Below are 56,819 nucleotides of genomic sequence, written 5' to 3'. Positions count from 1 at the left end.
TCCCATGTTAGCTTGGTGACGGAAACTGCCACGTTGTGGCGGCGTCGCCGATTTTCTGAGTTGCATTAAGAAGCGCGGGTTTAAAGGCTTCGAGGTCTTTCAGTGTGAAGCGGGTGGTCGAAGTCGCTACAGAGATGGAACCGACGACTCGGCCATTGTTTAAGAGAATAGGGGCGGCAATCGAGATGATGCCTTGCTCGTGTTCTTCGCGGTCAAAGGCAAAGCCCGCGGAGCGAATTTCTTCGAATTCTTTAATTAGGCTTTCGCGGTCACGATGGGTGGTTGCCGTATAAGGAACAAATGCTTGTTGGCGCAGGGCGCGTTCTAAACGTTCAGCTGACATATAGGCCAAAATCACTTTACCCACACCTGTGCAGTGCGCAGGGGCAACACGTCCGGTTTGGGCTAGTGTTTCAAACAAGACGGATGAGCGTCGTTTGTCGACGAATAAGACTTGTCCGTTTTCCATTTGCGCCAAGTGGATTGTTTCGCCGATTTCTTTTTCAAGTTGATCAAGAATGTCAGCGGCCACTGGTGCCAATGAAGAGTTTTGCCAAGCGGAGTGCGCGAGACGAACAAGACGTAAGCCCATAGCGTATGTTTGCTTTTCCTCATCGTAGGAAAGCATACCCTGATTCGTCAGGGTTTGTAGGAATCGGTACAGTGTGGCCTTTGGGTGCTGGCTTGTGACCAGCAATTCTGAAAATCGAACTGGGCGCCCTACCTCTGCGACCAAATCTAGTATTTCCAATGCCTTACCGACCGTGCCGTCCTTTTTCTCCGGCTTAGTCATTATGTTCTCCTCCTAAGTGTCGGCGGTTGTTGGCCGTCGAAACTTGTTGACAACCCTAGGGACTCGTCGCATTGTTTTCAATAGTTAAAACTTGGTCTCAATATTTGGAACCTAATGGGGAGGAAAACCATGGTCCTTAAATCGAAGTCCATCCTAGCGACGCTAGCCACAACTGTTGCACTTACAACTGGTGCATTCGCAGACGGCCACGCGAAGCTTTCGGGCGATCTCACAATTTTCTCTGACATGTCTAACCCTGCGCCGCGCGCGGTTATGGAGGGCATGGTAGAGCGTTTCGGTGCGATGCACCCTGATCTGAACATCGAGCTGACGGTTATCGACCGTGAAGCTTACAAAACACAGATCCGTAACTTTTTGACAGCGAACACACCTGATGTTGCGAACTGGTATGCGGCAAACCGCATGAAGCCATACGTAGACGCGGGTCTGTTTGAAGACATCTCTGATGTTTGGGAATCTGACGAACTATCCGGTCTGGCATCCACTAAAGGTGCGATGACTTTGGACGGTAAGCAGTGGGGTGTTCCATACACTTACTACCAATGGGGTGTTTACTATCGTGCAGACATCTACAAAGAGCTGGGCCTGAACGAGCCTGCGTCCTTTGACGAGATGAAGTCTAACTGCCAAGCGATCATCGATTCTGGCCGTAAGTGCTACACAATCGGTACAAAGTTCCTTTGGACTGCTGGCGGTTGGTTTGACTATCTGAACATGCGTACCAACGGTTACGACTACCACGCAAAACTGACTGGTGGCGAAATCCCTTGGACTGACGACGGTGTGAAAGCGACTTTCGCAAACTGGCGTGAGCTGATCGACATGGGTGCGTTCATCGACAACCACACAGCATACAGCTGGCAAGAATCTCTGCCGTTCATCGTTTCCGGTGACGCAGCAGCGATCCTGAAGGGTAACTTTGCGGTTCCACCACTGCGTGAAGCAGGTCTGGATGACAGCAAGCTGGACTTCTACCAGTTCCCAGCGATCAACGCGGATGTTGAGCTGGCGGAAGACGCGCCAACAGATACATTCCACATCCCATCAGGTGCGAAGAACAAAGAAGCCGCTAAAGCGTTCTTGAAGTTCGTTGTTTCTGCTGAGAACCAAACACTGATCAACAACGGTGACAACCTGGGTCAGCTGCCAGTAAACGCTAACTCTTCTGTAGATGACGACAAGTTCCTACAAGAAGGTTTCGCGATGCTGTCTTCTAACAGCCCTGGTGGTGTTGCGCAGTTCTTTGACCGTGATGCTCCTGCTGAAATGGCGAAAGTTGCCATGGAAGGTTTCCAAGAGTTCATGGTTAAGCCTGACAACCTCGACAAAATCCTGGATCGTTTGGATCGCGCAGCAAAGCGTATCTACAAGTAAATCCATCTCTGAAAGGCGCAGCACGCATGTGTTGCGCTTTTTCTCTGACCGTTCGCGACGAATGCAGGTCCCTACAATTCACCGGCCTGGGCAATTCATGACCGCGAATCCCTCACATATCGGAGATTGACTATGTCTTCATCCACCGACGCCCCGACAAATTCGTCGTGGTATAAGCGGAATGAGATTTCGGTCACACCTTGGTTGTTCCTGATTCCAGGCGTGGCGTTCTTTCTGTTGTACGTAATTTTTCCTATTTTCTCCTCTATTAGCGTCTCTTTCTACGATTGGGATGGCCTAGGCGATGCAACGTATGTTGGCCTTGGTAACTACGAGGAACTGTATTGGGACGATGCGTTCTATACATCGTTGCGCAACAACTTAATCTGGTTGGTCCTGTATCTGTTGGCCATACCGGCTGGGTTGTTCATTGCGTTGTTCTTGAACCAAACTGTGACAGGTATCCGCCTGTATAAATCGCTTTTCTTCTTCCCGTTCGTTATTTCTCAGATCGTTGTTGGTCTGGTGTTCACATGGTTCTACGACCCAACCTTTGGTTTGCTAAACCAAATGCTTGGTGTGTTTGGTATTGATCCGATTAACGTTCTTGGCGACGAAAAATACGTGACCTATGGCATCATCGCTGCGGGCCTTTGGCCACAAACGGCGTATTGTATGATTCTATATCTCACGGGTTTGAATGCCGTTGATCCCGAACAGATTGAAGCTGCGCGCCTTGATGGTGCAAAGGGCTGGCGTATGTTGTGGCACATTATTGTTCCACAGTTGAAACCTGCGACATTTATCGCGTTCGTTGTGACCATTATTGGTGCGTTGCGTTCGTTCGATTTGATTTCGATTATGACAAACGGTGGCCCATTCGGCGAAAGCCGCGTGCTGTCGTTCTATATGTTCGAAGTTGCATTGTCGGAATATGGGTTCCGCATGGGCTATGGTGCGTCCATCGCTGTTGTGCTGTTCCTGATCATGCTCTGCTTCATCGCTTACTTCCTGTACTCGATGTACCAAGACGATAAAGGGAGCCGCTAATATGTTTCCGACTCCAATTGATAAAACGTCACGCAGCTGGCAGCTGTCTTACCAAGCTTTGTTGCCTGTTGCGCTGATTTTCTGGCTGTTGCCGCTGTTGGCTGTTGCTGTTTTTTCGATCAAACCTGACACGGATTTTACCACCGGTAACTACTGGGGTTTCCCATCCTCGTTTGAGTTTGTTGCGAACTACGGCAAGGTTTTCTTTGCTTCGGATATGCCGCGCTACATGCTGAACTCGCTATTGATCACGGTGCCTACCATGATCGGTTGTGTTGTTCTGTCTTCGATGACGGGCTTTGCGCTGGGCGTTTATAAATTCCGGTCGAATCTATGGATCTTTTTCATGTTCGTTGCCGGTAACTTTGTTCCGTTTCAAATCCTGATGGTTCCGGTGCGGGATCTGACATTGGATATGGGGTTGTATAACACCATTCCGGGTCTTGTACTTTTCCACATCGCGTTCCAAACAGGGTTTTGTACACTGTTCATGCGTAACTTTATTCGCGCGCTTCCTTTCGATCTGATCGAGGTTGCACGGGTTGAAGGTGTCGCAGAGTGGCGTATTTTCTGGTATGTTGTTCTGCCGCTTATGAAGCCTGCTTTGGCAGCTATGGCGGTTCTGATCTTTACCTTTATCTGGAACGACTTCTTCTGGGCAGTCGTGCTTACGCAGGGGGTTGAAAGTCAACCTGTGACCGCTGGTATTACGAGCTTTAATGCTCAGTTCCGAGCGGCCTATCACCTGATGAGTGCGGGGTCCATTGTCGCCGCTTTGCCTCCGGTTGCTATGTTCTTCCTGATGCAAAAGCACTTTATCGCTGGCCTCACTTTAGGAGCCGTTAAATGATCCAATGTTGGCGTCTTGATGACTCACGTCAAACGCTCGTGCTTGGATCCCAAAATGACCACCTCGCAGAGGTGGTCTATTGGGGTCCAAGGCTTTCTGATACCGAAAATCTGACCACCCTTTACAAAGCACAGCTTATTGATGTGACGGGTGGGATGCTGGACCAAAATCCAGAACTTTCTATATGCCCCGAGGCGACGCGTACGTTTCCTGGGCAGCCGGGGATGAGTCTCCGCGGTGCAAACGGGAAACCGTTGTTGCCGAAATTTTGCTTTGAAAAGGCCGAAGAGAGCGAAGGTGCACTTACACTGACGTTCGTCGACCAAGCTAATATTCTGACGTATACGGCAAGCTTCGCCATAGACGTCCGCACCCATGTGATTGAGGCGCAGGCCAGTGTGACAAGCACTGAGCCGGTCCATTTGCATTGGCTGTCTGCGCCGGTTTTCCCGGCCCCGCAATTCTCGGATGAGATGATTGATTTCGCCGGCCGCTGGTGCGGTGAATTCCAAATGAACCGCACACCCTGGTCCGCAGGGATGCGGTTTAGAGAAAACCGCACAGGCCGTACGGGCCACGAGCATTTCCCAGGTTTGATCGTGCCATGCCGTGGCGCGACCAATGCGTCTGGGCATACTTATGCGTTCCATTATGGATGGTCTGGTGGCCACCGTATGGCGGCCGAAGAGCTGCCTGATGGGCGCCGCCAAATCCAGTTTGGCCATGCGACCCGCGTTGAAATGGAGGCAAAGACCCATTTCGAAACGGCGAAGCTATACGCCATGTTCTCGGATGATGGGATCAACGGTTGCGCAATCGCGTTCCAGCGTCATTTGCGTGACAATGTTGTGCAATGGCCAAAAGCCGAACGCCCGCGTCCTGTGCACTACAATTGCTGGGAAGCTGTTTACTTCAACCACAACCTGCCAGAACTGAAAGACATTGCAGACCGTGCTGCCGATTTGGGCGCAGAGCGTTTTGTTTTGGATGACGGTTGGTTTGGCGAACGGGATGATGACACGCAGGCGCTTTCTGATTGGGAAGTTGATCCGCGCAAATATCCAGATGGATTGAAGCCGCTGATTGACCATATTCATGGCTTGGGTATGACCTTTGGCATTTGGTTTGAGCCAGAGATGATCAACGAGAACTCTAACATCCACCGGGCACACCCGGATTGGGCGTTGGGTGGTGAAGATCAGATTTTGGGTCGTCAGCAAAAAGCGTTGAACATGGCGCTGCCCGAAGTGCGCGATTTCTTGTTTGATCGCATTGGCGCGATCCTGCGGGATCATGACATTGACTACATCAAGTGGGACCACAACCGCGTGCTGCCATCGCCAGATGCGGCACAGACGCGCGGATCATATGCGTTGATTGACCGTCTGCGTGAAGCGTTTCCTGATGTTGAGATCGAAAGCTGTGCTTCTGGCGGCGGTCGGATCGACTTTGGTATTCTAAGCCGGACGCATCGCGTTTGGTTATCGGATTCCAACGACGCGCATGAGCGTTTGAAGATGCAGCACAATGCGGCGATCTTTTTGCCGTCGGCGGTGACTGGCAGCCATGTTGGGCCGCGCGAGTGCCATACATCGGGCCGTGTCTTTGACATCCGGTTCCGGGCTTGGGTTGCTGCACAGCGTCATATGGGTTTTGAAATGGACCCACGTGAGTTGACCGATGATGAGGTCACAGTGCTGAAGGACGTGACGCAGTGGTGGAAGGACAACCGAGATTGGATGTACGGCGCGGATATTCTGCGTTTGGACAGCTCTGATCCGGCGCTGATTGCAGAGCAGCAATTGGCTGAAGGTGGGGGTCGTTTCGTGGTGTTTGCGGGCAAGGCGGAAACGTCTTCGCAGATTGCGCCACGGCCTTTGCGTTTGACCCGTTTGACGCCTGATGCGACGTATCGGATTGAACTGAGAAACAAGGCGGATGCGCCGGAGTTGTCACGTGGCAATCCGCTGTTGAAAACCGAGACGCTAGAAGTCAGTGGGGCATATCTGATGAGCCACGGCTTAACCCTACCATGGTCTTTCCCTGGCACTATGTGGGTACTTGAAGGAACACGGGTATGACTAAAGAAAGACGTAACCGCGGTTGGTACGGCATGATGGACAAAGATGGTTTCATCCGGCGCAGCTGGATGAAAAACCAAGGTTTTCCTGATCATGCATTTGATGGCCGTCCAATCATCGGTATCTGCAACACTTGGTCGGAACTGACGCCTTGTAACTCTGGTCTGCGTGAGCTGGCCGAAGGCGTGAAACGTGGTGTCTGGGAAGCCGGTGGCTTCCCAGTGGAATTCCCGGCGATGTCTTTGGGTGAAACCCAGATGAAGCCGACCGCGATGTTGTTCCGTAACTTGCTGGCCATGGATGTCGAGGAATCGATCCGTGGCAATGGCATGGACGGTGTTGTTCTGCTGGGCGGTTGCGACAAGACAACACCGGGTCAGTTGATGGGCGCGGCGTCGGTGGATTTGCCGACGATCGTTGTCAGCTCTGGTCCGATGTTGAACGGCAAGTGGAAGGGCAAAGACCTTGGCTCTGGCACGGATGTTCGCAAGTTTGCGATGGACGTGAAAGCCGGTGACATGACGTTGAAAGACTTTATGGCGACAGAGTCCGGCATGAGCCGGTCCAAAGGTGTTTGCATGACAATGGGGACGGCATCCACGATGTCGTCGCTGTCCGAAGCCATGGGTTTGGCCTTGCCGATGAACGGTTCGTTGCCAGCGGTTGACGCACGGCGGATGGCTTTGGCGCATATGACCGGCAAGCGCATTGTTGAGATGGTCGAAGAAGATCTGAAGATTTCGGATGTTCTGACCAAGGAAAGCTTTGAGAACGCGATTTTGGCCAATGCGGCTTTGGGTGGATCGACCAATGCGGTTGTTCACCTATTGGCCTTGGCGGGTCGTGTGGGCATTGATCTGACCATGGAAGATTTCGAGATTGGTGGAGAGATTCCATTGCTCGTGAACTGCATGCCGTCGGGCAAATACCTGATGGAAGATTTCTGTTACGCCGGTGGCGTGCCCGTCGTTCTGAAAGAGCTGGCGCATAAAATGCGAAAAGCGAACACAGTGATGGGCAAGGACATTTCGCATTATTACGAAGAGGCCGAGTGCTATAATCGTGATGTGATTTACGCCTATGACGAACCATTGCGTGCGGCTTCTGGTTTGCGCGTTTTGCGTGGCAACATGGCTCCGCGTGGGGCGATTGTGAAGCCGTCTGCGGCCAGTGATCATCTGCTAGAGCACGAAGGCGAAGCCTATGTGTTTGAGACGATCGAAGAGCTGAAAGCCAATATCGACCGGGACGATCTGCCAGTGACCAAAGACAGCATTTTGGTGCTGAAAAACTGTGGCCCTAAGGGCTATCCGGGGATGCCAGAAGTGGGCGATATGCCTGTTCCGGCGAAGCTGGTCAAAGAGGGTATTCGCGATATTGTGCGTGTGTCTGATGCGCGGATGTCGGGCACGGCCTTTGGCACGGTGATCTTGCACGTGGCCCCAGAGGCGACTGCGGGTGGGCCGATTGCATTGGTGAAAACCGGTGACCGGATCAAGGTGTCTGCGTCAAACGGTGTGCTTGAGCTGTTGATCAGCGAAGAAGAGCTGGAAGCGCGTCGTGCAGAGTGGGTAGCGCCTGAGCCGCATTACACGCGTGGCTATGCGAAAATGTATGTTGATCACGTCTTGCAAGCCGACCAAGGCGCGGATCTGGACTTTTTGGTGGGTAAAGACACCCGCCCTGTTACTCGGGAGAGCCACTGATGTCAGTGAACGCTACCTTTCATGACCTGAAAGACAAATCCGTATTCATCACCGGTGGAGGTGCTGGTATCGGCGCTTTCTTGACCGAGGGTTTCTTGGCGCAGGGGGCGAAAGTGGCCTTTGTTCAGCGCTCTGACTCGACGGAGTTCTGCGATGAAATGGAAAAGAAACACGGCAATCGTCCGTTGTTTATCAAATGCGACATCACGGATATTCCGGCATTGAAAGCGGCGATGCAGCAATCTGCAGAAGCGCACGGCCCGATCACCGCTTTGGTGAACAATGCTGCGAATGACAAACGCCATGAGACGCTAGAGGTCGAAGAAGAGTTTTGGGATTGGATGCAGGACATCAACCTAAAAGCATACTTCTTTGCCTGCCAAGAGGCGATCAAAGGCATGAAAGAGGCTGGTGGCGGGTCCATCATCAATTTCACGTCGATTTCATATATGATGGGCAACGCGGGCTATCCGGCTTATACAACTGCGAATTCGGGCATCAACGGAATGACGCGCAGCCTTGCGCGTGAGTTTGGCCCTGACAAAATTCGCCTGAACGCCTTGGCGCCGGGTTGGGTTTTGACCGACAAACAAAAAGAGCTTTGGGTGACACCGGAAGCTTTGGAAGAACACCTAGGCCGTCAGTGTCTGAAAGACACGCTGGGCCCAGAGGATATCGTTGGCGCGACCCTATTCTTGGCGTCTGACGCCAGCAAAATGATGACAGGCCAAGCGATGGTCGTTGACGGAGGCGTGGTAGTCACAGGATGATCGGTACGACGCGGGATAACCTGGCCCTTGTGGCGGTTGATTGGGGAACAAGCAATTTGCGCCTTACCCTTTTGGGTGCAGACGGTGAAACGCTGGGTGAGCGGTCTTCGGATCGCGGCATGGGTAGTTTGGAGCCATCTGAGTTTGAGGGCGCATTGCTGGAACTGATCGACGAAGACCTCCCTGAGGGCAAAGTCACACCTATCATCTGTTGCGGCATGGTTGGGGCACGTCAGGGGTGGCAAGAAGCCCCTTATTTGACCACGCCCTGTAAGCCACCAGAAGGCACGCGTGCGACGCGGGCTACTGTTGCTGACCCCCGCATTTCCGTTTGGGTGTTGCCGGGTGTAATGCAGACTGGCCCAGCTGATGTGATGCGTGGCGAAGAAACGCAAATCGCGGGCTATCTGGCGGAAAATCCTGACTTTGATGGCGTGTTGTGCCTTCCGGGTACGCACACCAAATGGGCGCGGATCAGTGCAGGCGAAATCGTAAGCTTTCAGACGTTTATGACAGGCGAGATGTTTGCGTTGTTGTCCAAACATTCCGTATTGCGCCACACCGTGAATGGTACCGATTGGGATGCCGATGCCTTTAAGGACGCGATGTCCGATGCAATGAGCCGTCCGCAAGGGATTGCGGCGAAGCTGTTTGGTTTGCGGGCGGATAATCTTGTGGGGGATATGACCCCTAGCCAAGGCAAAGCACGTTTGTCCGGGTATTTGGTTGGCCTGGAATTGGCAGGCGCACGGCCTTATTGGCTGGGTATGGAGGTTGCTTTGATTGGCGCACCAGCCTTGTCGAAATTATACCAAGAAGGGCTGGCGGCGCAGGGTGTTCCCTCGTCGATACATCCGGCCAGCGACATGACTTTGAGCGGCTTGAAAGCTGCTTATACCGTAGTGAAGGAACTAAACTGATGAGCCGTGAAGTAATTGCCATTCTGCGTGGCGTGAAGCCGGACGAAGTTGTTGGAATTTGTGCTGAGATTCTAGAGGCGGGTATTGATCGTATCGAAGTGCCACTGAATTCTCCGCAGCCGTTTGATAGCATTGCAATGATTGCTAAGGAATTCGGTGATCGTGCGTTGATTGGCGCTGGCACTGTGTTGACCCCTGAGAACGTTCAGCGTGTCAAAGATGCCGGAGGCGAACTGATTGTATCGCCTGATGCCTGCGTGCCGGTGATTGAGAAAACCAAAGAGCTGGGTATGCAGTCTTTCCCGGGTGTGGTCACTCCGACCGAGGCGTTTTCCGCGCTGCGGGCTGGTGCGGATGGTTTGAAAATCTTCCCGGGTGATTTGCTGGGCATTGCTGGTTTGAAAGCGTTGCGGGCTGTGCTGCCACCGGAAACACCGGTTTATGCCGTTGGTGGTGCTGGCCCTGAGAACTTTGCGGATTGGGCTGCGGCAGGTGCAACTGGATTCGGTATCGGATCTGGCATCTACAAGGCGGGCATGACTGCCGCCGAGGTGCGTGTGAAAGCGGACGCGATCGTTGCTGCATATGATAAGGTGATGGGCTGATGGCAGCCGTGGTCTTTGATGATCGCCAATGCGCATTGGGCGAGGGGCCGTTATGGCACCCTCTGCGCCAACAATTCTTTTGGTTCGATATCATCGGCCACAAGCTCTTGAGTCGTGTTGGTGATGAGGCCATGGAATGGCCGTTTGAGGAATTCGTCTCGGCGGCCGGTTGGGTCGATCACGACACGCTATTAGTGGCGTCTGAAACGGGTCTATACCGCCTTGATTTGACCTCTGACGAGATTGAATTTGTCGCGCCGATTGAGTCCGACAATGAGGTTACACGGTCCAATGACGGTCGTGCTGATCCGCAGGGCGGGTTCTGGATTGGGACCATGGGTAAGAACGGTGAAGATAAAGCCGGTTCAATCTATCGCTATTACAAAGGCGAAGTACGCAAGCTGTTTGGCAATATCACTGTCACGAATTCGATCTGTTTCGCACCCGAAGGCGATCTGGCGTATTATTGCGATACGCGAAAGCACAAGATCATGAAGGTATCATTGGATGCGGATGGCTGGCCTATGGGCAAGCCTGACCTGTTCGTTGATCTGAACCAAGATGGTTTGAACCCTGATGGGTCTGTTGTCGATGCAGCAGGCAATCTGTGGAATGCGCAATGGGGTGCGAACCGCGTTGCATGCTATGCGCCAAATGGGCAGTTTTTGACGGCTGTTGAATTTGACGCCACGCAGATCAGCTGCCCCGCCTTTGGTGGTGCAGATTTGAATATGCTGTTTGCCACATCGGCAGCAGTTGGGCTGACTGGCCCAGAAGAAGGCAAAACATTTGTGATCGACTTGCCCGATGCAACGGGCCAAGCTGAGCATCAAGTCATCTTGTGAGTTAACCATGAAACGAACCCTTGGGACCTGTTATTACCCGGAGCACTGGTCAACAGAGCTCTGGGCCGAAGACGCTGAGCGTATGGTAGAGGCGGGCCTGACATGGGTTCGCATTGGCGAATTCGCGTGGTCACGGTTAGAGCCAACACCGGGCGATCTGCGATTTGAATGGCTGGATCAAGCGATAGAGGTGTTGGGCGCAGCTGGGTTGAAGGTTGTGCTTGGCACGCCAACGGCGACGCCGCCGCGGTGGATGATCGACAAGTATCCCGACATGGTTGCCGTTGATGTGGATGGAAAGCCGCGTAAGTTCGGATCGCGTCGGCATTATTGTTTTAGCCACCAAGGGTATCGTGCAGAATGCGCGCGGATTGTGGGCTTGCTGGCAGAACGCTATGGCAAGAACCGGCATGTGGGTGCGTGGCAAACCGACAATGAATATGGCTGCCATGACACAACGATTTCCTACAGCGATGCGGCGCGGGATGCGTTTCGGGTTTGGTGTGCGGATCGGTACAAAACGATTGAGGCTCTGAACGAAGCTTGGGGTAATATCTTTTGGTCGATGGAATACAATTCGTTTGATCAGATTGATCTGCCGAACCTGACTGTAACAGAGCCTAATCCAGCCCATTCGCTGGCTTTTCGGCGGTTTTCGTCTGATCAAGTTGTGTCGTTTAACCGGCTGCAAAGTGATTTGATCAAGGCGCAGTCTGATGCGCCGACCTCGCATAACTACATGGGGCGGATCACGGATTTTGACCACTATAAGGTTGGCGATGATCTGGATATCGCAACTTGGGATAGCTACCCGATGGGGTTCCTTGAGGATCGCGTCGGGGCAGATGCAGCGCATCAAAAGGCTTATGCGCGTCAAGGTGATCCAGATTTTCAGGCGTTTCACCATGATCTGTACCGCGCTGTCGGCAAGGGCCGTTGGTGGGTGATGGAACAGCAACCCGGCCCGGTGAACTGGGCACCGTATAACCCGACACCTTTGCCAGGGATGGTGCGATTGTGGAGCTGGGAAGCGTTTGCCCACGGGGCCGAAGCGGTGTGTTATTTCCGCTGGCGTCAGGCACCGATGGCGCAAGAGCAGATGCATGCAGGCATGTTACGCCCTGACAGCAAAGACGCGCAGGCGATGCATGAATGCAAGCAAGTGCGCGATGAATTGGCCGACGCCCCTGATGTGCAACCGGCGCAAGCGCGGGTTGCGATGATCTTTGATTACGATGCGGATGCGGCGTGGGCTGTGCAACCGCATGGGGCCGGGCTTAGCTATTTTGGGCTGGTCTTTGACACCTACAAAGCGCTGCGTCAGATGGGATTGTCGGTAGACATCCTGCGGCCTGAAACGCGTGACTTTGCGGGCTATGACGTGGTGCTAGCGCCGGGGCTGATGCATATGGATGCGGGTCTAAAACAGGCTCTAAATCAGGCGAAATCGCATATCGTGCTTGGCCCACGGTCTGCGGCGCGTGATGGGGATATGAACATCCCCGTGCCATTGCCGCCTGCGATTGATGGGCTGGATGTGACTGTAGATCGTGTGGAATCTTTGCGCCCGGATTCACCAGTGTCTTTGGACAATGCGGGTGCCTTTACCGGCTATCGCGAATTGCTTGAGGGTAGCGCTGAAGTTGTGTTGCGCTCGGCCGACGGCGAGGCCGCAGTGATGAGTAACGTGCACGTCAGCTATGTGGCTGGCTGGGCCGATGTAGCTGGATGGCGTGCGATTTTGATGCCGTTGCTTGATAAGGCCGGGATTAAAGTGATGGATCTGCCTGATGGATTACGTGTGCGTGATACGGCGGGCGAACGGTTCTGGTTCAACTATTCGGCTGATCCGGTGTCCTATGACGGACGCGATTTTGCGGCGGCGTCTGTGACGCGGGATGCCAAGTAGCAGTCTCTAATATGGCTAAAACATAAAAGCGCGACACCATAGTGTGCCGCGCTTTTGTGTGTTTTGGCGGTGTTAGATTACCCGAACATCGCGCCGTCTTTGCGCCATACTGCGACAACAGAAGACCGTGGATTGCCAGTGCCGTCTGGCCAAGACCCGCCTGGGTGCTGAACACCTACGAAGGCGACGGTTTTATCCGCCGACCAGCAAAGACCGGTGACTTCGGCGCGGTTTGGGACCGTCATGAAGCGTGCGATTTCGCCGGTTTCCGGGTCGCCGACCAGCATCTGGTTGTTGCCCATGCCTTCGAAATCGCCTTGGTTTTTGTAGTCGCCATCCGTTTGTATCCAGAGCATGCCATCAGAGGAGAAGGCCATGCCGTCAGGCGAGTTGAACATGTTGCCCGCATTGACGTTTTCGGAACCCGCGTATGCGTTGTTATAAACGGTTGGGTTGCCCGCCATGACGTATAGATCCCAAGCAAAGGTATCTGCTGCATGGTTTTCGTCTGCTGGCGTCCAGCGCACGATTTGACCATATTTGTTGGTCTCGCGTGGGTTCACGGCGTTGACGGATGTGTCGTCGCCACCTGCGTTTGGTTTCACGCCGCGGTTTTTGTTGTTGGTGAGCGCGCAATAGGCTTCTGCCTTGAGCGGGTTCGCGGCCACCCATTCTGGGCGGTCCATTGTTGTGCCGCCAACGGCAGAGGCTGCCATGCGGGTAAAGCACAGGATGTCAGCGGCGGACATGCCTGTTGTTTCAGGTGTCAGGGCCAGCCATTCACCGGATTGGTCTTCGTTGAATTTGGCAACGTAGAGTACGCCGTCGTCAAGCAAGCCATTTGTTGCGCGACCCGGTGCGTAGGTGCCGTTAGAGACATAGCGGTATAGGTATTCGCCGCGCTCGTCGTCACCAAGATACACAACGATACGGCCGTCTTTGGCATGTACCATTTCCGCATTTTCGTGCTTGAAGCGGCCCAAAGCTGTGCGTTTCACCGGAACAGAATCTGGGTTCGCAGGGTCGATTTCAGTGATGAAACCGTGGCGGTGTGGTTCGTTTGGCTCTTGCGACAAGTCATAGCGTGCGTCGAACTTTTCGTAGCCATAGCGGCCTTCGCCGCCGATACCGTAGCGTTTGTAGCCTTCGCCAACCGGTTCTGCGCCTGTCGCGCCGAAGTAGCCGTTAAAGTTCTCTTCGCAGGTCAGGTATGTGCCCCAAAGGGTTTTGCCAGAACCACAGTTGTTCATGGTGCCCTTGACGGTCATGCCTTTTGGGTCGGCGTTGGTTTGCACCAATGGGTGACCCGCCAGAGGACCAGCAAGTGTCATGACTGTTTCGTGGGTAATGCGGCGGTTGTAGGGGCTGTCGACGACAACCTCGTAGCCCTTGCCGTTGTCTGCCACTTCCATCACGGTCACGCCCTGAAGGTTTTTCAGCAATGTCACTTCGTCTGCGTTGCGTGGGCTGCCTTCGGCTTCTTTTGGCAGGTTGATCTTTGGGTTCACGTATTCAGAGTTCACCGCGATCAGCTGTTTGCCGTTCACTTCGAACAGCTCCATGCCATCGGTGTTTTCGCCGAACACTTTGTCAGACATATCAACCGACACACCGTTTTCTGCAGAGTAGGCGCCGTTGGCTTCGGACCATAGGGCATCGCCCCAGCGGACCAGAACCTTGTGGTCGTATTCAGCAGGTACATGCACCGCATAGTCAGTGGCGATGTCGATTGGCGTAAAGGAGAACTTTGCGTGGCTAGCGGCCTGCGCGGCGGATGTTGAGTTAAACAGACCGGTGCCAAAGACTGCAGCGCCAGAGCCGAATGCCAATGCGCCACCCAAGAAACCACGGCGTGAAATCGCTTTGTCGACGATTTCGTCGAATTGGTTGCCCTCTGGGCGCGGGTCGCGGTGCTCGTCAAAATCATCCCAAGACAGGTCTGTAAGAGACTGATCAACCATGGTGGTTATCCTTGCTGAAAGTAGTGTTGCTAGGGGGCTGGACGCGGCCAGCTAAAATCACTCGGCGCTTATGGGTGCGGAGTGTTTCAGTTCATTGAAGGTTTTATGAACCATGTGTAACGGCGGCGGGGATCGCCCAGTCACGTGGGTAACGATGGTTTTAACGTTGGATGGTAAAGCACGCACGCAGGCCAACGCGCCCTGCTTCGTAGGTCAATGCGCCGCCGTGCATCGTGGCGATTGTCGCAACGATGGTTAGCCCAAGGCCGGTGCCGTCGATACGTTGGGTGTTATCACCGCGGGTAAATGGGGCAAGCAGGCGCTCGATGTCTTCGACGCTGAGTTCGGTGCCTTCGTCCTCGACAATGACGGTCGCGGTTTCGGCGTCGGTGATCAGCGCGACTGTGGCGCGGCGACCGTATTTCAGCGCGTTGTCGATCAGGTTGGTGATGGCGCGCTGCAATGAAATGGGGCGCGCGGTGACCAAAACGCGGCGGTCCTCTGGAACGGTGCCGTGGCCCTTGCGGGACATAAAGACAGATGCGCCGCCTTCGACGATGACGGGCTTGGTCTCTTCTAAGATGACGGGGCGGCCGGTGTCTTGGTAATCGGCGACCAAGGCTTCGACGAGGCTAGACAGCGAGAGTTGCCGTGGTTCTTCGATGTTCAGCTCTGCCCGTGTGTAGGTCAGGGCGCTTTCGATCATGCCGGTCATTTGATCAATGTCGCCTTCGAGCTTGCCGCGCAACTCGTCGTCTTCGATCAGGGCTGTGCGCAAGCGCAGGCGGGTGGCGGGCGTGCCAAGGTCGTGGCTAACGCCGGATAAGACCACAGCGCGTTTGGACAGGCTTTCGCGCTCTGCTTCAAGGTAGCTGTTCACCGCATCAACGATGTCGCGCAATTCGGCAGGGCCTTCGGTGGTGTAGACCTTTGGGCCCCCAAGGCGACGACGGGCGTGCAGGGCTTGGGCAAAGGTTTGAAAGGTCGCGGTGATATTGGCGACTTGGGTCATCATGATCGCGATGCTGATGACGGCGATGAAAACGGCGGGGAGGCGGTAGTCGCTTGGTCTTGCTTCGCAGCTCCACAGGGGATCGCCGGTTATGCGTATCCAGGACCCATCGTCGGTGTGGGCGTATAAGGTGGCATGAGAACAGAATGTGGCTAAGAGGCGTGTGATCTGGCCCATCTTTTCGGCGGGCGTGGCACTGGGCCCAGAGAGAAGTTCCGAGAGTTTGTATTGCAGTTTGTCGGATACGACCGTCAGGCCAAGGGCTTGGCCCCGGATCGGATCAGCGTTGCGCGGGCGGATGGAGGCATGGGTGACATAGGCAGGACGTGGCGCGCCGGATAGCCGTTCGAATTTACCTGCGAGGGCTTGGGTTAGATCATCGCCTGATAGCGTTGAAAATGTTGTGCCTTGGGGCGGTGGTGCACCTGCGTTTAGGGATTCATAGATCGAAAAGCCGACAACATAGGCGCTGGTCAGGTGGCGATCCCAAGCGCGCGAAGAGGTGAACCACAGCGCCGCGCAAAGCATGCCCAATGCGAAAGCGGCCAGAACCCAGATACCCCCCAAGGACCGAAGGGCCACCCCGCGCAGCATCAGCTTTTATCCACCGTGACATCGGTGCAAAACACATAGCCTACACCGCGTTCGGTTTTGATGAGCTTTGGTTCTTTTGGGTTCGCTTCGATCTTGGATCGCAGACGTCCGACAAGAACGTCGATGGCGCGGCCTGTGGCCTCGGCGCTGGTTTCGCCGGTGACATCTAGGGCAGCGGCGATTTCTTCGCGGGTGAGGGGGATGTGTGGATTGGCGAGCAGGACTTTCAGCAACCCGGTTTCGCGTTGGGATAGGGCGACTTGATAGCCACTGGGAGAGAGGACTTCGTCGCGTTTTCCGTCGTAGGTCCATCCAGCAAAGGTGAAGGTTGAGACGCGGCGGCGGTAGATCAATGAGGCGGTGCGCTGTGTGCGGGTTAGGACCGCGCGGACGCGGGCCAGCAACAGATCGGGATTGAATGGTTTGGCGATGTAGTCATCCGCGCCGACTTCGTAACCGGCCATGCGTTGATGATCCGCTGATAGGGCAGAGACGAAGATAACGGGCACGGCCTGCTCTTTACGCAAGCGACCGCAGATATCGACGCCGTTCTCGTCGCCGAGATTCACATCCAGCAAAATCAGATCAATGCGCCCGTTTTCGAGATGCGCTTTGATCTCTGCCTCGGTCGCGGCGGGCAGGGCGATAAAGCCGTTGCGACGCATGAACTGCGTCATCATCCCGCGCATTTCTGGATCGTCATCGACGACCATTAGTCGTGGAATCGCCACCTGTGTCCTCCTCCATTGGGCCGAATTGGCCCGTCTCCCCCGTTTGTCATTGTAACACCATGCAACAAAATCAATGCTTAGGTAACAGGGCGTAACAAAAGATATGAAAACCTGAATTTCCGACCTTGTTTGAGCGGTTTGAGCAATTGCGCGATGTGTCGACACAAGACCATCATTGCATACGGACCCGAAAATAGGGTCACATGAATTGGGAGGATTCAACAATGAAACGAACCGCATTTGCGGCAGTCTCTGCTATTGCATTGGTTGCTGGTACATCCGCTTTCGCAGGCCCCGAGGCCGAAGTCCTGCATTACTGGACATCCGGTGGTGAAGCGAAATCCGTTGCTGTTCTGCAAGAAGAGTTTGCAGCGAACGGCGGCACATGGACAGATATGCCAGTCGCCGGTGGCGGCGGTGATGCAGCTATGACTGCACTGCGTGCGCGTGTGCTATCTGGCAACGCACCCACAGCCGTTCAGCTAAAAGGCCCAGCCATTCAGGAATGGTACGAAGAGGGCGTATTGGCCGATATTTCCAACGTGGCAGAGGCCGAGGGTTGGGCGAACGTTCTACCAGCATCTATCGCGGCACATATGCAGTGCGAAGGCACTTGGTGCGCGGCACCTGTAAACGTTCACCGCGTTGATTGGATTTGGGCAAACGCTGAAATCCTAGAAGCGAACGGCATCACAATGCCAACCACATGGGATGAGTTTAATACCGCAGCAGACAAGCTGATGGCAGCAGGCATCATTCCATTGGCACATGGTGGTCAAGCTTGGCAGGACGCGACTGTGTTTGAAACGGTTGTTCTGGGCCTAGGTGGTGCAGAGTTCTATCAGCAGGCTTTGGTCGATCTTGATCCAGCGGCTTTGACATCTGACACGATGCTGGCGTCCTTTGATCAGATGCGCAAACTGCGTGGCTATGTTGACGGCAACTTCTCTGGCCGCGATTGGAACCTAGCAACTGCGATGGTCATGAACGGCGAAGCGGCGTTCCAGATCATGGGTGACTGGGCCAAAGGCGAATTTCTTGCTGCTGGCAAAACACCGGGCACGGATTTCCTATGTGCGTCCACGCCGGGTGATGGGTTCCTGTATAACGTAGACAGCTTTGCGATGTTTGACGTTGCCGGTGACGACAAGCGCGCTGGGCAAGACTTGCTGGCAAAACTGATCGTTGGTCAGAACTTCCAGAAAGTATTCAACATGAACAAAGGCTCTATCCCAGCCCGCGATGATGTTGATCTGGCGGCCTTTGACAGCTGTGCACACCTATCTGCAAAAGACATGGGCGCAAGCTCTGACGGTGGATCGTTGATGCCATCCTATGCACACGGCATGGCGCTGCGTGGCGCACAGGCAGGTGCGATCACTGATGTTGTGACCGCGCATTTCAACTCTGACATGTCATCTGCGGATGCGGTCAAAATGTTGGCTGATGCAGTCGCAAACAGCTACTAATTGAACTTGCTCTGTCCCGCATTGGGGCAGAGCACACACTGGAGGACATCATGTCTGACTGGCTGGAAAACCACTTGCCCAAAGCGGTACTTGCCCCTTCTTTCATCGCAGTTCTGATCTTTGTTTACGGTTTCATCGCATGGACCGGTTGGGTGTCGTTCACCCGTTCAAGATTGCTGCCCAAGTATGAAATCGAAGGCATCATTCAATACGAACGTCTGTTCGCGTCACCTCGTTGGGATACCGCGATGAACAACCTGCTGCTGTTTGGCGCGTTGTTTATTGTGATCTCGATGGTGCTGGGACTGCTGCTGGCGATCCTGTTGGATCAACAAATTCGCACCGAAGGCGTTATTCGTACGATCTACCTTTACCCAATGGCGCTTTCGATGATTGTCACTGGTACAGCGTGGAAATGGATTCTGAACCCGGGCCTAGGAATCGAAGCGATGGTGCGGGGATGGGGCTTTGAAAGCTTTACCTTCGACTGGCTCGTGAACCCCGACTACGCGATTTACACGGTTGTTCTGGCCGGCGTCTGGCAAAGCTCTGGCTTTGTGATGGCCTTGTTCTTGGCTGGCCTGCGGTCGGTTGACGAAGAAATCATCAAGGCCGCGCAAGTCGATGGTATCCCGACTTGGCGTATCTATTCGGCGATTATCATTCCTTCGATGGCACCGATCTTTTTGTCTGCTTTCATCGTTCTGGCGCACCTTGCAATCAAGAGCTTTGACCTTGTCATCGCCCTTACTGGCGGCGGCCCCGGCTATGCCACGGACCTGCCTGCGACCTACATGTACGCGATGGCGTTTTCACGCGGAGACATTGGACAGGCGGCGAGTTCAGCCATGGTGATGATGGGCGTCGTGTTCGCGATTGTCGTGCCATACCTTTATTCAGAATTGAGGCCACGAAATGACTGATCTTTCGATGACCACCCCGCAAAATCCGTCAAAAACAGGCTCTAACTTGCGCAAAATCGCTCTGCGTTGGGGGCTGTACCTGATCCTTGGTGTGTTTGTCCTATACTACGTCATGCCGCTGTATGTGATGATCACAACCTCGCTGAAAAGCTTGGAAGAGATCAGAACAGGTAGCCTGATGGCCTTGCCACGGGATGTGACTTTTGATGCCTGGGCCACCGCTTGGTCCGGTGCCTGTACCGGCATTCAATGCGAAGGGTTAAAGCCATACTTCTGGAACTCTGTTCTTATGGCTGTGCCCGCTGTTGCGCTATCGACCTTCCTTGGTGCCATGAACGGTTACGTCATCGCGCAGTGGAATTTCAAAGGCGCAAACCTGATCTTCTCCCTGATGCTGTTTGGTTGCTTTATCCCGTTTCAGGTGGTTCTGCTGCCAATGGCGCGGATGCTGGGCTTGATGGGTCTGGCAGGGTCGATCCCCGGCCTGATCTTTGTACACGTGATCTACGGGATCGGATTTACTACGCTGTTCTTCCGCAACTACTACGTCACTATTCCGCAGGACTTGGTGAAGGCAGCAAAGGTAGATGGTGCCGGGTTCATTCGCATCTTTTGGTCGATCTTTCTGCCGCTGTCCTTGCCGATTATTGTCGTGACCGTGATCTGGCAGTTCACGCAGGTCTGGAACGACTTCCTCTTTGGTGTCTCGTTCAGTCAGGCAGGCACGCAGCCCGTGACCGTCGCGCTGAACAACATCGTTAACTCCACAACCGGTGTCAAAGAATACAACGTCGATATGGCCGCTGCGATCATCGCCGCCTTGCCGACGCTGTTTGTCTACATCGTTGCTGGAAAATACTTCATCCGCGGCCTGACCGCTGGCTCCGTGAAAGGCTGACCCATGGACCCCATTCTTAACATTCAAAACCTCTACAAAAATTATGGTTCAGTTGAGATTCTGAAAGACATCAATGTCTCGATCGACCCAGGTGACTTCTTGGTGCTGGTGGGCCCCTCGGGTTGCGGTAAATCTACTTTGCTGAATTGCATCGCTGGGCTAGAGCCGATCACAAGCGGCCGTCTGGATATTGGTGGGCAGGACATGACCGATGTCAGCCCAAAGGATCGTGACATCGCCATGGTGTTCCAATCCTACGCTTTGTACCCAACAATGACGGTGGCCAAAAACATCACCTTCGGCATGAAAGTGCGCGGCGTTGATGCGGCCACCCAAGAGGCCAAACTGAACGAAGTCGCAAAGCAATTGCAGATGGAGCAACTGCTGCAACGCCGTCCGGGGCAGCTGTCTGGCGGTCAACGTCAGCGGGTTGCGATGGGCCGGGCCTTGGTGCGTGATCCAAAGCTGTTCTTGTTTGACGAACCCTTGTCGAACCTAGACGCCAAGCTGCGGGTCGAGATGCGGACAGAGATCAAAAAGCTGCATCAAACACTTGGGGCGTCGATGGTTTATGTGACGCATGATCAGATCGAGGCGATGACCTTGGCGACCAAGATCGTGGTTATGAGGGGCGGCGTGATCCAGCAAATCGGGACACCTGCGGAAATCTATAATCGTCCGGCGAATATGTTTGTGGCCGATTTTATGGGGAGCCCTGCGATGAACTTGATCCCCGCCAAAGCGCAAAGCAATGGCGAAGGGTCCAAGATTGAAATCGCGCGGGATGGTCACGCACCGATTGTGTTGCATGACACCAAGAACCGCGATCTGCCGGAAAACGTTGTACTAGGTCTGCGGCCCGAAGACATCGCAGAACCGGGCTATCGGTCTGGTCAGTATGTGCAAAAGGCAGAGTGCCACGTTGATATTGTGGAGCCCGCTGGGGCCGATACATTTGTGGTGATGCAGCTTGGTGGCAAGCATGTCACTGCGCGGCTGCATTCCGACACAGATGCGCAGGCAGGGCAGAGTCACCCACTGGCTTTTGACTTTAGCAAAGTCTCGTACTTTGAGCCGAATACAGGTCAGCGCCTGAACTAACGGCATATTGCTAGTTTCATGGGCATTCCGGATACGGAGTGCCCATTTTGGAAGATTTAACTGTTCGAAAATGCACAGTAATTTTGACCATTCCGTCAAATCGACACTTTGCAAATGCAGACTCTCTGTTAGTCTGGCCCTCTTAAATTCGAAAAGTCGCGCGTTCGAACAAGTGAAGGCTCTCTGGGGTTTCCCCCGATTGCAATCTCACTGACTGCTAGCCATGAGCGTGCGGAAGTGATTGGGAATACACTGTTTTCAGAGTTGATCTGAGGGCGACTTATTCCACAACTTGGGGAGCAACTATGTTTAGATTTGCAGCGATTTCTGCGCTGGCGCTTACTGTCGCCAGCTCGGCTTATGCGGAGTCATTCCGCTGGGCTGGTACCACCGATCCACAAACAATGGACCCACATGCCGTGAACTCGGCACCTGTGTTGGGTTTCTTGAACAACGTCTACGAAGGCCTTGTGCGCCGTGGCAAAGACATGGCTGTTCAGCCTGCTTTGGCAACAGCATGGGAACCAATCGGCGAAGGCGAAGGCTGGCGCTTTACATTGCGCCAAGGCGTTAAGTTCCACGATGGATCTGATTTCACCGCCGAAGACGTGCTGTTCAGCTACGAACGTGCGTCATCCGAAGCATCCGACACCCGCAGCTGGTTTGCGCCTGTATCTGGCGTGAACGTGGTTGATGACTATACAGTCGACATCCTGACCTCTGCGCCAAACCCATTGTTCCCAAGTTCCATCGCGAACTGGATGATCATGGACAAAGGCTGGACAGAGGCGAACAACGCTGCCCGTCCTGACAAAGAAAACGGCAACTACGCGACATTGAATGTGAACGGCACCGGTGCCTTCATGTTGAAAGACCGTCAGCCGGGTCTGACCACCACATTGGCGCCTTTCGCCGGCTGGTGGGATGAAGCAGAACACAACATCACCGAGGCGACCTTTACGCCAATCGACAACCCCGCGACCTCTGTTGCGGCGCTGTTGTCTGGTGACGTGGACATGATCAACCCTGTGCCAATCCAAGACGCCGCGCGCGTTGACGAACGGGATGGCACCAAGGTTATTCGCGGTGTCGAAGCACGTGTGATCATGTTGGGCTTCGGCCATGAAGCGGACACGCTGAAATACGGCGCGATGGCGGGCAAACCTAACCCGTTCCAAGACGTGCGTGTGCGTGAAGCAGTGGCCAAAGCGATCAACGTTGATGCGATATTGAAAACCATCATGCGTGGTAGCGCGGAATCCGTCAGCCAGTTGGTCACCCCAGCGATGAGCGGTTATTCCGACGCCAATGCAGACCGTCCAGCATACGACGTTGAAGGCGCCAAAGCATTGCTTGCAGAGGCCGGTTATGCCGATGGCTTCTCTTTCGGTCTGAAATGCCCAAACAACCGCTACCTAAACGACGAAGCAGTTTGTCAGGCGGTCACCGGTATGCTGGCGCGTGTTGGCATCACAGCAGAGCTTGAAGCAATGCCTGTGCAAAACTACTGGCCAGAGCTGCGTGCCGATAACTTTGACATGTACCTACTAGGTTGGTCCCCAGGCACATTCGATCATGAGCACCCAGTGCGTTTCTTGGTGTCCACACCGAATGCAGAAAAGAAACTGGGCTCTTGGAACTTTGGCGGTTTCTCTGACGCACGCGTTGATGAACTACTGCCAATGATCCAGTCCGAGATTGATGCAGAAAAGCGTCAGGGCATGGTTGATGAGGTCACCGCGATCTACCAAAACGCGCATGCCTATGTGCCGATGTACGTTCAGCCACTGGTTTGGGGTACGCGGGACAATATCGCGCTGACACAACGTCCGGATAACTTCTTTATCCTGCGTTGGGTGACTGTGAACTGATCTAAAATAGGCTCTAATAAAGCCAATAACGCCCTCGCGCGGTTTATGCGCGGGGGCCCCTTTTCGGGGTAAACGATGCTTTCCTATATCATTCGCCGCGTGTTTCAGTCGGTTCTGGTTCTGCTGATTGTGGGGCTGGTAGCCTTTGCGATGTTCACCTTTATCGGTGATCCCATTGACAACATGCTGGGCCAAGAACGCACTCAAGAAGATGTCGAGCGCTTGCGCGAACGGCTGGGGCTGGATCAGCCATTTGTGGTGCAATACGTCAAATTCATCATCAGTGCCGCCCAGGGCAATTTTGGTGTGTCTTACGAACAAGGCCGTCCAGTGGCCGACATCTTGGCCGAACGCGCGCCTGCGACATTGGAACTGGCCGCGGTGTCAGGGTTGTTTGCCCTGTCACTTGGTATTGTGCTGGGCGTATTTACCGCGATCCGCCGAAATGGATTTGCCGCGAACCTGATTATGGGCACCAGCCTGATCGGCGTGTCGCTGCCCACGTTTTTGATCGGTATCCTACTGATCTATGTCTTTTCGGTAGAGCTTGACTGGCTCCCCAGCTTTGGTCGCGGTGAAACCGTCCAAATCGGCGGTTGGACCACCGGCTTTCTGACCGGCAGCGGACTGCGCGCCTTGATCCTGCCGGCGATCACATTGGGGCTTTATCAGATGACCCTAATCATGCGCCTTGTGCGGTCCGAAATGCTAGAGGTGCTGCGCCAAGATTACGTGCGTTTTGCCCGTGCGCGTGGCTTGTCCGAACGTGCCGTAACCTTTCGCCATGCGCTGAAAAATACCATGGTTCCGGTGATCACGGTGACTGGCCTGCAGCTTGGTTCGATCATCGCCTTTGCCATCATCACTGAAACCGTCTTTCAATGGCCCGGTGTGGGCCTGTTGTTCATCAACGCGGTGCAATTCGTCGATATCCCGGTCATGGCCGCCTATCTGATGCTGATTTCCCTGATGTTTGTCGCGATCAACTTGGCGGTTGACCTGCTTTACGTCGCAATTGACCCGAGGCTGCGCACATGACGACTGTGACAAAACCCAAATCCCGTTTCGCCCGGTTCTGGGATAGCGATTTCGCCTATAACTTCCGCCGGTCCCCGGTGGCGATGGTGTCTTTTGCAATCGTTGCGATTTTGGTGATCTCCTCCATGTTCGCGCCGCTGTTCGCCACAATGAACCCGTTCAATCCGGCGAACCTTGATTTGCTGAACGGCTTTACGCCTCCCGGTACGCCGAATGACTTTACCGGTGAGCGGTTCTTGATGGGCACCGACGATCAAGGGCGCGATGTTTATTCCACCATCCTGTATGGCATGCGCGTGTCGCTGTTTGTCGGCTTTGCTGCCGTCATGCTGGGCATGGTGATTGGCGTGACGATGGGGCTGATTTCTGGCTACTTCGGTGGCTGGACCGATACGATTATTATGCGCGTGGCTGATGTGCAGCTGACCTTTCCGTCCATCCTAGTGGCGATGTTGATCTTTGGCGTTGCCAAGGGATTCACCCCGGTCGAATACCGCGACCAACTTGCCATCTGGGTGCTGATCCTTGCGATTGGCTTGTCCGATTGGGTGCAATTCGCACGCGTTGTGCGCGGGGCCACTTTGGTGGAACGCAACAAAGAATACGTGCAAGCCGCTCGCCTCATGGGGCGCGGCGCGTTTCCGATCTTGTTCCGCCACATCCTGCCGAACGTGTTGTCACCGGTTTTGGTCATTGCCACGATCTCGCTCGCGCTGGCGATCATTGCCGAGGCGACGCTGTCCTTCCTTGGCGTCGGTGCGCCATCGACGCAGCCCTCGCTAGGTACGCTTATTCGGATTGGGCAGGGCTATCTGTTCTCGGGCGAGTGGTGGATTTTGTTCTTCCCATCCGTGACCCTATTGGCGCTGGCCTTGTCAGTGAACATGCTGGGTGACTGGCTGCGCGATGCGCTGAACCCCAAACTGCGTTGAGGTGATTAACATGGAGCAGATTGCTTATTCGTCCTCATTCACCAACTGCGTTTGCGGCGCATCCGTGCACCATTGGTCCGCCACAGGTTCCCAAACCACCACGCCTTCGGTGGCATTCACTGTCATGGAATCGGGTGTGCTTGTCACCAACTCTGGGCCAATGAGATTTAGAAACAGAACGAGGGCTTCGAGCGACATGCACATGGCAAGTCCTCCGCATAAAGGTTCAGTGCGAGCCGCACCAACCCTCTACTCCGATGCAACCTTACCCACCACTGTAAGGATAGCAGAGCGCCTTTGTCAAAAGGCACGCCCTTGGGCGACGTCAACAGCGAGGGCCGTCCAATGACGCATCTACTCGACATTAAGGGTCTGACCGTTGAGTTCCCGACCCGCCGCCAGACCTATGTCGCGGTCGACAAAGCGGACCTTTCGGTTGAACCGGGAGAAATCCACGGGCTAGTCGGCGAAAGTGGCGCGGGCAAATCTACCGTCGGCGCAGCCGTCATGGGGCTGTTGGATCGTCCGGGCCGGATCGCCGGAGGCGAGATTGATTTTCGCGGTGAACAGATCAGCGGGCTAGACGCCGACGCCATGCGCGAGCTGCGCGGCAAAAAGATCAGCATGATCTTCCAAGATCCGCTGACCTCGCTCAACCCGCTGTTCACCATTAAGCAGCAGCTAACCGAAACGATACTAACCCATCTTGATGTGACAGAAGCAGAGGCCGATCAGCGGGCCTTTGACCTATTGGATCGCGTGGGCATTCCCGATCCCGCAACGCGTTTGGATCAATATCCGCATCAGTTCAGCGGCGGGATGCGGCAGCGTGTGGTCATTGCCTTGGCACTATGTTCTGAACCCGATGTCATCATCGCGGACGAACCGACAACCGCGCTCGACGTTGCCGTTCAGGCGCAGATTTTGGACCTGATCAAGGAACTGGCCGAAGAACGCCAAGTCGGCGTGATCCTGATCACCCACGACATGGGCGTGATTGCGGATACGACGGATCGTGTGACGGTGATGTACCAAGGGGCCGTTGTTGAAAGCGGTCCAACCGCGCAAGTCATGGGCCAGCCAAGTCATGAATACACCCAGTCCTTGATCGCAGCGGTTCCGCGCCCTCGGGTGAAGCTGCACCGCTTTCCACAGGTCAGCTATGGCGGTCGTGAAACGCGGTTCGCAATCGAAGACCTCGCGCGTGATTGGCCCGCAACCGACGTGCCCGATGGCCCGTTGGTCAGCGTGCGCAACCTGACGAAACGCTTTGTTGAAAAGCGCAGCTTGATCCCCGGTCGCACCACCTATTTCACCGCCGCACAGGATGTGACGTTTGACATCATGCCGGGCGAGGTTTTCGGCGTGGTTGGTGAAAGCGGCTCTGGAAAATCCACCGTCGCGCGGATGATCAGCGGGCTGTACAAACTGGATGGCGGCGAGGTCACGTTTGACGGAACTTTGGTCAGCAACCCCAAAGATCGCGACGCTGTAGATGCCTTTCGGCGTGACATTCAGATGATCTTCCAAGACCCGTATTCATCGCTAAACCCCCGGTTTAGAGTCGATGAAATCGTGGCTGAACCCATCCGCCATCATAAGCTTTTGACCGGTCGCGCGGTCAAAGATCGGGTGGTTGAACTGCTGGAACGTGTTGGGCTGGGCGCCGAAGCAGCATTGAAATACCCGCATGAATTCTCAGGCGGCCAACGCCAACGGATTTCCATTGCACGTGCATTGGCCACGCAGCCTCGGTTCTTGATTTGTGATGAACCAACCAGCGCGTTGGATGTGTCTATACAGGCGCAAATCCTGAATATCCTGAAAGACCTGCAAGAGCATCTTGGCCTGACCATGCTGTTCATCAGCCATGACTTGCCAGTCGTTCGCCAAATGTGTGACCGCGTGGCGGTAATGCAGGGTGGCAAGGTGGTTGAACTACAGGACACAGAGACGCTGTTTGCCAATCCAAAAACGGAATACACGCGCGAATTGCTGAACCTGATGCCACGTTTGGACGCCCTGTCTGACGAGGGCCTTGCGTGATCACGCTTTATGGATTTGACACGGTCAACACGCTGAAGGTGCTGATCCTGCTGGAAGAGATCGGCACGGCTTATAAGCTAGAGCCGATCAATATTCGCACGGGCGAACAACACAGCGCCGCGTTCCGCGCGATCAATCCTAATGGCAAAGTGCCCGTGATTGTGGATCAAGATGACTTTCAGCTGACAGAGTCAGGGGCCATCTTGATCCACCTCGCGGATCGGTTTGATTGCGGCCTTGCATCAAAAGGCACAGCGCGGGATCGGGCGTTGGAATGGCTGACCTACCAGCTTTCGACCCAAGGGCCGATTTTTGGGCAGATCGAATATTGGGCGCATTTGGCAGAGCCAAAACAGCCGAACATCTTGGCGCATTTTCAAAAGATCGGCCAAAAGGTGTTGGGCCAAATGGACACGCGCCTGTCGCAAACGCGCTACTTCGCTGGCGAGGATTTCACAATCGCCGACATCGCCCATTACGCATGGATGACGCGGCTACGCGTGCTGGGCCTATCGCTGAGCGATGCGCCGCATATCACGCGATGGATGGATGACTTGTCACAAAGACCCGCCATCCAGCGCGCCGTTGCTGTTGAAAAAGCGATTCAAGGTTAATCAGTCTTCACGATTGCCCACTAGCGGCAGCCAGCCCATGCAAATCGGAAAGACCCATCTGCGCCATTGCGTTGCTCATCTCGTCACTGAGCACGTCCCACATCTGATGCAGTCCTTTTTCACCAGCCGCTGCCATCGCAAATTGCAACGTCCGGCCAAAGAACACGAAATCAGCCCCAGCGCTCAGTGCCTTTAGGGCGTCTTCGCCAGACCGCAATCCGCTGTCAAAGAATAGCGGAAAGTCTGGGCCAAGGGCGGCGCGCATGTCTGGCAAAATGGCAAAGGGCGCGGGAGCGCTATCCAATTGCCGCGCACCGTGGCTCGACACTTGGATCGCATCAACGCCAGCCTCCTTGAGCTGCAGCGCATCTTCGACATCCAGCACACCTTTGATCACCAACTTACCCGGCCAGGCCTCGCGCAATTGCTTCAACGTGTCCCAAGTTGCCCGCGCACGGCTCGCGCTGCGATCAAAGTCGTATCCCGGCATTTCGAAATTCGCCATCTGCGGCTTGCCTGCCACCAAGGTTCGCAGCGACCAACGCGGGTGCAGCGCAAAGTCGATGCATTGTGTGGGGCCAATCTTGAACGGCATCTTAAACCCATGCCGCAATTCGCGGGGGCGCCGCCCCACCACCGGCACATCAACAGTCAAAATCAGGGTCTCATATCCCGCCGCTTTCGCCCGTTCGACCAGCTTAAAGGCCCCGCTGCCATCCCCACTGAAATACAGTTGAAACCACGCATTCCCCTCGGCGACTTCGATGATTTTTTCCAAAGGAGTGGAGCCAACGGTCGAAACCCCATGCGGAATGTCATACCGCGCAGCAAGGCGCGCCAGCATCAAATCGGCACCCGGCGTAGACAGATTGCACATGCCCATCGGCGCAATGCCAAACGGCCGCTGTGCTACCTTGCCAAATATCTCTTTGGATAGGGACCGCTCGCTGACATCTCTTAAGATACGGGGGCGTAGGGTCATCGCATCAAGTGCGGCACGATTGCGCGCCGCCCCTGTTTCCGTTCCGGCCGCGCCATCAATGTAGCTAAACACCATCCACGGCAAACGCCGCTTCGCAAGGCGGCGGGCATCGTCTGCATTTTGGATCGCGTTTAAGGGCATTGGGCTTTTATGGCTTTCATAATTCGATGGCGTACCCGCGGAGGACCTACCAAGAGTTCAGGTAGTTTGAGTGGACCGCTACCGCATTTGCAAACGATAAGTGTCATGGCAGTTCAACCTTTTCTAACATTAGCATCGCGGCGGCAGAGCAACTCACTCCCAAGGGTACAACACGATCTTGGGTGCTGCTTTTTGCCCAGAACGAAGCATCTGAAAGGCTGCGGCACCGTCTGACAACGGGCAATGCTCTGTCCAATCTAGCGCGCCAAGGCGGCCGTCAAACAAGGCCTGCGCTGTGTCGCGAAAGTCTTGCGCGGTGTAGGTATAGGTCCCGACAAAGGTGATTTCCTGTAGGGTCATCCGCCGAATATCCAACCCGCCCGTGTCTTCGCCCAAACCAACATGCGCAATCACGCCACCTGGCTGCGCTAGGGATGACGCCGTTGCGCGCGTCGCAGCATACCCCACCGCATCAATCACAATCGGAAACTGCCCAGCCGCCGCGTTGACCGCGTTTTCGCCGCAACGCTCTATCAAAAAGGCGCGGCGCATCTCGTTGGGTTCAACAAGGGTGACGTCTTCGATCCCATTTGCGCGCAAGGCCAAGGCCGCCGCCAACCCAATCGCCCCGCCACCGATGACAAGCGCGCGTTTCTCCATCGCTGGATGCACTGCCTCTAGCGCCAACCGCACCGCATGCCAGCTAACGGCCAGCGGCTCTGCAAGAGCTGCTTTGGCAAAAGGCACCTCTGCCGGGACCTCCACCAAATTGCGGTCTGGCATCGTGATAAACTGCGCAAATGCGCCCTCGCGCGGCGGCATAGAGATGATCTGACGCTCCGCACACAGGTTCTCACGCCCCGTCGTACAGGCAAGACATGCCCCACATGTCACCAAGGGGTTCACCGTGACCCGCAAGCCCTCCAGCGCGCCACCCACGACAGTTCCCGCGGCTTCATGCCCAAGGATCAGCGGGGCAGGGCGCCGGTCGTCATGACCCAAATAGGCATGCATGTCAGACCCACAAATCCCCACGGCTTCGACCTTGATCAAATGCTCGCCATCGCGCGGAGTTGGATCGGGCATGTCCCGATAGCCAAGGGTTTCTATACCGTCATACACAAGCGCCTTCATTTCGCTGTGAACCCTCCGTCAACCATCAGCACTTGGCCGGTGACATAAGCAGAGGCATCAGAACACAGGAACAACAACGGCCCGTCCATGTCCTCCATCCGGCCATTCCGTCCAATGCAAGTCTGCGCCGCATTGCGCGCCGCGCGATCCGAGTCGTCAAATACAGCGGCGGTTAGTTCTGTCGGGAAAAAGCCCGGTCCAATCGCGTTGGCGGTGATGCCATGCGGCGACCATGCTTCGGCCATGGCACGGGTCAATTGGCCCACGCCGGCTTTTGTTGCGCCATAGGCGATCCCACCGGGAAAGGCGCGGGTCGTTTGGAGCGATGCAAAATTCACGATGCGGCCCCATCCCTTTTCCTTCATCGCAGGCACCAAGGCTTGCGACAGAAAAAAGGGCGCGGACAGGTTTGTCGCCAGCGTTTGATCCCACCCCTCTGCGGTGACATCATCAGCCGCCTGCCGTGTGTTTAAACCCGCCGCATGCACCACGATGTCAGGCGCGCCAAAGGGGGCGTTTATCTGATCCACCAACGATGCCATTCCAGCATGATCCGTGATGTCCGCAGCCACAGGGGCCAACCGGTCACCCAGATCCGCACGCAAAGCGTCCAGCTTATCCGCCCGGCGTGCCACGCCCACAACACGCGCACCCGCCGCCGCCAAAGCCACAGCCGCCCGCTGCCCAAGACCAGAGCTGGCACCCGTGACACAAGCCACCTTGCCACTGAGGTCAAATAGGGAACGCGGATCAGCCATCGTGACTACCCCTTAGCCGTTAGATCAAAACTCTCATCCGGGAAGTATTTCGCCAGTCGTACATCCGCCGCACGCGCATGGCCTTCCATCCCTTCCAGCCGTGAAATCCGCGCCGTTGCCTCCGCCACACGCTTTGACGCATCGCGAGTTGTGCGCTGCCAGGTTACGATCTTCATGTACTTATGAACACTCAAGCCACCAGTGTAACTTGCTGCACCTGATGTGGGCAGAACGTGGTTGGTCCCGGTCGCTTTATCCCCATAGGACACGGTAGTTTCCTCGCCCAAGAACAGCGATCCATAGCAGGTCAACCGGTCCAACCACCAATCCAAATCTGCGGCCTGCACGGTCAGGTGCTCTGGCGCGTAGGCGTCTGAACAGGCCGCCATTTCCTCGCGATCCGCACATAGGATCACCTCGGCATAATCACGCCACGCCGCAAAGGCATTGTCGCGGTTCAGCTCCGGCAAATCGTCTATCAAACCGGGGACCAGCTCCATCACTTTTTCAGCAACCGCCCGATCATCTGTCACCAGCCAAACCGGCGAATTATACCCGTGCTCTGCCTGCGAGACCAAATCCGTTGCGATAATAAACGGGTCGGCGTCTTTATCCGCCAGCACCAGACTGTCCGTTGGACCAGCAATCATGTCGATGCCCACTTGGCCAAACAGAATGCGCTTGGCTTCGGCAACAAACTGATTGCCCGGACCCACAAGGATATTCGCCTTTGGCAAATCAAACAGACCATAGGTCATTGCTGCCACACCCTGAACACCACCCATCGCTAGGATTTTATCCGCCCCACAAATATGCGCCGCATAGATGATCGCCGGCGCAACACCAACACCCGGCCGCGGCGGGGAACAGGCCGTGATATGTCGACATCCAGCCACCTTTGCCGTTGTTACCGTCATGATCGCACTGGCGATATGGCTGTACCGCCCACCGGGCACGTAACAGCCCGCCGCATCCACCGGGATCGCCTTTTGACCCGCAACAAAACCCGGCTCAATCTCCATTTCCACGTTAGTTAGGGTCGCTTTTTGCGCTTCGGCAAAGCGCCGCACGTTATCGTGGGCAAAGCGAATATCGGCTTTCAACTTCTCTGGAATAGAGGCAATGGCCGCGTCAATCTCCTCCTGCGTAAGCAGGACATTGCCCTCGTACCGATCAAACTTAGCCGCATATTCCATCGCCTTCGCATCACCACCGGATTTAATATCGGCAAGGATAGATTTGACCGTTTCATGAACTTCAGATGCATCTGACTTTGCGGTTAGGGTCGCTTTTTTCAGGTATTCAAGTGTCATGTCTTGGGCCTTTACGTAGGGATCGCGGGCAAAGTGACAGCAACGCGACAGGTAAGTTAGAAAAAAGGCCGAACGCCCACCCCCGAACGCTCGGCCTGCTGCCGGTGAAATCGCGACAGCTTTAGGCAATAAGGTCGCCGCGTCGAAAAAGATCGTCGCGGCGAGCGGAACCAAATGTCACCCACCTCTCTCAGGCATGCAGCATGTTCAGAACCATCCGAATTTCTGTGCGTCGCATTGTCGACAAGCACAGATGGATAGTCCGCAAGTTGCATGGCCGAGGCTCCCGGAGTGACCGATTCTCCCGATTAATGTAAGCGCTTACATTAATAATGCAAGCGCTTACAAATTGTGGTTGAAAATCATATAAAGGCTTAACATTGCCAACACTCATTTTAGCGGAGCAAGAATGCCTGAAACCGAAACTGCACCCACATTGGATGACGTCGCCCTAGCGGCGCGTGTTTCGACGGCAACCGTGTCGCGCTGTATCAACGATCCGAAAAAAGTGTCGCAGAAAACGCGTGATCGGGTAGAGGCAGCGATTGATAAGTTGGGCTACACGCCAAACTTCGCCGCACGATCCATGGCCGCCAAACGCACGTTTACGATTGGCGCAATTATTCCCACCATGGAAAACGCGATCTTCGCGCGCGGCATTCAGGCCTTTCAAGAAGAGCTTTACCAACACGGCTATACGCTTTTGATCTCCAGCTCTGGCTACAAGGCCGAAGCGGAAAAAGAACAGATCAAAACCCTCGTCGCACGTGGCGCGGATGCCTTGCTGTTGATCGGTCACGACCGCGATCCCGCAATCTATGATTACCTAGAACGCCAGCGTGTGCCCACCCTTGTGGCGTGGTCCTATGATGAAACTGCACAGACGCCCTCAATCGGTTTTGATAACCGCACCGCAATGCGTGCCTTGGCCGAAACGGTAATAGCCAAGGGCCACACAAGCATCGCTATGATCTCTGGCATCAGTCAGCAGAACGACCGCGCCCGCCTGCGCATCGAGGGCGTCAAAGACGCAATGCTTGCTCGTGGCCTAGACCCAGACACCCTTGATCCCATCGAAGTCCCTTACAACGTGAATGACGGCGCATCGGCCTTTGTCACCCTAATGTCGCGACACCCCCGGCCCAGCATTGTCATGTGCGGAAACGATGTTTTGGCGGTCGGTGCCCTGCGCGGCGCGGCTGAGTTGGGTCTCAATGTACCAGAGGACATCTCAATTACGGGCTATGACGATTTGGAACTGGCACAAGTGGTCAGCCCCGCGCTGACAACCGTGCGTGTGCCGCATCGTGAAATGGGCAGAAATGCTGCGTGCGAAATTGTTGATATGATTGAAAAGAAGCGCAAAGGTGTGTCGCAGAAACTTAAAGCAACAGTTGTTGAACGCGCGTCCGTCGCGCAGGTGCAATAATCGCCGTCAAAGGATCCCTAAATGCTGACCAATTCTGACCTGATTGAATTGACCGAGTTCCGCAGGAAATTGCACACAGTCCCCGAAGTTTCAGGCGAAGAAGTTGAAACCGCAAAGCTGATTGTCGCCGCACTCGAACCACTCGCGCCCACCAAAATCATGACAGACCTCGGCGGTCACGGCGTCGCGGTAATTTTCGATTCCGGGACAGAGGGGCCAACCGTTCTGTTCCGCGCAGAACTCGACGCGCTCCCGATCCACGAAATCACGGACATCCCGTGGAAATCCACGATAACGGGTAAGGGCCACATGTGCGGGCACGATGGCCATATGACCATGCTGCTGGCCTTGGGTCGTCAACTGTCACGCACCCCAGTCGCCCACGGTCGCGTGGTCCTTATGTTCCAGCCCGCCGAAGAAGACGGTAGCGGCGCCTGTGCCGTCGTTGCAGACCCCCGCTACGCCGAGATTCGCGCCGACTGGGCCTTTGCCATTCACAACGAACCGGGCCGCCCCTTGGGATTCGTCTCTACTCGCCCCGGCCTGATCAACTGCGCCAGCCAAGGGTTGGAAATCAAACTCACCGGCAAAACTGCCCACGCCGCTGATCCAGAAGACGGCATTTCACCCGCGCGAGCCGTCGCTGAACTGATCCCCCAGCTTGATGATCTCAGCACAGGCGGACCTATAAGTGATGCCTTTCGGCTGGTCACCATCACCCATGTGCAAATTGGCGAACCCTCCTTTGGGATCGCGCCGGGCGACGCCACCGTTTTCGCCACGCTCCGCACCGCCAACGATCCTGCAAAAGAAAGCATTGCCAACGACGCCCGTGCATTGGCCAAATCCGTTGCAGAAAAATACGACCTAAAGGTCAGCTTTGCCGTCGTTGACGATTTTGCGGCCTCTATCAATGATCCCGAAGCAACCCAAGTCGCACGGGACGCGATGAACGCGCTTTCAATCGCAAACGGAGAAGACGGCTTGCCCATGCGCGCATCCGAGGATTTCGGCGTGTTCGGCTGGGATGCAAAAGCCGCGATGCTCTGCATGGGCCCCGGCGAAAACCACGCGGCCCTTCACAACCCAGATTACGATTTCCCCGATGACCTGATTCCAATCGGCGGCGCACTCTTTAACCAGATCGCCCGTGATCTTTTGGGCAGCGCGTAGGGCGATCATTGAATTGGTAGCGACTCGTTCTAAGAAGAGGGCCGCTCAACCAAACCCCTTGAAAACACAAAAGGCTCAGGCATTTCTGCCTAAGCCTTTGGAAACACAGTGGTGAGCCGTGATGGGTTCGAACCATCGACCTACTGATTAAAAGTCAGTTGCTCTACCAACTGAGCTAACGGCCCACATCGCTGTGCGTGTGGGGCTTCTAAGAATAACAGCGGGGGGGGTCAACCCAAAAATACACAAAAAATGGACATGGCTAGAAATACCCTGAAACCAAGGTTATATGCGGCTTCATGACAGACACACGACAAACGATTAAATTCGAGAAAATGCACGGTTTAGGCAATGATTTCGTCGTCATTGATGCCCGCGACCGTCCTGATGGGCTAACGCCAGCCCTGGTGACCGCAATTGCCCATCGGCAGTGCGGCGTTGGCTTTGATCAGCTTGCTGTCATCGAATCAGGCGAACACGACGCGCATTTGGTGTTTTACAACAGCGATGGCTCCACTTCGGGGGCTTGTGGCAACGCGACTCGCTGTATCTCACGCAAATTGTTGGACGAATCTGGCAAAACCGAACTCACGCTCACAACAGAGCGCGGCACGCTTTATGCACGCGAGGCCGGAAATGGCCTTGTTTCTGTAAATATGGGCCACCCGCAGCTCAACTGGGATGAAATCCCGTTGGCGCGTGAAATGGATACTTTGGAATTACCGCTTGAGGGTAAGCCGACTGCAACCGGCATGGGCAACCCGCATTGCACCTTCTTCGTTGATGATGCCGAGGCGGTTGATCTGGAAACCCTAGGTGCGCGATTCGAACATGATCCGCTTTACCCTGAACGCACCAATGTGCAATTCGCCAGCGTGATCGGCGAAAACCATTTGCGTATGCGTGTGTGGGAGCGGGGCGTCGGCCCAACGCTGGCCTCTGGCTCTTCTTCTTGTGCCACAGCCGTTGCTGCGGCCCGCCGTGGCCTAACAGGCCGCCAGGTACAGATTGATCTGGATGGCGGTACGCTACATATCAATTGGGCCGACGATGGTGTCTGGATGACCGGCAAAACGATGCATGTGTTTTCCGGTGAATTCACCCTCGATTTTCTGGAAGCCGCACAGTGAGCAACGCACCAAAGTTCACCACACTCGGCTGTCGGCTAAATGCCTACGAAACCGAAGCGATGAAAGACCTTAGCCAACAGGCTGGGCTATCCAACGCTGTGGTCGTGAACACCTGCGCCGTCACAGCAGAGGCCGTGCGAAAGGCCCGCCAAGAAATTCGCAAGCTGCGCCGCGAAAACCCGGACAGCACAATCATCGTCACCGGCTGCGCCGCCCAGACAGAGCCTGAAACCTTCGCCAAAATGGCAGAGGTCGATCGCGTCATCGGAAACACCGAAAAGATGCAGGCAGACACGTGGCAAGCCATGTCCAAAGACCTAGCAGGCGACTTTATCGGTGAAACCGAAAAGGTGCAGGTTGACGATATCATGTCCGTCACCGAAACCGCAGGTCATTTGATTGACGGTTTCGGCACCCGCAGCCGTGCTTATGTGCAGGTACAAAACGGCTGCGATCACCGCTGCACCTTTTGCATCATCCCTTATGGTCGCGGCAATTCCCGTTCGGTTCCCGCGGGCGTTGTAGTCGACCAGATCAAACGCCTCGTGGACAAAGGCTTTAACGAAGTCGTCCTAACCGGCGTTGATCTCACATCTTGGGGCGCAGACCTGCCAGCCACACCAAAGCTCGGCGATCTGGTCATGCGCATCCTGAAACTGGTACCCGACCTCAACCGCCTGCGCATCTCGTCCATCGATTCCATCGAAGTCGATGAAAACCTTATGCAAGCCATCGCCACAGAGCCGCGCTTGATGCCCCACCTGCATCTCTCGCTTCAACATGGTGATGACCTGATCCTAAAACGCATGGCCCGCCGTCACCTGCGCGACGACGCGATCCGCTTCACCGAAGAGGCAAAGCGCCTGCGCCCGGATATGACCTTTGGCGCCGACATCATCGCAGGCTTCCCCACCGAAACCGACGCGCATTTCGAAAACTCGCTAAAGCTGGTCAAAGACTGCGACCTCACGTGGCTGCACGTCTTCCCCTATTCCAAACGCGAAGGCACCCCAGCCGCGAAAATCCCTAACCAAGTGAATGGCACCATCATTAAAGCCCGCGCCGCGCAACTGCGCGCTGCAGGGGACGCCCAAGTCGCCGCGCACCTACAGGCGCAAATCGGCAAATCCCATCATATCCTGATGGAAAACCCGCATATGGGCCGCACTGAACAATTCACCGAAGTCACCTTTGCCCAACCCCAAACCGAAGGCGCGCTTGTCACGGCCAAAATCACTGGCATCCAAGACCAGCAGCTCACCGCATGACCCCAATTCTTTACAGCTTCCGTCGTTGCCCCTACGCCATGCGCGCCCGCCTCGCGGTCGCAGCTTCGGGCGTTACAGTCGAACTGCGCGAAATCCTTCTGCGCGACAAAGCACCAGAGTTTCTCGCAACCAGCCCAAGCGGCACAGTGCCCTGTCTGAAAACAGATGACCAAGTCATCGACGAATCGCTGGACGTTATGAAATGGGCACTGGCCCAGAATGACCCGCAGGGCTGGCTCGACATGCCAGATGCAGGGCACGACCTAATCGCAACCGCCGATGGTCCGTTCAAACAAGCGCTCGACCACACCAAATACGCCGTGCGCCATCCCGATAAAGACGCCGAAGAAGAACGCGCCAAAGCCCACGCCTTTTTGCACGATCTCAACGCGCAGCTCACGCAGCAATTTCTCTATAAACAGACCCCAACACTGGCCGATATGGCCATTTTGCCCTTTGTCCGTCAGTTCGCAAATGTGGATAAAGCCCGCTTTGATGCGGAAGATTGGCCCAACCTCAGCCGCTGGCTCGAGGCGTTTTTGGTTAGCTCAGAATTCCAAGCGATCATGCCAAAATACAAGGTATGGGCATCCGGCGACGCCCCCACCTTTTTCTTGATCTAAATACCTGCGCCGCAGGCAAGGCGGGCATCGCCCGCCTCAGTCCTCTCAAGCCGCCGCTTCAACCAAAGTGGCGCGTGTTTTCAAAACACCCAAAGCAGCCCGTGCCGCCTCGCGCCCCTTTTCAACAAAATGCGCGCGGTAGATTTCGTTGTGATGATCGGTCTCTTGGTAATGGTGTGGCGTCAAAGACACCGACAACACAGGAACCCCCGTGTCCATACCGGCCCGCATCAACCCATCCACGACAGCCTGCGCCACAAAATCATGTCGGTAAATGCCACCATCCACAACAAAGGCTGCACACGCCACGGCACCATATTTGCCAGACCCGGCCAGATCTTTGGCCAGCAAAGGCATCTCAAACGCGCCCGGCACGTCATAAACATCCACTTGGTTCGCGGGAATAACTTCGCAGAACCCTTCCAAGGCACGGTCAACAATATCCGCATGCCATTGCGCTTTAATGAAAGCAAATCGGGTGTGTGTCATCGTTTTATCTCCTATAGCAACAGACACGTCACCCAAGGCGATAAACGAACAGACAGCCGCCCCCTAAAAAGGCACCTCTCCGTCGTTCTCTTCCATCCGGACTTTAACCGTCGGCTCTGGAATCACACCAGATCTGCTGACACCCGAATTTCGGGCCGCTCGCGGGCTCATGGGTTACCCCATTTACCGCCGGTGGGGAATTTCACCCCGCCCTGAGAACGGGCGCACCTTGCCAAGCTCTGGACTGCATTGCAACATCAGAATCGCACAGAAACTCTGTCTAAACGCACGAAATGCAAGGAAGCTCATGAAACTCATTTCCGCCAGCGCGTCGCCCTTTGGTCGCAAAGTCAAAGTGGCACTTATTGAAACGGGGCAATTGGACGATGTCGAGCTTGTCGCAGTCAAAACAACCGCGATAGCTGTCGATCCGATCGTGCAGGCGGCAAACCCGATGGGCAAAATTCCCGCGCTGATCCGGCCAGACGCCCCCGCGCTTTACGACAGTCGAGTGATTTGCCGCTTTCTAGACGCCCGCGCAAACGCAGGCCTCTACCCGGATCAACGCCTGTGGGATGTTCTAACCTTAGAAGCAACCGCCGATGCCATTCTGGATGCAGCGGTTCTGATCACCTACGAAGGCCGCCTACGCGCGAAAGAACAACAAAGCACGGCTTGGACAGATGCCCAATGGTCCAAAGTGACCAATGGTGTCGCTGCACTGAACAATAAATGGATGAGCCACCTAAACGGCCCGCTGGATATGGGGCAAATCGCTGTTGGCTGCGCGCTGGGCTATCTTGATTTCCGCCACGACGCGCGCAATTGGCGCAAAGACAATGATGCCCTGGCCAAATGGTTCGCTGACTTTAGCCAACGCGACTCAATGCAGGCGACCATTCCGGTTGATCCGAAATAACTCCGGCTCCATCATCTTTCCCAAAATACTCTGGGGTGAATTGGCGGCACGCCAAGAGGGGCAAAGCCCCTTGGCACCGACATAGCAAATAAAAACCCCCGATCACTCGGGGGTTCCTTTTTAGAACTTGTAGCTTAAACCAAAATTCAGCGCGTTGGTCTTTAGCGCCGCCTTGATCGTGCCGCCGCCGTCCAGATCAACGGTGTTGTCTGAATAGGTGAACTGATATTCACCAAACGCCGCAATCCGGTCTGTCAAATCCATCGATACGCCTGCACCCAAACGCACAGCAGGACCTGTTAGCTGATAGCCAAAGGTATGTGTGCCGCCGGTTGGCAGAATATCAACATGTGGCACAGCCACGCCGACACCCGCCGTCACAAATGGTGTCAGACGACCGTTCCACCACTGATCTTCCCAGCGACGGTGAATGTTTGCTGTAATGATGTTGTGGCCATCGCTGAATTCGAAACGATCCACATTCAGCGCCGCGCGATCCGCATCAGAGGCATAGCCCTTTGCGTGAGTTAACTCGACACCATAGCCCCAACCGCTGTCGCGCCAGTACACAGCACGCGCACCGTAATAAGGTGGCGCTTCAAACGAACGGCCTTCAAGTTTCATCGTACGATCTAATGGCACTCCGGCGATATCACCGGTAAAATTGCTATGTGGCAAAGACTGAGAGCCTAAATAAAAGCTCAGTTCTACCTCTGCGAGTGCAGGCGTTGCCAGAATCACACCGCCGGCAATCGCCAAAATTCCAAATTTCCGCATGGCGGACCCCTTGATATTAACAAATGCTTCCCAAATCGGCGCATACATCGCCTTAACATAGGTCTCAAGCGCGACACATCAACGCTTTGATCAAGATCAAGTGTAATGTGCGCTGGACGCAGTGTTTTCGCTTCGCTAATAAGCGGGCTGGAGAGGCTGTGTTTTTATGCGGCCCGAACCGGTATAGGCCAGTCCGGCCCAGAAATTGGAGTAAACCTCGTGTCCCACGCAGAAGATCACGAAGGCACCCGGAGGGATTTCCTCTACTACGCCACAGCTGGCGCAGGTGCAGTGACCGCAGGCGCCGCTGTTTGGCCGCTGGTCAATCAGATGAACCCCTCCGCAGATGTTAAGGCTCTGGCCTCTATCCGCGTTGATACCTCTGGCATTTTGCCAGGTACGCAATTGACAGTGAAATGGCTGGGTAAACCAGTTTTCATTCGTCGTCGTACACAAGAAGAAATTGATGCCGCGCGTTCGGTTGATCTGGGCGACCTGATCGACGACGAAGCGCGCAACGCCAACGCTGGTGTCGTTGATGCTGCGGATGAAAACCGCGCAATGGACGAAAACGGTGAATGGCTGGTGATGATGGGCGTTTGTACGCACCTAGGCTGCGTGCCTTTGGGTGACGGCGCTGGCGACTTCGGCGGCTGGTTCTGCCCATGCCACGGTTCGCACTACGACACATCCGGCCGTATCCGTAAGGGCCCGGCTCCTGAAAACCTTCCAGTTCCTGTTGCCCGCTTCGAGGGCAGCGAACTGGTGCTTGGATAAGGAACGCCAATATGTCCGGTATCCCACACGACACATACGAGCCAAAGACTGGCGCGGAAAAATGGATTCACCATCGCTTGCCGATCGTGGGTCTGCTTTATGATACATTGATGATCCCAACACCGAAAAACCTGAACTGGTGGTGGATTTGGGGCATCGTTTTGGCATTCTGCCTGGCGCTGCAAATCGTCACCGGTATCGTTCTGGTTATGCACTACACGCCACATGTTGATCTGGCCTTTGCGTCGATCGAACACATCATGCGTGACGTGAATGGCGGTCACATGATCCGCTACTTGCACATGAACGGCGCATCGCTGTTCTTCTTTGCGGTTTATATCCACATCTTCCGTGGTCTTTTCTATGGTTCCTACAAGGCACCACGCGAAATCACATGGATCGTGGGCATGATCATCTACCTCTTGATGATGGCAACCGGCTTTATGGGCTACGTTTTGCCTTGGGGTCAGATGTCCTTCTGGGGTGCGACCGTTATTACAGGCCTGTTTGGCGCGATCCCGTTCATCGGTGAAAGCCTGCAAACCTTCCTGTTGGGCGGCCCAGCCGTTGATAACGCGACACTGAACCGTTTCTTCTCGCTGCACTACTTGCTGCCATTCGTCATTGCTGGCCTTGTGGTCGTTCACATCTGGGCGTTCCACCACACTGGCAACAACAACCCAACGGGTGTTGATGTACGGACCGGTTCCAAAGAAGAAGCGAAAAAAGACACGCTGCCATTCTGGCCTTACTTCGTGATCAAAGACTTGTTCGCGCTGGGCGTTGTTCTGGTTGTTTTCTTTGCGATCGTTGGCTTCATGCCAAACTATCTGGGTCACCCAGATAACTACCTCGAAGCGAACCCGCTTGTGACACCTGCGCACATCGTTCCTGAATGGTACTTCCTACCGTTCTACGCGATCCTGCGTGCCTTCACTGGTGACGTTTGGGTTGTGATGTTCACAAGCTGGATCACTGGCGGCATCATCGATGCAAAGTTCTTTGGTGTTCTGGCGATGTTTGGTGCGATTGCTGTTATGGCTCTGACACCTTGGTTGGATACATCCAGCGTACGCTCTGGTCGTTTCCGTCCAATGTTCAAATGGTGGTACCGCCTGCTGATCGTCGACTTCATCGTTCTGATGTGGGCCGGTGCGATGCCAGCAGAGCCTCCATACTCAACCATCTCGTTGATCGGTGCGACTTACTGGTTCGCGTACTTCCTGGTCATCCTGCCGCTTCTGGGTGTTATCGAAACACCTACCAAAGCGCCGGAAACCATCGAAGACGATTTCAACGATCACTACGGCAAACCAGCCGAATAAGAGGGAACAGGATTATGCTTAAGAAACTTGCGATCTCCGCAGTTGCCGCCCTGTCCCTTTCGGCAGGGGCCGCAATGGCCGCTGGTGGTGCTGGTCACATCGAAGATGTGGACTTCTCCTTCGAGGGTCCGTTCGGTAAATTCGACCAGAACCAGCTGCAACGTGGTCTAAAAGTCTACACCGAGGTTTGCTCGGCGTGTCACGGTCTGCGTTACGTTCCTATCCGCACATTGTCGGATGAGGGCGGCCCACACTTCACCGAAGCTCAGGTGCGCCAGTACGCAGCTGACAACTTCGAAACCTTTGACGCCGAGCTGGACGATACCCGTCCAGCGAAGCCTGCGGATTTCTTCCCGCAGTCCAATCTGGATAACGCGCCTGACCTGTCTTTGATGGCCAAAGCGCGCGCTGGTTTCCACGGCCCAGAGGGCACGGGTATCAACCAGTTCTTCAAAGGTATTGGTGGTCCAGAGTATATCGTGTCCTTGCTGACCGGTTACACTGGCAAGTCCAAAGAAGAAGCAGGCACAACATTGTATGAAAACACCGCCTTCCCAGGTGGCTGGATTTCAATGGCGCCTCCACTCGAAGGCGGCGATGTCGACTTTGACGATGGTCACAGCAACGATCTGCACCACGAAGCAGAAGACATTGCTGCGTTCCTGATGTGGACAGCGGAACCAAAGATGATGGCGCGCCAGCAAGCGGGTTTCATCGGGGTTCTGATCCTGTTGATCACAACAATCTTGTTGTACCTGACCAACAAACGCATCTGGGCGCCGATCAAAGGCAAAAAGAAAGCCTAAGCTCTGACGCTTAAGATATTTGAAAGCCCTGCCATTTTGGCGGGGCTTTTTTTGTGGGTATCGCTGGGGGCGCTGCCCCCAGACCCCCGAGGTATTTTGATCAAGAAAAAGCAGATTTGCGAATCGTACGTTTCGGGGCGTGAAACGTACGAATTTCCACATTTACGAGGTGTTAAGGCGGCGATCTATGCGGGTTTTGTGCAGGTCCACATGACGTTGGTGCAATCCACAAATCGGCCTAGTCGATTAAGCTCTGCATCCAGTTTTTTCTGGCGATTTTTTGACCAGCGTACGCCGGATTCTGACCATAGATTCAATACGTTAAGCGTGCCGTCCTTGCGGGTTGCCTTGACCTCTATCCGCCCAACAAACCGATCCCCTTCGAGCAGAGGGTAGACGTAGTAGCCCCATTTCCGTTTGGCCGCCGGAACGAACATTTCGATGCGATATTCAAAGCCAAACAGGCGTTCCAGTCGCAGTCGATCCCGCGTGACAGGGTCAAATGGGTTAAGAATACGTAGCCGTGGCGTTATTTCGGTAAGGGATTGAATACGATCATGAATATCGGGTGTTGCGTAGGCTTCGGTCGTTGATCCATCGGCATTTTCTATGGTGACCGGCAGGGGATTCGCTTGCGTGATCCAAGCCTTGGTTTCCTTGGCAGAGCTTGCATCCCAGAACCGTTGAATCTCGCCCTGCGTTGCGAATCCTAACCGATCCAAAGCGGCGTGGCAGAGCCAATCTAGTTGCGCATCTTCTGTAAGTGTCTGATTTCTTAGTGTTTCTGGGAAAACCCGTTCTGCTAGATTATAGAATTTTGTAAAATCCTTACGGTAACACGTCGCCAATTCACCCGCGTACCACATGTAATCCAGCGCCTTCTTATGCGGCGGTCGCGACCACATCTGCTTTGGATTTTCTGCTTTGGTTTCAAAGGCATGCGTTGATAGCGCGCCCTCTTTCCGGATGCGTTCTTTGATTTCAGCACGTGCCTCTTCGTTGGACATGCCCGCGAACCAACTGGCTTTTCCCATCTGGGATTCCTTGCGCCGGAACTGCCGTTGCCACATTGGCAAAAACTCCATCGGAATCACGCTGGCGTCGTGGGTGAAGTGTTCAAAGATGCGTCGTTCATCCGCTAACAGCGGGTTAAGCATATGTTCACGATAGGCTTGATTACGGCTCCATAATATATGGTGGTGGGCGCGCGACACCACTTGGATTGTGTCCAGCTGCACAAAGCCAAGTTTTTGAATGATTTCATAGACATCCAGCGGCCCGGTCGGGGCTGTGGCCAAGCCATGCGAGGTCAGCCAGAGGCGTCTGGCTTGTTCATTCGAAATGGTTAATGCTGTCACTGCGATGCCCCTCGGTTTGGGGCATCAAACATCATGGGGCGGTTGGGATCAATCCAAACCGACGATGTGCTGTTCACCACGTTTGCGTGCTAAAACCATCTGCTTTTGGCGCTCGCGGAACCGCTCTTTGTCGCGTTCAGAGGTTTCATCAACACATTGATGACAGCTCACGCCGCTTTCAAATTCTGGGCGTTCCAAATCCGCAGGCAAAATCGGCCGCCGACACGCGTGGCACAAATGGTGCGGCCCTTCTTTCAGCCCATGTCCAACAGAAACACGGCCATCAAAAACAAAGCATTCACCTTCCCAAGTGCTCTCTTCCTGAGGAACCTCTTCGAGGTATTTCAAGATGCCACCCTTTAGGTGATACACATCCTCGACACCTTGGCTAAGAAGGTAATTTGTTGATTTTTCACAACGAATCCCGCCAGTGCAGAACATCGCGACGCGTTTATTGTGGAACCGATCTTTGTTTTCTTCCCACCATTTTGGGAAGTCGCGAAAGGTTTCCGTCTCTGGATCAATCGCACCTTTGAAGGTGCCGATGCCAACTTCGTAGTCGTTACGTGTATCAATCGTGACCACGTCAGGGGACTGAATCAATTCGTTCCAATCTTGTGGATCAACGTAGTTGCCAACATGCGCTGTTGGATCCACGTTGGGCTGGCCCAGTGTCACGATCTCTTTTTTCAGTTTTACCTTCATCCGTGGAAACGGTTTTTCGCTGGCGGTGCTTTCTTTCCATTCGAAATTATCACATCCTGGCAAGGACTTAATATGCGCGATGACCGCATTAATGCCATTTCGCGATCCGGCAATCGTGCCGTTGATCCCCTCGTGCGCCAGCAAAAGCGTGCCTGTGATTTGCTCTTTCAAGCAAAGCTCTAGCAGCGGCTCGCGCAAAGCGGGCGGGTTGTCAAAACGGGTGAAGTGATAGAGAGCGCATACGGTAAACATGGCGGCCAAATACGCCTATTTTCATGCTTGGGCAAGCCTGCCCATTGACGGCAAATTGATGCAGGCCTACCCATTATGTCAAAGTAGGAGCCTCTTATGCGTAACGCCTTGATTGTTATTGATGTTCAGAATGATTTTTGCCCTGGCGGTGCGTTGGCTGTTCCAGATGGGGACGCGATTATTGCTGGGATAAACGCGCGCATGGGCGAATTTGACTGCGTTGTCCTGACCCAAGATTGGCATCCTGCGGGTCATTCCTCTTTTGCCAGCAGCCATCCGGCCAAAGAACCTTATGACGTGATCGAAATGCCATATGGCCCACAGGTGCTGTGGCCGGATCACTGCGTGCAAGGCACGCAAGGTGCCGCGTTTCACCCTGCGCTGTCGACTGATCCGGCGGATATGATCGTACGCAAGGGGTATAACCCGGATGTTGATAGCTATTCAGCGTTCTTCGAAAACGATCACACGACACCCACGGGATTGGGGGGCTACCTGAAATCGCGAGATATTTCTGATATTACCATCGTAGGATTGGCTTTGGATTTTTGCGTGAACTACTCGGCGGTAGATGGTGCGAAGTTGGGGTTCAAAGTGAAAGTCATCCAAGACCTTTGCCGCGCAATTGATCTGAACGGATCGTTGGGCGCTGCTTTACAGGATATGTCGGATGCCGGGGTTCAATTGATCTAATATCTATCTGCTTGCGATTTTTCCTTTGGAACGCCAAGCTTAGTCTGACGACAGATCGGAGGAGATCATGGTCGATATTGCGACACGTGTGTGGAACCATAAGTGGAAGATTGACCCAATCGTCCGCTCCTTGATTGATACCGATTTCTATAAATTGTTGATGTGCCAAAGCGTGTTTCGGAACCGTCCAGACACGCAGGTGACGTTTTCTTTGATCAATCGCACAACATCAGTTCCGTTGGCCACGCTGATTGACGAAGGCGAATTGCGCGAACAGCTGGATCACGTGAAATCGCTATCGCTGACGCGGGGTGAAAGCACTTGGCTGCGCGGTAATACGTTTTATGGGAAACGCCAAATGTTCCGGCCAGATTTTATGGAATGGTTCGAAAAAATGCGCTTACCGGATTACCATCTGGAGCGTGTGGGTGATCAATACGAGCTAACGTTCGAAGGTAGTTGGCCTGAAGTAATGCTGTGGGAAATCTCGGCTTTATCGGTGTTGATGGAGCTGCGGAGCCGGTCCGTACTGAAGCAAATGAAGCGGTTTGAGCTGCAGGTTCTTTACGCCCGTGCGATGACCAAGCTTTGGGAAAAGATAGAAGTTTTGCGCGACGTCGACCATCTGCGGATTGCAGATTTTGGAACACGTCGGCGGCATTCGTTTCTTTGGCAAGATTGGGCCGTTCAGGCCATGGGAGAAGGGCTGGGCGACAAGTTTGTTGGCACATCCAATTGCCTGATTGCTAAGAACCGAGAGCTAGAAGCGATTGGCACCAACGCCCACGAACTGCCGATGGTCTATGCCGCATTGGCCAAAGATGATGCTGAGCTGGCGCAGGCACCTTATCAGGTTTTAGCCGACTGGCATGAAGAGCATGATGGGAACCTGCGTGTCATCTTACCGGATACCTATGGCTCGCAAGGCTTCCTTGAAAACGCGCCAGATTGGCTGGCGGGGTGGACGGGTATTCGTATTGATTCCGGTGACCCAGCTACGGGGGCGGAAAACGCGATTGCATGGTGGAAAGCGCGTGGCGAAGATCCACGCAAGAAGCTGGTAATTTTCTCTGACGGTTTGGACGTTGAAAAGATCATCGAACTACAGAAGCAATTTGTAGGCCGGGTTCAATGCTCTTTCGGGTGGGGCACGCTGTTGACCAATGATTTTCGCGGGCTAGTACCAGACGATCAATTAGCGCCGTTTTCATTGGTGTGTAAGGCGATCAAAGCTGATGGGCGACCCACGGTTAAGCTATCAGACAATGCCAACAAAGCGATGGGCCCAGCCGAAGAAATCGCTCGGTATAAGCGGGTGTTTGGTGTGACAAAGCAACAGCAAATGGATGTCTTGGTTTAACCACCCATCGCAATCACATTGGGTGCGGTCTTTTGGGCTGTTTGAAAGCTGGATTTATCGGTCCACCCGTGCCACCCGCATCGGATCAACGATTGTGCAACAGAACCGCTGAGCGTGTTGCCGGGACCAAGGATGATGAACACATCTGGGCAGAGTTCTTGGGCCGCCATGCGAATGGCTGCGGCAAAGTCATAGGGTTGTGTCACTTGATGCCCAAGGGTGTAGTCATACAAATCCACAAGGTCGTTTTCATGCGGATACCAAACCGCCCCGCGCCCATCGATTAAGGGGAGTGTGGGTTGCTGAAACAGAGACTGTTCCAGCGCTTTTTGCCCTAATGCGGCGACGGGTGCCTGCAATTCGCTATGAAAACCCGCATGGTTTGGCAGGCGCATCGGGAAGCGTTCTTGCACTTTGGGTACGCTGATTTCAAAGGCACTTAATCCGTTTTCATTCCCAGCCAATACAAGCAACCCGCCAAGGTCGATTGAAAGCGTTAAAAAGTGGTTCGGCTTGCTTGAGATGGATTGGCAAAGGTCGAGGAGCTGGGCTTTTTGCCCGGGTTTCTCAATCCAATTAGCATCGGTATAGGGGTAGATGATTTGGCCACCGATCAACTGCTCTTGCATCAAAGTGCCCATGGTATTCACCACCTCTAGGCCGTTCATCGACTCAAGTGCGCCAGCGCAGGCGAGGGCGATGTACCAGCCCATAGAGTTGCCAGTCACTCCGACAATTTCGTAGCGATCTTGGTCGATCGAAAGAAAATCCGTGTAGGCACAGCCATAGATTAGCGCGCTCGCATTATCGCCGCGTGTATGAATGGCAGCTGAAAAACGATCTGCTTGGTTGAGTTCGGTGAGCGTGGGCTGACCTAGCGTCGACCGATACGCATCAAATTCCGCGATCAGACCGGTTTGCGCGCCGTGTTTGCCTAGGTAACCAAGGTCAGCCTTATTATAGGTTCCGCGCCCCGGCGCGATGACAACGGCGGTTTGTTTCATGGGGTAATCCAAAGAGTTCGGGCCGCTTCTGTGATGCTTTCAGCGGATGGCATCGTGGCGGCATAGGCCGGACCTGTCGCGATAAAGCTGTCCGTCGCGGTGATCCGGCTATGTGGCAGGTCGGTCTCTTCGTGCAGCAGGGCCATCAACGCCTCTGATACGTTTCCAGAATGGCGGCATTCATCGACGATCAGCACTTTTTCTGCACCCCCTAAGGCGTTCACCAAGCTTTCGACGGGTAGTGGGGCCAACCAACGTAGATCAATGATCCGGATATGGATGCCTTCTGCCTGCAATGTTTTCTGAGCCTGCGTGCTTAGGTAGCGACCATTGCCATAGGTCACGATGGCAAGCGGCCCGTCCCCGTCGCAGCCAACATCGCCAAGCGAAATGCGTTCATCTGGTGTGGGGTAAGTGGTCATCCAGCCACTGTCTTTTTCCTCGTGCAGGTCACGCATTGGGTAGAGTGCGATAGGCTCTACAAAAACCACAACACGCTGTTCTTCGCGGGCAAGACGAACGCATTCACGCAGCATTTTGGCGGCGTCGTCACCACGTGACGGGACGGCTAGAATGATGCCTGGAATGTCCCGAAGAACGCCGAGTGAGTTGTCATTGTGAAAATGACCACCGAACCCTTTTTGGTACCCTAGTCCCGCGATGCGCAGGACCATTGGGTTGGTGAACTGACCGTTTGAGAAAAATGGCAAAGTGGCCGCTTCGCCCCGTAGCTGATCCTCTGCATTGTGCAGATAGGCGAGAAATTGGATTTCTGGCATCGGCAAAAAGCCATTGTGGCCCAGCCCAATTGCCATTCCCAAAATGGATTGTTCATCCAGCAAGGTGTCAATCATTCGGTCTGGGCCGAACCGATCCGTCAGCTTTTGGGTAACCCCATACACGCCTCCTTTGCGACCAACGTCTTCGCCCATCAGGGTGATTTCGTCATGTTCAAGCATTAGGTCAGTCAGCGCCCAGTTTAGGATGCGTGACATGGGCTGGGGTGTGTTCATTTGTTTTAGGTCAGAGCCAAACACCTCCACACGCGCCTGCGCGCATGGGCCATTCTTTGGCAAGCAGCTGCGCTTTGGCGGGATGATACTGGCCATCACGTCGTTTGCTGTCTTTAGTCGCGGGCGGGTAATTACTTGTTCCGCCACGCGTGCGCATTGCGCTTCGGTTTCAGAGTAGATCGCTAAGATGTCGTCAGCGGAGGCAACGCCTTGCTCAATCAGCAACCTCGCGCTGTGCAGCAGGGGGTCCTGTGCTTCCCAACCTTCGAACACGTCTTTGGGTAGGTAGGATTGCTGCACATCGGAACCTGCATGCCCGTAGAGGCGCACCGTGTTTATGTGTAGGAACGCCGGTTTTCTTTGGTGGCGTACATAGTCCGCGGCTTCTTGGGCGACGCGGTAGGTTTCATACAAATCTAGGCCATTGGCCTGCAGGTATTTCAACCCCGGTTTGGCGGAGAAGTTTGCCCCGATCCAGCCGCGCGGTGTGCGGGTGGAAATTCCAATCCCATTGTCCTCGCAGACGAACAATAGGGGCAATGGAACAGATTGATAGGACGTCCAACAGGCCGTGTTTATTGCGCCTTGGGCTGTTGAATGGTTTGTCGATGCGTCGCCAAAGGAGCACATGACAAGGCAGTCGTCTTTCAGCTCTTGGTGTTCTGGCGCATGACGTTTTGCGAGACCTATGGAATAGGCAGCACCCACTGCTTTGGGTAGATGGCTGGCAATTGTCGATGTTTGTGGTGGGATCATTAAAGCTTTGGAGCCGAGCACCTTGTGACGCCCGCCGGAAATGGGGTCTTCGGCTGAGCTGGCGAAGGACAGCAGCATATCCCATGCAGCACTTGTGCCGGGAACTTGCATTGAGCGGCGCGTTTGAAAGGCACCGTCGCGGTAATGCAAAAAGGCCATATCGTCTGGCCGCAATGCGCTGGCGACGGCGGCCATGCCCTCGTGCCCTGAACTGCCGATTGTGTAAAACCCCTGTCCTGCGGCCTGCATTTTGCGCGAGCGGCGATCCAGATTTCGGCTAAGACACTGCGCCCGAAAGATCGCTAGCGCTTCGGTGTTTGTCAGCGGGCCGGTTGGTGGCGCCCCATTGGGGAGATCACCTTGCGCCACTTTTTGGCGAAAGGCTTGGTCGACAATATCGGCGCGATCTACCATCTGCGTTACACAAAGGCCTGAAGACCGGTTTGCGCCCGCCCTAGGATCAGGGCATGGACATCATGGGTGCCTTCGTAGGTGTTTACAGTTTCCAAATTCACCATGTGGCGGATCACATGGAATTCTAGGGAAATGCCGTTACCACCATGCATGTCTCGTGCGTGACGTGCGATTTCTAGTGCTTTGCCACAATTGTTTCGTTTGATCATCGAGATCATTTCTGGGGCCGCTTGCGCGTCGTCCATCAGGCGACCAACACGAAGCGCTGCCTGCAAACCAAGCGAGATTTCTGTTTGCATATTGGCCAACTTCAGTTGGAAAAGTTGAGTTTGGGCCAGCGGTTTGCCGAATTGCTTGCGGTCCAAGCCATATTGGCGGGATGCTTGCCAGCATGCCTCTGCTGCGCCCATAACGCCCCACGAGATGCCGTACCGCGCGCGGTTCAGGCAACCGAAAGGGCCCTTTAGCCCTTGTACATTCGGCAATAGGGCGTCGTCTCCAACCTCAACATTGTCCAATACGATTTCACCCGTAATCGACGCGCGCAGACTGGCTTTGTTGGAAATTTTAGGTGCGGATAGACCAGCCAAACCTTTGTCCAGAACAAAGCCTTTAATTTTGCCTTCGTGTGCGTCGGATTTCGCCCAAACGACAAAAACGTCAGCGATGGGCGCGTTTGATATCCACATTTTTGAACCATTCAGCACATAGCCGCCGTCTACCTTTTTGGCGGTGGTTTTCATACTACCGGGGTCTGATCCTGCATCAGGCTCTGTTAGTCCAAAGCAGCCAATCCACTCGCCAGAGGACAGTTTGGGCAGATACTTGCGGCGTTGTTCTTCGGTTCCATAGGCGTAGATCGGGTACATCACCAGCGAGCTTTGGACCGACATCATGGAGCGGTAACCGGAATCGACCCGCTCTACTTCGCGGGCGATTAATCCGTAGGACACATACCCCGCGCCTAATCCGCCGTATTCTTCGGGGATCGTTGCGCCCAATAGGCCCATCTCACCCATTTCACGGAAAATCTCTGGGTCTGTATGTTCGGTTTCAAAGGCATTCGTGACGCGCGGCAAAAGTTTATCTTGGGCGTATGCGTTAGCCCCGTCGCGCAACATGCGTTCTTCGTCAGTGAGTTGCTGTTCCAGTAGGAACGGGTCGTCCCATTTGAATGTATTCAGGTCGGGTGCGTCTTTGGCTTTCAAGGGCATTTGGTGTCCAGTGGTGTAGAAGGGTGAATTTCATGCCAAATCGAAATGAAAATCATGGTTGTTGATATTCTAGGGTGGCGAAATTCTAAAAAATAGCGATATATCGGAATGATAACATTTCGATTTGGAATGAAGTTATGCAAATCTCTCGCCGTTCTCTTCCGCCATTGGGCTGGTTAACTGCATTTGAGGCAGTGGCTCGGACTGGGTCGGTCACGGCGGCGGCGCAGCAATTGGATTTGACGCAAGGGGCCGTAAGCCGCCAGCTTCAAAAGCTCGAAGATTTTCTGGATTACAAATTATTCCTTCGGGAAAAGAAGCGGCTGACGCTGACGCCTGTTGGTGCGGCTTACGCTGAAAGTATTCGCGAAGGGCTGACCCAAATATCAAACGCGACTGTTGATTTGCGTTCTAACCCACATGGCGGCGTGCTGAACCTTGCAATCTTACCAGCATTTGGCGCGCATTGGTTGGCGCCGCGACTTGCTGATTTTCTGTCTGGTAGCCCGGGTGTGACGGTGAATTTGTCTACACGGCTAGAACCGTTTGATTTTTCTCGTGAACGGTTTCACGCGGCTATTCATTTTGGCCGGGACAATTGGGCCGGGACTGAGACAATGCATCTGTTGGATGAAGAATTGGTTCCGGTGATGTCAGAGCATTTGGCTAAGGGTCGCCAAGTCCAGCCCGCGATGTTGCGTGATATGCCGTTGCTGCATCTAGAGTCGCGCCCAAACGCCTGGCGTCGTTGGTTCGCGCAGAATGATGTGCCTGTCGAATTCAAAGCCGGAATGGTGTTTGATCAATTCGCTACAATGCTGCAGGCAGCCGCTGGCGGACTAGGCGTCGCTTTAATGCCGCGGTTTTTGCTGGAAGGTGAATTGCAGCGCAATCAGTTGATCGCCTTGGATAATGCAAAGCGTGTGACGAGTGGTGCTTATTACCTTGTTTGGCCAGAAACAAAGGCGAATTATCCACCGCTCCAAGCGCTTCGTAAGTGGATGGAGCAACAGGTATAACGGCCTCCACAAAAATCTCTTTCTTATATTTAACTAATGTGTTAAATATTGTTCATGAACAACTTGCGATCCGTATTTGCGGCCCTTTCAGATGAAACGCGCTTTGGCATTGTTGAAAGACTGATGTCCGAGGGCGAATTGCCTGCAGGTGACTTGGTGTCTGATTCTTCGATCAGCGGCCCAGCCATCTCTCGCCACCTTAAGGTGTTAAGAGAAGCCGGGCTTTTGAACCAACGCGCTGTAGGCACAAAACGGTTCTACACTGTGCGCCCAGAGGCGCTGCGGGTTGTTGCGGATTGGACGATGGACCACCGCTCTTTTTGGGAAGCGAGTCTGGATAGAATAGAAGCAGCCCTAGCTGCCGAGGAGGACATTTGACCGATATTAGGTTGGAACGTGAATACAACGTCAGCCCAGAACGGCTCTATAATTTCGTCACGCAACGCGAAAACGTGCTAAAGTGGTTTGGCTACGAAGGCATGACATTTCCTGCTGACGCGATGGATTTCTCAGCGCTGGGACCGTGGTTCATTGAAATGATTTCGGCTGATGGCACAGAGATGAAGCTGTCTGGCCAAGTGACACATGTGAACCCGCCGAAGTCGGTTGGCTTTACTTGGGGGTGGCACGATCCAGAAGGCAATCGTGGTCCTGAAAGCCATGTGATGTATACGATCGTGGAAACATCCTCTGGTGCGCGATTGATCGTGGATCACCGTGAGTTGGGCGATGACGATGTGTCTAGCCGCCACGAGCAGGGTTGGACACGCGCACTGCGTAGTATCGCTGAGGCTCTCGAGCACTAAGAATTTGGCGAAATGCCAAGCAAATCCCTGACAGGAGTATCTCCTGTCAGACCCTTAAGGGCTGCGCGCCCGTAAATATTATCAGTATTGGAGATGAACATGCCTAACTTTATTTTTGCGTATCACGGCGGTGGTAAACCAGAGTCCCCGGAAGAAGGCCAAAAGGTCATGGCGGCTTGGATGTCTTGGTATGAAACGATGGGGTCAGCTATCGCGGACGGCGGTGCACCTGTTGGTATGTCCAAAACGGTGACTGCGTCCGGAGTTGAAGACAACGGTGGCTCTAATCCACTGTCTGGCTTCACATTAGTTACAGCGGATTCCATCGAAGCTGCGACTGAGTTGGCAAAGGGTTGCCCGATTCTACAAGATGGCGGCACCGTCGAGGTGGCCGAAGCATTGCAAATGTAAGTGCGGCTATTGCACTGAATAGGGCGACCTTCGGGTCGCCCTTTTTTATGCGAACGCGACTGTCGGGCGCATATGGCCCGTTGTCAGTTTATTAAAATTCAAGATTGGCGCGTTTGTGAAACGCTGCGCATCAGGATGGTTTGGATCAAGCGCACCCAGTTTTACCAAGATTGCAGCGATGGCGCATTCAGCTGCGCGCGTCGCGCCGTCTTTGATTTTCAACGCAACGCCTAGTTTTTGATCCGGCAGAATGGCGATGAAAAACCCTTCGGCTCCGGTTTTTACTGTCACTTTATGATCCATAGCGCGCATCAAATAGGTACACGCGCGACCTTCACCCGCAACCAATTCCGGATAGCGCGCCATTGCACGATGTAAGCGAGCGGCTGCGCGTTCCCTTGTGGTGCCTTCGGGGTTTGCTGCTGCGAAAGAGGCCATTGCGCGGGCCATGCCATGCACGGAAACCGAATGGTTGGGTGCTGAACAGCCGTCAATTCCGTAGCCCGTGCTGGTTTCTTGTGTCATTTCGTTGAAGGCTGCCAAACAAGCTTTTTGAACTGGGTGATCAATCGTGTGATAGTCCGGTCCGGCTTTTAAGTGCTTGGTTAGTGTCAAAAAACCAGCGTGTTTGCCCGAGCAGTTGTTATGATACTGGCACGGCGTGGTGTGCGCGCGGATAAGGCCGTGCTTTGCGGATCTGTCCTGTGGCGGTTGCGGCCCGCAACGTAGATCGTTGTCGGATAGTTCAAGTGTGTCGAGCCACGATTGAACCCGGTCAGTGTGGATCAATGCGCCATTGTGTGAGGCGCAAGACAGCGCCAATTGTTCATCCGACAGGCCGAAAGCATCCGCCGCGCCGCTTTCAATGAGCGGCAATGCCTGCAGCATTTTCGCTGAACTGCGGGGCAATACCACGGTGTCTGGGTTCCCCCAGGCGTGAATAATCTCGCCGTTGGCATTGCAGACCACCGCGTGTCCAGTATGCAAGCTTTCCACTACCGGCCCGCGCCAGATTTCCACCATTGGAACAGGTTGTGTCATATGTACTCTCAGATAATGGGCGATTTCGTGCCAACAGGGCTTTCACCAATGATGAAAATCAGAGTAAAGTAGTGTAATCGAGAAAGAAATGCCCACGATCAAAAACCGGACAACGGAAAATGTGGGCAGCGGATTTGAGGGAAGACACAGCTTGGAGGCTGTACATATGGGAATTACGAAATTGCGCGTGGCTGTGCTGGGGACTGTTGCAGCGGCGTTGACGTTTGTGGGTGGCATTGCCTCCGCACAAGAAAGCACCAACCAAGTCGCAGCTAAAACGGACTGGAGCGTTTTTGAAGAGCCTAGCCCGAAAGAATGCTGGGCTGTGAGTACGTTCAAAGAAAGCCTAAACACACGGAATGGCGCCGTTGTTGCGGTGAACCGTTCGCAGACGCTGTTGATGGTGTTTTTCCGTCCAGATCAGAAAGTGAATGGTCAGGTGACCTTTACAGGCGGTTATCCGTTTAAATCTGGCTCGACTGTTGGTTTGAAAATCGACGATAAATCCTATGATCTGTTCACAGAGGGTGAATGGGCGTGGCCGCAGCCGGAAGATGACGCGAAAATCGTCGCGGCGATGAAGCGCGGTAAGTCTGCGGTTTTGACTGGTCAAAGTGGCCGTGGCACCAAAACCCAAGATACCTTCTCTTTGCTTGGATTTACGGCGGCTGTTGATGATGCCAGCAAGCGTTGCAGCTAAATCAACTTAGGCCTCTGGGTATCCGTTGATTTCTAGGTAATCGCGCAAGCGTTTACCGGTTTCATCTACAAAATGACGTTCCGCGGCGATTAGGCCGCGGATACGGTCGATTCGAAACACTCGAAAATCTTTGCGCGTTTCGCACCAAGCAGTGCAGGTCCAAGCTTGCCCCCAGTATTCTAATTGTAGCGGGTGGATGAAACGGCGGCTTGGCGTGCCATCGCCCTTGGCATAGTCGATTTCTAATACTTGCTTTTCACGAACAGCCCGTCTGATCGTGGGTAAATGCGTAAAGCTGGCCTGCACATCTGGCGCTCCAAAGACTGCGACGCCCCAGCCTTGTTTGGGTGGCTCACGACCATCAGGCATCACTTGATCAACTTTAGAAACCAGACGTTTTGCAGCCTGTTGCAACTCGGGGTCGGCTGTTTGTTGCACCAAAGCAGCGCCTAGATGCAAAGCCTCTAGTTCCACTTGGGATAAAGTAACGGGTGGCAAGAAAATGGGGGCGCGCAAAATGTATCCCACGCCCCGCTCGCCTTCGACAGGGATGCCGGACCCCACCAATGTGTCCATATCCCGGTAAATGGTGCGAACCGACACCTCTAGGCGTTCTGCAAGGTCTGTTGCCTTGTGCAGCCGTCCATCGCGGATGATTTGGATGAGATCAAAGAGCCTGTCGGTTCGACGCATCTTAGTCCGTTGAGCCCATCACGGTGTAATGGGTCATGACCATGGAGCTTTCATCAAGCGCCTGCACCAGCCCCAGCAATTCTGGATACTTGCCGGGATCAAAGGCCGCGGCGACAGCTTTGGCATCTTCCATTGTGGCCCATTCGACGTGATCCAGCATTTCGCCGTCTTCTGTCACGGCAATTTTCCGAGAGAGGAACCCCGGCTGTGCACGCGCAAAGC

54 protein-coding genes, 1 tRNA gene and 1 riboswitch (1 of these 56 only partly in view) are annotated in these 56,819 nt (G+C 54.5%); of the genes, 35 read left to right on the top strand and 20 right to left on the bottom strand.

Annotated elements, in window-relative coordinates:
• Positions 1 to 7: 7 nt before the first annotated feature.
• The gene (locus Q4544_RS08760) at positions 8 to 793 is read right to left on the bottom strand and encodes an IclR family transcriptional regulator (protein ID WP_303505421.1); all 786 of its coding nucleotides are present in this window, start codon (positions 791 to 793) and stop codon (positions 8 to 10) included.
• 129 nt (positions 794 to 922) lie between these two features.
• Here Q4544_RS08760 and Q4544_RS08755 point away from each other — a divergent pair, with 129 nt between their 5' ends.
• From Q4544_RS08755 to Q4544_RS08710, 10 genes are all read left to right on the top strand, one after another.
• A complete protein-coding gene (locus Q4544_RS08755; protein ID WP_303505419.1) occupies positions 923 to 2,188 on the top strand; it encodes an ABC transporter substrate-binding protein in 1,266 nt (421 codons plus the stop codon).
• A 132-nt stretch (positions 2,189 to 2,320) separates the two neighbouring features.
• Entirely contained in the window at positions 2,321 to 3,238 is a 918-nt protein-coding gene (locus Q4544_RS08750; protein ID WP_303505417.1) for a carbohydrate ABC transporter permease, read from the top strand.
• Between the two features lies 1 nt (position 3,239).
• The gene (locus Q4544_RS08745) at positions 3,240 to 4,088 is read left to right on the top strand and encodes a carbohydrate ABC transporter permease (protein WP_303505415.1); all 849 of its coding nucleotides are present in this window, start codon (positions 3,240 to 3,242) and stop codon (positions 4,086 to 4,088) included.
• Complete coding sequence (locus Q4544_RS08740; protein WP_303505413.1) at positions 4,085 to 6,169, top strand: alpha-galactosidase; 2,085 nt, start codon at positions 4,085 to 4,087, stop codon at positions 6,167 to 6,169. Before Q4544_RS08745 ends, Q4544_RS08740 begins: the two co-directional genes overlap by 4 nt.
• The gene (locus Q4544_RS08735; RefSeq protein WP_303505410.1) at positions 6,166 to 7,875 is read left to right on the top strand and encodes an IlvD/Edd family dehydratase; all 1,710 of its coding nucleotides are present in this window, start codon (positions 6,166 to 6,168) and stop codon (positions 7,873 to 7,875) included. Before Q4544_RS08740 ends, Q4544_RS08735 begins: the two co-directional genes overlap by 4 nt.
• Positions 7,875 to 8,645 carry an SDR family NAD(P)-dependent oxidoreductase gene (locus Q4544_RS08730; protein WP_303505408.1) on the top strand — a complete coding sequence of 257 codons (771 nt, stop codon included), beginning with the start codon at positions 7,875 to 7,877 and terminating at the stop codon, positions 8,643 to 8,645. The genes Q4544_RS08735 and Q4544_RS08730 overlap by 1 nt, the downstream gene beginning before the upstream one ends.
• Positions 8,642 to 9,565, top strand: a complete 924-nt coding sequence (locus tag Q4544_RS08725; RefSeq protein WP_303505406.1) for a 2-dehydro-3-deoxygalactonokinase — start codon at positions 8,642 to 8,644, stop codon at positions 9,563 to 9,565. The genes Q4544_RS08730 and Q4544_RS08725 overlap by 4 nt, the downstream gene beginning before the upstream one ends.
• Positions 9,565 to 10,170, top strand: a complete 606-nt coding sequence (locus tag Q4544_RS08720) for a 2-dehydro-3-deoxy-6-phosphogalactonate aldolase (protein WP_303505404.1) — start codon at positions 9,565 to 9,567, stop codon at positions 10,168 to 10,170. Before Q4544_RS08725 ends, Q4544_RS08720 begins: the two co-directional genes overlap by 1 nt.
• A complete protein-coding gene (locus Q4544_RS08715) occupies positions 10,170 to 11,015 on the top strand; it encodes an SMP-30/gluconolactonase/LRE family protein (protein WP_303505402.1) in 846 nt (281 codons plus the stop codon). The genes Q4544_RS08720 and Q4544_RS08715 overlap by 1 nt, the downstream gene beginning before the upstream one ends.
• A 7-nt stretch (positions 11,016 to 11,022) precedes the next feature.
• Positions 11,023 to 12,924 (top strand): beta-galactosidase, encoded by a 1,902-nt coding sequence (locus tag Q4544_RS08710; RefSeq protein ID WP_303505400.1) that lies wholly within the window; start codon positions 11,023 to 11,025, stop codon positions 12,922 to 12,924.
• Between the two features lie 77 nt (positions 12,925 to 13,001).
• Here the strand turns inward: Q4544_RS08710 and Q4544_RS08705 are convergent, their stop codons facing one another.
• The 3 genes from Q4544_RS08705 to Q4544_RS08695 form a co-directional block, all read right to left on the bottom strand.
• Positions 13,002 to 14,885, bottom strand: a complete 1,884-nt coding sequence (locus Q4544_RS08705) for a PhoX family phosphatase (protein WP_303505398.1) — start codon at positions 14,883 to 14,885, stop codon at positions 13,002 to 13,004.
• 160 nt (positions 14,886 to 15,045) lie between these two features.
• Positions 15,046 to 16,491, bottom strand: a complete 1,446-nt coding sequence (locus tag Q4544_RS08700; RefSeq protein WP_303505395.1) for a sensor histidine kinase KdpD — start codon at positions 16,489 to 16,491, stop codon at positions 15,046 to 15,048.
• Positions 16,491 to 17,222 (bottom strand): response regulator transcription factor, encoded by a 732-nt coding sequence (locus tag Q4544_RS08695; protein WP_303505393.1) that lies wholly within the window; start codon positions 17,220 to 17,222, stop codon positions 16,491 to 16,493. The genes Q4544_RS08700 and Q4544_RS08695 overlap by 1 nt, the downstream gene beginning before the upstream one ends.
• A gap of 224 nt (positions 17,223 to 17,446) precedes the next feature.
• On the opposite strand from Q4544_RS08695, the gene Q4544_RS08690 reads away from it, so the two are divergent.
• The 7 genes from Q4544_RS08690 (at position 17,447) to Q4544_RS08660 (ending at position 25,454) form a co-directional block, all read left to right on the top strand.
• Positions 17,447 to 18,691, top strand: coding sequence for an ABC transporter substrate-binding protein (locus Q4544_RS08690; RefSeq protein WP_303505391.1), 1,245 nt, complete (start codon positions 17,447 to 17,449; stop codon positions 18,689 to 18,691).
• Positions 18,692 to 18,741: 50 nt separating this feature from the next.
• Positions 18,742 to 19,614, top strand: a complete 873-nt coding sequence (locus Q4544_RS08685; protein ID WP_303505389.1) for a carbohydrate ABC transporter permease — start codon at positions 18,742 to 18,744, stop codon at positions 19,612 to 19,614.
• The gene (locus tag Q4544_RS08680; RefSeq protein WP_303505387.1) at positions 19,607 to 20,512 is read left to right on the top strand and encodes a carbohydrate ABC transporter permease; all 906 of its coding nucleotides are present in this window, start codon (positions 19,607 to 19,609) and stop codon (positions 20,510 to 20,512) included. The genes Q4544_RS08685 and Q4544_RS08680 overlap by 8 nt, the downstream gene beginning before the upstream one ends.
• Positions 20,513 to 20,515: 3 nt before the next feature.
• A complete protein-coding gene (locus Q4544_RS08675; protein WP_303505385.1) occupies positions 20,516 to 21,613 on the top strand; it encodes an ABC transporter ATP-binding protein in 1,098 nt (365 codons plus the stop codon).
• A 305-nt stretch (positions 21,614 to 21,918) separates the two neighbouring features.
• Positions 21,919 to 23,484 (top strand): ABC transporter substrate-binding protein, encoded by a 1,566-nt coding sequence (locus Q4544_RS08670; RefSeq protein ID WP_303505383.1) that lies wholly within the window; start codon positions 21,919 to 21,921, stop codon positions 23,482 to 23,484.
• 75 nt (positions 23,485 to 23,559) lie between these two features.
• On the top strand, positions 23,560 to 24,522 hold the full coding sequence (locus Q4544_RS08665) for an ABC transporter permease (RefSeq protein WP_303505380.1): 963 nt from the start codon (positions 23,560 to 23,562) through the stop codon (positions 24,520 to 24,522).
• Positions 24,519 to 25,454 carry an ABC transporter permease gene (locus Q4544_RS08660; protein ID WP_303505378.1) on the top strand — a complete coding sequence of 312 codons (936 nt, stop codon included), beginning with the start codon at positions 24,519 to 24,521 and terminating at the stop codon, positions 25,452 to 25,454. The genes Q4544_RS08665 and Q4544_RS08660 overlap by 4 nt, the downstream gene beginning before the upstream one ends.
• Positions 25,455 to 25,478: 24 nt before the next feature.
• Here Q4544_RS08660 and Q4544_RS08655 read toward each other — a convergent pair whose 3' ends face one another.
• A complete protein-coding gene (locus Q4544_RS08655; RefSeq protein WP_303505376.1) occupies positions 25,479 to 25,658 on the bottom strand; it encodes a hypothetical protein in 180 nt (59 codons plus the stop codon).
• A gap of 141 nt (positions 25,659 to 25,799) precedes the next feature.
• Between Q4544_RS08655 and Q4544_RS08650 the strand changes: the two genes are divergently transcribed.
• Both Q4544_RS08650 and Q4544_RS08645 read left to right on the top strand, forming a co-directional pair.
• On the top strand, positions 25,800 to 27,500 hold the full coding sequence (locus tag Q4544_RS08650; protein ID WP_303505373.1) for an ABC transporter ATP-binding protein: 1,701 nt from the start codon (positions 25,800 to 25,802) through the stop codon (positions 27,498 to 27,500).
• Entirely contained in the window at positions 27,497 to 28,114 is a 618-nt protein-coding gene (locus Q4544_RS08645) for a glutathione S-transferase family protein (RefSeq protein ID WP_303505372.1), read from the top strand. The genes Q4544_RS08650 and Q4544_RS08645 overlap by 4 nt, the downstream gene beginning before the upstream one ends.
• Positions 28,115 to 28,121: 7 nt before the next feature.
• On the opposite strand, the gene Q4544_RS08640 is transcribed toward Q4544_RS08645, so the two are convergent.
• From Q4544_RS08640 to hisD, 4 genes are all read right to left on the bottom strand, one after another.
• Positions 28,122 to 29,237, bottom strand: coding sequence for an alpha-hydroxy acid oxidase (locus Q4544_RS08640; RefSeq protein WP_303505371.1), 1,116 nt, complete (start codon positions 29,235 to 29,237; stop codon positions 28,122 to 28,124).
• Between the two features lie 153 nt (positions 29,238 to 29,390).
• A complete protein-coding gene (locus Q4544_RS08635; RefSeq protein WP_303505370.1) occupies positions 29,391 to 30,371 on the bottom strand; it encodes a zinc-binding dehydrogenase in 981 nt (326 codons plus the stop codon).
• On the bottom strand, positions 30,368 to 31,129 hold the full coding sequence (locus tag Q4544_RS08630; protein ID WP_303505369.1) for an SDR family NAD(P)-dependent oxidoreductase: 762 nt from the start codon (positions 31,127 to 31,129) through the stop codon (positions 30,368 to 30,370). The genes Q4544_RS08635 and Q4544_RS08630 overlap by 4 nt, the downstream gene beginning before the upstream one ends.
• A gap of 5 nt (positions 31,130 to 31,134) precedes the next feature.
• Positions 31,135 to 32,442 (bottom strand): histidinol dehydrogenase, encoded by a 1,308-nt coding sequence (gene hisD / locus Q4544_RS08625; RefSeq protein ID WP_303505368.1) that lies wholly within the window; start codon positions 32,440 to 32,442, stop codon positions 31,135 to 31,137.
• A 409-nt stretch (positions 32,443 to 32,851) separates the two neighbouring features.
• On the opposite strand from hisD, the gene Q4544_RS08620 reads away from it, so the two are divergent.
• Positions 32,852 to 33,871, top strand: coding sequence for a LacI family DNA-binding transcriptional regulator (locus Q4544_RS08620; RefSeq protein WP_303505367.1), 1,020 nt, complete (start codon positions 32,852 to 32,854; stop codon positions 33,869 to 33,871).
• 21 nt (positions 33,872 to 33,892) lie between these two features.
• Positions 33,893 to 35,044, top strand: coding sequence for an amidohydrolase (locus tag Q4544_RS08615; RefSeq protein ID WP_303505366.1), 1,152 nt, complete (start codon positions 33,893 to 33,895; stop codon positions 35,042 to 35,044).
• A 109-nt stretch (positions 35,045 to 35,153) separates the two neighbouring features.
• On the opposite strand, the gene Q4544_RS08610 is transcribed toward Q4544_RS08615, so the two are convergent.
• Positions 35,154 to 35,229 (bottom strand) — tRNA-Lys (locus Q4544_RS08610).
• Between the two features lie 114 nt (positions 35,230 to 35,343).
• Between Q4544_RS08610 and dapF the strand changes: the two genes are divergently transcribed.
• From dapF to Q4544_RS08595, 3 genes are read left to right on the top strand one after another with little or no spacing between them, the layout of a single operon-like run.
• A complete protein-coding gene (dapF, locus tag Q4544_RS08605; RefSeq protein ID WP_303505364.1) occupies positions 35,344 to 36,174 on the top strand; it encodes a diaminopimelate epimerase in 831 nt (276 codons plus the stop codon).
• Positions 36,171 to 37,442, top strand: coding sequence for a tRNA (N(6)-L-threonylcarbamoyladenosine(37)-C(2))-methylthiotransferase MtaB (gene mtaB / locus Q4544_RS08600; protein WP_303505362.1), 1,272 nt, complete (start codon positions 36,171 to 36,173; stop codon positions 37,440 to 37,442). Before dapF ends, mtaB begins: the two co-directional genes overlap by 4 nt.
• The gene (locus Q4544_RS08595; RefSeq protein ID WP_303505360.1) at positions 37,439 to 38,065 is read left to right on the top strand and encodes a glutathione S-transferase; all 627 of its coding nucleotides are present in this window, start codon (positions 37,439 to 37,441) and stop codon (positions 38,063 to 38,065) included. The genes mtaB and Q4544_RS08595 overlap by 4 nt, the downstream gene beginning before the upstream one ends.
• A gap of 45 nt (positions 38,066 to 38,110) precedes the next feature.
• Here Q4544_RS08595 and Q4544_RS08590 read toward each other — a convergent pair whose 3' ends face one another.
• On the bottom strand, positions 38,111 to 38,554 hold the full coding sequence (locus Q4544_RS08590) for a 6,7-dimethyl-8-ribityllumazine synthase (protein WP_303505358.1): 444 nt from the start codon (positions 38,552 to 38,554) through the stop codon (positions 38,111 to 38,113).
• 80 nt (positions 38,555 to 38,634) lie between these two features.
• Positions 38,635 to 38,778: riboswitch (FMN riboswitch) on the bottom strand.
• 83 nt (positions 38,779 to 38,861) lie between these two features.
• Here Q4544_RS08590 and Q4544_RS08585 point away from each other — a divergent pair.
• Positions 38,862 to 39,473 carry a glutathione S-transferase gene (locus tag Q4544_RS08585; RefSeq protein ID WP_303505357.1) on the top strand — a complete coding sequence of 204 codons (612 nt, stop codon included), beginning with the start codon at positions 38,862 to 38,864 and terminating at the stop codon, positions 39,471 to 39,473.
• 120 nt (positions 39,474 to 39,593) lie between these two features.
• Here Q4544_RS08585 and Q4544_RS08580 read toward each other — a convergent pair whose 3' ends face one another.
• Complete coding sequence (locus Q4544_RS08580) at positions 39,594 to 40,250, bottom strand: outer membrane protein (protein ID WP_303505356.1); 657 nt, start codon at positions 40,248 to 40,250, stop codon at positions 39,594 to 39,596.
• A gap of 219 nt (positions 40,251 to 40,469) precedes the next feature.
• Between Q4544_RS08580 and petA the strand changes: the two genes are divergently transcribed.
• Genes petA through Q4544_RS08565 form a run of 3 tightly spaced genes read left to right on the top strand, consistent with a single transcriptional unit; the run spans position 40,470 to position 43,158 of the window.
• Complete coding sequence (gene petA / locus Q4544_RS08575; protein WP_303505354.1) at positions 40,470 to 41,027, top strand: ubiquinol-cytochrome c reductase iron-sulfur subunit; 558 nt, start codon at positions 40,470 to 40,472, stop codon at positions 41,025 to 41,027.
• 11 nt (positions 41,028 to 41,038) lie between these two features.
• Positions 41,039 to 42,352 (top strand): cytochrome b, encoded by a 1,314-nt coding sequence (gene petB / locus Q4544_RS08570; protein WP_303505352.1) that lies wholly within the window; start codon positions 41,039 to 41,041, stop codon positions 42,350 to 42,352.
• 14 nt (positions 42,353 to 42,366) lie between these two features.
• Entirely contained in the window at positions 42,367 to 43,158 is a 792-nt protein-coding gene (locus tag Q4544_RS08565; RefSeq protein WP_303505350.1) for a cytochrome c1, read from the top strand.
• 185 nt (positions 43,159 to 43,343) lie between these two features.
• Here the strand turns inward: Q4544_RS08565 and Q4544_RS08560 are convergent, their stop codons facing one another.
• Positions 43,344 to 44,516, bottom strand: a complete 1,173-nt coding sequence (locus Q4544_RS08560; RefSeq protein WP_303505348.1) for a winged helix-turn-helix domain-containing protein — start codon at positions 44,514 to 44,516, stop codon at positions 43,344 to 43,346.
• Positions 44,517 to 44,564: 48 nt separating this feature from the next.
• Positions 44,565 to 45,473, bottom strand: a complete 909-nt coding sequence (locus tag Q4544_RS08555) for a rhodanese-related sulfurtransferase (protein ID WP_303505346.1) — start codon at positions 45,471 to 45,473, stop codon at positions 44,565 to 44,567.
• Positions 45,474 to 45,569: 96 nt separating this feature from the next.
• Here Q4544_RS08555 and pncA point away from each other — a divergent pair, with 96 nt between their 5' ends.
• Both pncA and pncB read left to right on the top strand, forming a co-directional pair.
• On the top strand, positions 45,570 to 46,166 hold the full coding sequence (gene pncA, locus Q4544_RS08550) for a bifunctional nicotinamidase/pyrazinamidase (RefSeq protein ID WP_303505344.1): 597 nt from the start codon (positions 45,570 to 45,572) through the stop codon (positions 46,164 to 46,166).
• Positions 46,167 to 46,233: 67 nt separating this feature from the next.
• A complete protein-coding gene (pncB, locus tag Q4544_RS08545) occupies positions 46,234 to 47,526 on the top strand; it encodes a nicotinate phosphoribosyltransferase (RefSeq protein ID WP_303505342.1) in 1,293 nt (430 codons plus the stop codon).
• Here the strand turns inward: pncB and Q4544_RS08540 are convergent.
• The 3 genes from Q4544_RS08540 to Q4544_RS08530 are packed head-to-tail and all read right to left on the bottom strand — an operon-like array spanning position 47,523 to position 51,927.
• Positions 47,523 to 48,530, bottom strand: a complete 1,008-nt coding sequence (locus tag Q4544_RS08540; RefSeq protein ID WP_303505341.1) for an ACP S-malonyltransferase — start codon at positions 48,528 to 48,530, stop codon at positions 47,523 to 47,525. The two genes, pncB and Q4544_RS08540, sit on opposite strands and share 4 nt — an antisense overlap.
• Complete coding sequence (locus Q4544_RS08535; RefSeq protein ID WP_303505339.1) at positions 48,527 to 50,713, bottom strand: dehydrogenase E1 component subunit alpha/beta; 2,187 nt, start codon at positions 50,711 to 50,713, stop codon at positions 48,527 to 48,529. Before Q4544_RS08535 ends, Q4544_RS08540 begins: the two co-directional genes overlap by 4 nt.
• 5 nt (positions 50,714 to 50,718) lie before the next feature.
• Positions 50,719 to 51,927 (bottom strand): acyl-CoA dehydrogenase, encoded by a 1,209-nt coding sequence (locus tag Q4544_RS08530; RefSeq protein ID WP_303505337.1) that lies wholly within the window; start codon positions 51,925 to 51,927, stop codon positions 50,719 to 50,721.
• Between the two features lie 137 nt (positions 51,928 to 52,064).
• Here Q4544_RS08530 and Q4544_RS08525 point away from each other — a divergent pair, with 137 nt between their 5' ends.
• The 4 genes from Q4544_RS08525 to Q4544_RS08510 all read left to right on the top strand — a co-directional run bounded on the left by Q4544_RS08525 (position 52,065) and on the right by Q4544_RS08510 (position 54,163).
• Positions 52,065 to 52,946 carry a LysR substrate-binding domain-containing protein gene (locus tag Q4544_RS08525; protein WP_303505335.1) on the top strand — a complete coding sequence of 294 codons (882 nt, stop codon included), beginning with the start codon at positions 52,065 to 52,067 and terminating at the stop codon, positions 52,944 to 52,946.
• A 54-nt stretch (positions 52,947 to 53,000) separates the two neighbouring features.
• The gene (locus Q4544_RS08520; protein ID WP_303505332.1) at positions 53,001 to 53,324 is read left to right on the top strand and encodes a helix-turn-helix transcriptional regulator; all 324 of its coding nucleotides are present in this window, start codon (positions 53,001 to 53,003) and stop codon (positions 53,322 to 53,324) included.
• Positions 53,321 to 53,752 (top strand): SRPBCC domain-containing protein, encoded by a 432-nt coding sequence (locus Q4544_RS08515; protein WP_303505330.1) that lies wholly within the window; start codon positions 53,321 to 53,323, stop codon positions 53,750 to 53,752. Before Q4544_RS08520 ends, Q4544_RS08515 begins: the two co-directional genes overlap by 4 nt.
• A 99-nt stretch (positions 53,753 to 53,851) precedes the next feature.
• Positions 53,852 to 54,163, top strand: coding sequence for a YciI family protein (locus Q4544_RS08510; protein ID WP_303505328.1), 312 nt, complete (start codon positions 53,852 to 53,854; stop codon positions 54,161 to 54,163).
• Between the two features lie 45 nt (positions 54,164 to 54,208).
• On the opposite strand, the gene Q4544_RS08505 is transcribed toward Q4544_RS08510, so the two are convergent.
• Positions 54,209 to 55,204, bottom strand: coding sequence for an asparaginase (locus Q4544_RS08505; RefSeq protein ID WP_303505326.1), 996 nt, complete (start codon positions 55,202 to 55,204; stop codon positions 54,209 to 54,211).
• Positions 55,205 to 55,370: 166 nt separating this feature from the next.
• Here Q4544_RS08505 and Q4544_RS08500 point away from each other — a divergent pair, with 166 nt between their 5' ends.
• Positions 55,371 to 55,904: an invasion associated locus B family protein gene (locus Q4544_RS08500; RefSeq protein WP_303505324.1), complete on the top strand. Its 534-nt coding sequence runs from the start codon at positions 55,371 to 55,373 to the stop codon at positions 55,902 to 55,904.
• A gap of 6 nt (positions 55,905 to 55,910) precedes the next feature.
• Here the strand turns inward: Q4544_RS08500 and Q4544_RS08495 are convergent, their stop codons facing one another.
• A complete protein-coding gene (locus tag Q4544_RS08495; protein ID WP_303505322.1) occupies positions 55,911 to 56,597 on the bottom strand; it encodes a YafY family protein in 687 nt (228 codons plus the stop codon).
• Position 56,598: 1 nt separating this feature from the next.
• A protein-coding gene (locus Q4544_RS08490) for an antibiotic biosynthesis monooxygenase (RefSeq protein WP_303505320.1) crosses the window boundary here: on the bottom strand, positions 56,599 to 56,819 show its 3' portion. The gene runs 85 nt beyond the window's last position; 221 of the gene's 306 nt are visible here — the last part of the coding sequence; its start codon lies off the right edge, out of view — the gene reads right to left on this strand; the stop codon is at positions 56,599 to 56,601.

This window comes from Cognatishimia sp. 1_MG-2023 (assembly GCF_030548175.1).
Classification (GTDB): domain Bacteria; phylum Pseudomonadota; class Alphaproteobacteria; order Rhodobacterales; family Rhodobacteraceae; genus Cognatishimia.
This window is presented reverse-complemented; position numbering and strand designations above follow the sequence as displayed.

Bases quoted from the DNA above. Each gene is read 5' to 3' on its own strand.
- Q4544_RS08760 (WP_303505421.1), bottom strand. From the start codon at position 793: ATGACTAAGCCGGAGAAAAAGGACGGCACGGTCGGTAAGGCATTGGAA.
- Q4544_RS08755 (WP_303505419.1), top strand. From the start codon at position 923: ATGGTCCTTAAATCGAAGTCCATCCTAGCGACGCTAGCCACAACTGTT.
- Q4544_RS08750 (WP_303505417.1), top strand. From the start codon at position 2,321: ATGTCTTCATCCACCGACGCCCCGACAAATTCGTCGTGGTATAAGCGG.
- Q4544_RS08745 (WP_303505415.1), top strand. From the start codon at position 3,240: ATGTTTCCGACTCCAATTGATAAAACGTCACGCAGCTGGCAGCTGTCT.
- Q4544_RS08740 (WP_303505413.1), top strand. From the start codon at position 4,085: ATGATCCAATGTTGGCGTCTTGATGACTCACGTCAAACGCTCGTGCTT.
- Q4544_RS08735 (WP_303505410.1), top strand. From the start codon at position 6,166: ATGACTAAAGAAAGACGTAACCGCGGTTGGTACGGCATGATGGACAAA.
- Q4544_RS08730 (WP_303505408.1), top strand. From the start codon at position 7,875: ATGTCAGTGAACGCTACCTTTCATGACCTGAAAGACAAATCCGTATTC.
- Q4544_RS08725 (WP_303505406.1), top strand. From the start codon at position 8,642: ATGATCGGTACGACGCGGGATAACCTGGCCCTTGTGGCGGTTGATTGG.
- Q4544_RS08720 (WP_303505404.1), top strand. From the start codon at position 9,565: ATGAGCCGTGAAGTAATTGCCATTCTGCGTGGCGTGAAGCCGGACGAA.
- Q4544_RS08715 (WP_303505402.1), top strand. From the start codon at position 10,170: ATGGCAGCCGTGGTCTTTGATGATCGCCAATGCGCATTGGGCGAGGGG.
- Q4544_RS08710 (WP_303505400.1), top strand. From the start codon at position 11,023: ATGAAACGAACCCTTGGGACCTGTTATTACCCGGAGCACTGGTCAACA.
- Q4544_RS08705 (WP_303505398.1), bottom strand. From the start codon at position 14,885: ATGGTTGATCAGTCTCTTACAGACCTGTCTTGGGATGATTTTGACGAG.
- Q4544_RS08700 (WP_303505395.1), bottom strand. From the start codon at position 16,491: ATGCTGCGCGGGGTGGCCCTTCGGTCCTTGGGGGGTATCTGGGTTCTG.
- Q4544_RS08690 (WP_303505391.1), top strand. From the start codon at position 17,447: ATGAAACGAACCGCATTTGCGGCAGTCTCTGCTATTGCATTGGTTGCT.
- Q4544_RS08685 (WP_303505389.1), top strand. From the start codon at position 18,742: ATGTCTGACTGGCTGGAAAACCACTTGCCCAAAGCGGTACTTGCCCCT.
- Q4544_RS08680 (WP_303505387.1), top strand. From the start codon at position 19,607: ATGACTGATCTTTCGATGACCACCCCGCAAAATCCGTCAAAAACAGGC.
- Q4544_RS08675 (WP_303505385.1), top strand. From the start codon at position 20,516: ATGGACCCCATTCTTAACATTCAAAACCTCTACAAAAATTATGGTTCA.
- Q4544_RS08670 (WP_303505383.1), top strand. From the start codon at position 21,919: ATGTTTAGATTTGCAGCGATTTCTGCGCTGGCGCTTACTGTCGCCAGC.
- Q4544_RS08665 (WP_303505380.1), top strand. From the start codon at position 23,560: ATGCTTTCCTATATCATTCGCCGCGTGTTTCAGTCGGTTCTGGTTCTG.
- Q4544_RS08660 (WP_303505378.1), top strand. From the start codon at position 24,519: ATGACGACTGTGACAAAACCCAAATCCCGTTTCGCCCGGTTCTGGGAT.
- Q4544_RS08655 (WP_303505376.1), bottom strand. From the start codon at position 25,658: ATGTGCATGTCGCTCGAAGCCCTCGTTCTGTTTCTAAATCTCATTGGC.
- Q4544_RS08650 (WP_303505373.1), top strand. From the start codon at position 25,800: ATGACGCATCTACTCGACATTAAGGGTCTGACCGTTGAGTTCCCGACC.
- Q4544_RS08640 (WP_303505371.1), bottom strand. From the start codon at position 29,237: ATGCCCTTAAACGCGATCCAAAATGCAGACGATGCCCGCCGCCTTGCG.
- Q4544_RS08635 (WP_303505370.1), bottom strand. From the start codon at position 30,371: ATGAAGGCGCTTGTGTATGACGGTATAGAAACCCTTGGCTATCGGGAC.
- Q4544_RS08630 (WP_303505369.1), bottom strand. From the start codon at position 31,129: ATGGCTGATCCGCGTTCCCTATTTGACCTCAGTGGCAAGGTGGCTTGT.
- hisD (WP_303505368.1), bottom strand. From the start codon at position 32,442: ATGACACTTGAATACCTGAAAAAAGCGACCCTAACCGCAAAGTCAGAT.
- Q4544_RS08620 (WP_303505367.1), top strand. From the start codon at position 32,852: ATGCCTGAAACCGAAACTGCACCCACATTGGATGACGTCGCCCTAGCG.
- Q4544_RS08615 (WP_303505366.1), top strand. From the start codon at position 33,893: ATGCTGACCAATTCTGACCTGATTGAATTGACCGAGTTCCGCAGGAAA.
- dapF (WP_303505364.1), top strand. From the start codon at position 35,344: ATGACAGACACACGACAAACGATTAAATTCGAGAAAATGCACGGTTTA.
- Q4544_RS08595 (WP_303505360.1), top strand. From the start codon at position 37,439: ATGACCCCAATTCTTTACAGCTTCCGTCGTTGCCCCTACGCCATGCGC.
- Q4544_RS08590 (WP_303505358.1), bottom strand. From the start codon at position 38,554: ATGACACACACCCGATTTGCTTTCATTAAAGCGCAATGGCATGCGGAT.
- Q4544_RS08585 (WP_303505357.1), top strand. From the start codon at position 38,862: ATGAAACTCATTTCCGCCAGCGCGTCGCCCTTTGGTCGCAAAGTCAAA.
- Q4544_RS08580 (WP_303505356.1), bottom strand. From the start codon at position 40,250: ATGCGGAAATTTGGAATTTTGGCGATTGCCGGCGGTGTGATTCTGGCA.
- petB (WP_303505352.1), top strand. From the start codon at position 41,039: ATGTCCGGTATCCCACACGACACATACGAGCCAAAGACTGGCGCGGAA.
- Q4544_RS08565 (WP_303505350.1), top strand. From the start codon at position 42,367: ATGCTTAAGAAACTTGCGATCTCCGCAGTTGCCGCCCTGTCCCTTTCG.
- Q4544_RS08555 (WP_303505346.1), bottom strand. From the start codon at position 45,473: ATGTTTACCGTATGCGCTCTCTATCACTTCACCCGTTTTGACAACCCG.
- pncA (WP_303505344.1), top strand. From the start codon at position 45,570: ATGCGTAACGCCTTGATTGTTATTGATGTTCAGAATGATTTTTGCCCT.
- pncB (WP_303505342.1), top strand. From the start codon at position 46,234: ATGGTCGATATTGCGACACGTGTGTGGAACCATAAGTGGAAGATTGAC.
- Q4544_RS08540 (WP_303505341.1), bottom strand. From the start codon at position 48,530: ATGAAACAAACCGCCGTTGTCATCGCGCCGGGGCGCGGAACCTATAAT.
- Q4544_RS08535 (WP_303505339.1), bottom strand. From the start codon at position 50,713: ATGGTAGATCGCGCCGATATTGTCGACCAAGCCTTTCGCCAAAAAGTG.
- Q4544_RS08530 (WP_303505337.1), bottom strand. From the start codon at position 51,927: ATGCCCTTGAAAGCCAAAGACGCACCCGACCTGAATACATTCAAATGG.
- Q4544_RS08525 (WP_303505335.1), top strand. From the start codon at position 52,065: ATGCAAATCTCTCGCCGTTCTCTTCCGCCATTGGGCTGGTTAACTGCA.
- Q4544_RS08520 (WP_303505332.1), top strand. From the start codon at position 53,001: ATGAACAACTTGCGATCCGTATTTGCGGCCCTTTCAGATGAAACGCGC.
- Q4544_RS08510 (WP_303505328.1), top strand. From the start codon at position 53,852: ATGCCTAACTTTATTTTTGCGTATCACGGCGGTGGTAAACCAGAGTCC.
- Q4544_RS08505 (WP_303505326.1), bottom strand. From the start codon at position 55,204: ATGACACAACCTGTTCCAATGGTGGAAATCTGGCGCGGGCCGGTAGTG.
- Q4544_RS08500 (WP_303505324.1), top strand. From the start codon at position 55,371: ATGGGAATTACGAAATTGCGCGTGGCTGTGCTGGGGACTGTTGCAGCG.
- Q4544_RS08495 (WP_303505322.1), bottom strand. From the start codon at position 56,597: ATGCGTCGAACCGACAGGCTCTTTGATCTCATCCAAATCATCCGCGAT.